At 71.5% G+C, this 57671-nt stretch carries 47 protein-coding genes and 1 pseudogene (2 of these 48 cut by a window edge); 35 read left to right on the forward strand and 13 right to left on the reverse strand.

Annotated elements, in window-relative coordinates:
• On the reverse strand, positions 1–128 hold the 5' portion of the coding sequence (locus LUU90_RS19390; RefSeq protein ID WP_275005448.1) for a PadR family transcriptional regulator. It extends 460 nt beyond the left edge of the window; the window shows 128 of its 588 coding nt (coding positions 1–128); its start codon is at positions 126–128; its stop codon lies off the left edge, out of view.
• A gap of 117 nt (positions 129–245) precedes the next feature.
• On the opposite strand from LUU90_RS19390, the gene LUU90_RS19395 reads away from it, so the two are divergent.
• Both LUU90_RS19395 and LUU90_RS19400 read left to right on the forward strand, forming a co-directional pair.
• Positions 246–914, forward strand: coding sequence for an NAD(P)-dependent oxidoreductase (locus tag LUU90_RS19395; protein ID WP_275005450.1), 669 nt, complete (start codon positions 246–248; stop codon positions 912–914).
• Positions 911–1321 carry a hypothetical protein gene (locus tag LUU90_RS19400; RefSeq protein WP_275005451.1) on the forward strand — a complete coding sequence of 137 codons (411 nt, stop codon included), beginning with the start codon at positions 911–913 and terminating at the stop codon, positions 1319–1321. Before LUU90_RS19395 ends, LUU90_RS19400 begins: the two co-directional genes overlap by 4 nt.
• A 20-nt stretch (positions 1322–1341) precedes the next feature.
• Here LUU90_RS19400 and LUU90_RS26515 read toward each other — a convergent pair.
• Positions 1342–1386, reverse strand: a pseudogene (locus LUU90_RS26515) (hypothetical protein); the annotation flags it as partial.
• A gap of 281 nt (positions 1387–1667) precedes the next feature.
• Between LUU90_RS26515 and LUU90_RS19405 the strand changes: the two are divergent.
• From LUU90_RS19405 to LUU90_RS19430, 6 genes are all read left to right on the forward strand, one after another.
• Entirely contained in the window at positions 1668–2465 is a 798-nt protein-coding gene (locus LUU90_RS19405; RefSeq protein WP_275005453.1) for an ABC transporter ATP-binding protein, read from the forward strand.
• Positions 2465–4717 (forward strand): FtsX-like permease family protein, encoded by a 2253-nt coding sequence (locus LUU90_RS19410; protein ID WP_275005454.1) that lies wholly within the window; start codon positions 2465–2467, stop codon positions 4715–4717. Before LUU90_RS19405 ends, LUU90_RS19410 begins: the two co-directional genes overlap by 1 nt.
• Positions 4718–4921: 204 nt before the next feature.
• Positions 4922–6340, forward strand: coding sequence for an MFS transporter (locus LUU90_RS19415; RefSeq protein WP_275005456.1), 1419 nt, complete (start codon positions 4922–4924; stop codon positions 6338–6340).
• Positions 6337–7581, forward strand: coding sequence for an FAD-dependent monooxygenase (locus LUU90_RS19420; protein ID WP_275005459.1), 1245 nt, complete (start codon positions 6337–6339; stop codon positions 7579–7581). The genes LUU90_RS19415 and LUU90_RS19420 overlap by 4 nt, the downstream gene beginning before the upstream one ends.
• Positions 7578–8954 carry a sensor histidine kinase gene (locus tag LUU90_RS19425; protein ID WP_275005461.1) on the forward strand — a complete coding sequence of 459 codons (1377 nt, stop codon included), beginning with the start codon at positions 7578–7580 and terminating at the stop codon, positions 8952–8954. Before LUU90_RS19420 ends, LUU90_RS19425 begins: the two co-directional genes overlap by 4 nt.
• Entirely contained in the window at positions 8951–9637 is a 687-nt protein-coding gene (locus LUU90_RS19430; RefSeq protein ID WP_275005463.1) for a response regulator transcription factor, read from the forward strand. Before LUU90_RS19425 ends, LUU90_RS19430 begins: the two co-directional genes overlap by 4 nt.
• Positions 9638–9660: 23 nt before the next feature.
• Here LUU90_RS19430 and LUU90_RS19435 read toward each other — a convergent pair whose 3' ends face one another.
• The 3 genes from LUU90_RS19435 to LUU90_RS19445 form a co-directional block, all read right to left on the reverse strand.
• Entirely contained in the window at positions 9661–10236 is a 576-nt protein-coding gene (locus LUU90_RS19435) for an iron transporter (RefSeq protein ID WP_275005464.1), read from the reverse strand.
• A 109-nt stretch (positions 10237–10345) separates the two neighbouring features.
• Entirely contained in the window at positions 10346–11020 is a 675-nt protein-coding gene (locus LUU90_RS19440) for a response regulator (protein WP_275005466.1), read from the reverse strand.
• Positions 11017–12591 (reverse strand): sensor histidine kinase, encoded by a 1575-nt coding sequence (locus LUU90_RS19445; RefSeq protein ID WP_275005467.1) that lies wholly within the window; start codon positions 12589–12591, stop codon positions 11017–11019. Before LUU90_RS19445 ends, LUU90_RS19440 begins: the two co-directional genes overlap by 4 nt.
• A 142-nt stretch (positions 12592–12733) precedes the next feature.
• On the opposite strand from LUU90_RS19445, the gene LUU90_RS19450 reads away from it, so the two are divergent.
• Positions 12734–13447, forward strand: coding sequence for a phosphatase PAP2 family protein (locus LUU90_RS19450; protein WP_275005468.1), 714 nt, complete (start codon positions 12734–12736; stop codon positions 13445–13447).
• Here LUU90_RS19450 and LUU90_RS19455 read toward each other — a convergent pair.
• Together LUU90_RS19455 and LUU90_RS19460 are read right to left on the reverse strand one after the other, a co-directional pair.
• Positions 13389–13916, reverse strand: coding sequence for a phosphoribosyltransferase (locus LUU90_RS19455; protein ID WP_275005470.1), 528 nt, complete (start codon positions 13914–13916; stop codon positions 13389–13391). The two genes, LUU90_RS19450 and LUU90_RS19455, sit on opposite strands and share 59 nt — an antisense overlap.
• 130 nt (positions 13917–14046) lie before the next feature.
• Positions 14047–15024, reverse strand: a complete 978-nt coding sequence (locus LUU90_RS19460; protein WP_275005472.1) for an FKBP-type peptidyl-prolyl cis-trans isomerase — start codon at positions 15022–15024, stop codon at positions 14047–14049.
• Between the two features lie 153 nt (positions 15025–15177).
• Here LUU90_RS19460 and LUU90_RS19465 point away from each other — a divergent pair, with 153 nt between their 5' ends.
• The 3 genes from LUU90_RS19465 to LUU90_RS19475 are packed head-to-tail and all read left to right on the forward strand — an operon-like array spanning position 15178 to position 17133.
• A complete protein-coding gene (locus tag LUU90_RS19465; RefSeq protein ID WP_275005473.1) occupies positions 15178–15477 on the forward strand; it encodes a hypothetical protein in 300 nt (99 codons plus the stop codon).
• 35 nt (positions 15478–15512) lie between these two features.
• On the forward strand, positions 15513–16286 hold the full coding sequence (locus LUU90_RS19470) for an alpha/beta hydrolase (RefSeq protein WP_425596262.1): 774 nt from the start codon (positions 15513–15515) through the stop codon (positions 16284–16286).
• A gap of 28 nt (positions 16287–16314) precedes the next feature.
• A complete protein-coding gene (locus LUU90_RS19475) occupies positions 16315–17133 on the forward strand; it encodes an alpha/beta fold hydrolase (RefSeq protein WP_275005476.1) in 819 nt (272 codons plus the stop codon).
• 100 nt (positions 17134–17233) lie between these two features.
• Here LUU90_RS19475 and LUU90_RS19480 read toward each other — a convergent pair whose 3' ends face one another.
• A complete protein-coding gene (locus tag LUU90_RS19480) occupies positions 17234–18796 on the reverse strand; it encodes a DivIVA domain-containing protein (RefSeq protein WP_275005478.1) in 1563 nt (520 codons plus the stop codon).
• Between the two features lie 339 nt (positions 18797–19135).
• Here LUU90_RS19480 and LUU90_RS19485 point away from each other — a divergent pair, with 339 nt between their 5' ends.
• The 4 genes from LUU90_RS19485 to LUU90_RS19500 all read left to right on the forward strand — a co-directional run bounded on the left by LUU90_RS19485 (position 19136) and on the right by LUU90_RS19500 (position 23735).
• Positions 19136–20581: a hypothetical protein gene (locus LUU90_RS19485; protein ID WP_275005480.1), complete on the forward strand. Its 1446-nt coding sequence runs from the start codon at positions 19136–19138 to the stop codon at positions 20579–20581.
• Positions 20581–21588 (forward strand): hypothetical protein, encoded by a 1008-nt coding sequence (locus LUU90_RS19490; RefSeq protein ID WP_275005481.1) that lies wholly within the window; start codon positions 20581–20583, stop codon positions 21586–21588. Before LUU90_RS19485 ends, LUU90_RS19490 begins: the two co-directional genes overlap by 1 nt.
• A gap of 65 nt (positions 21589–21653) precedes the next feature.
• The gene (locus LUU90_RS19495; RefSeq protein WP_275005482.1) at positions 21654–22682 is read left to right on the forward strand and encodes a hypothetical protein; all 1029 of its coding nucleotides are present in this window, start codon (positions 21654–21656) and stop codon (positions 22680–22682) included.
• A 90-nt stretch (positions 22683–22772) separates the two neighbouring features.
• The gene (locus LUU90_RS19500) at positions 22773–23735 is read left to right on the forward strand and encodes a tetratricopeptide repeat protein (protein ID WP_275005483.1); all 963 of its coding nucleotides are present in this window, start codon (positions 22773–22775) and stop codon (positions 23733–23735) included.
• A gap of 90 nt (positions 23736–23825) precedes the next feature.
• Here LUU90_RS19500 and glgB read toward each other — a convergent pair whose 3' ends face one another.
• A complete protein-coding gene (glgB, locus tag LUU90_RS19505) occupies positions 23826–26183 on the reverse strand; it encodes a 1,4-alpha-glucan branching protein GlgB (protein WP_275005485.1) in 2358 nt (785 codons plus the stop codon).
• A 61-nt stretch (positions 26184–26244) separates the two neighbouring features.
• Between glgB and LUU90_RS19510 the strand changes: the two genes are divergently transcribed.
• The 5 genes from LUU90_RS19510 (at position 26245) to LUU90_RS19530 (ending at position 31455) form a co-directional block, all read left to right on the forward strand.
• Positions 26245–27258 carry a LacI family DNA-binding transcriptional regulator gene (locus tag LUU90_RS19510; RefSeq protein ID WP_275005487.1) on the forward strand — a complete coding sequence of 338 codons (1014 nt, stop codon included), beginning with the start codon at positions 26245–26247 and terminating at the stop codon, positions 27256–27258.
• Positions 27259–27336: 78 nt separating this feature from the next.
• A complete protein-coding gene (locus tag LUU90_RS19515; RefSeq protein WP_275005488.1) occupies positions 27337–28653 on the forward strand; it encodes an ABC transporter substrate-binding protein in 1317 nt (438 codons plus the stop codon).
• A 2-nt stretch (positions 28654–28655) separates the two neighbouring features.
• Positions 28656–29585, forward strand: a complete 930-nt coding sequence (locus LUU90_RS19520) for a carbohydrate ABC transporter permease (protein WP_275005489.1) — start codon at positions 28656–28658, stop codon at positions 29583–29585.
• Entirely contained in the window at positions 29582–30415 is an 834-nt protein-coding gene (locus LUU90_RS19525) for a carbohydrate ABC transporter permease (RefSeq protein ID WP_275005490.1), read from the forward strand. The genes LUU90_RS19520 and LUU90_RS19525 overlap by 4 nt, the downstream gene beginning before the upstream one ends.
• Positions 30412–31455, forward strand: a complete 1044-nt coding sequence (locus tag LUU90_RS19530; protein ID WP_425596263.1) for a glycoside hydrolase family 113 — start codon at positions 30412–30414, stop codon at positions 31453–31455. The genes LUU90_RS19525 and LUU90_RS19530 overlap by 4 nt, the downstream gene beginning before the upstream one ends.
• Here the strand turns inward: LUU90_RS19530 and LUU90_RS19535 are convergent.
• From LUU90_RS19535 to LUU90_RS19545, 3 genes are all read right to left on the reverse strand, one after another.
• Positions 31445–32911 (reverse strand): maltokinase N-terminal cap-like domain-containing protein, encoded by a 1467-nt coding sequence (locus tag LUU90_RS19535; protein ID WP_275005492.1) that lies wholly within the window; start codon positions 32909–32911, stop codon positions 31445–31447. The two genes, LUU90_RS19530 and LUU90_RS19535, sit on opposite strands and share 11 nt — an antisense overlap.
• Entirely contained in the window at positions 32908–34680 is a 1773-nt protein-coding gene (treS, locus tag LUU90_RS19540; RefSeq protein ID WP_425596268.1) for a maltose alpha-D-glucosyltransferase, read from the reverse strand. Before treS ends, LUU90_RS19535 begins: the two co-directional genes overlap by 4 nt.
• Before the next feature lie 86 nt (positions 34681–34766).
• Positions 34767–36872, reverse strand: coding sequence for an alpha-1,4-glucan--maltose-1-phosphate maltosyltransferase (locus LUU90_RS19545; RefSeq protein WP_275005495.1), 2106 nt, complete (start codon positions 36870–36872; stop codon positions 34767–34769).
• Positions 36873–37041: 169 nt separating this feature from the next.
• Between LUU90_RS19545 and glgP the strand changes: the two genes are divergently transcribed.
• Positions 37042–39624 (forward strand): alpha-glucan family phosphorylase, encoded by a 2583-nt coding sequence (glgP, locus tag LUU90_RS19550; protein ID WP_275005497.1) that lies wholly within the window; start codon positions 37042–37044, stop codon positions 39622–39624.
• Positions 39625–39785: 161 nt separating this feature from the next.
• On the forward strand, positions 39786–39983 hold the full coding sequence (locus LUU90_RS19555) for a ferredoxin (RefSeq protein ID WP_275005499.1): 198 nt from the start codon (positions 39786–39788) through the stop codon (positions 39981–39983).
• Here the strand turns inward: LUU90_RS19555 and LUU90_RS19560 are convergent.
• Complete coding sequence (locus LUU90_RS19560) at positions 39958–40260, reverse strand: DUF6725 family protein (protein WP_275005501.1); 303 nt, start codon at positions 40258–40260, stop codon at positions 39958–39960. The two genes, LUU90_RS19555 and LUU90_RS19560, sit on opposite strands and share 26 nt — an antisense overlap.
• Before the next feature lie 139 nt (positions 40261–40399).
• Between LUU90_RS19560 and fdxA the strand changes: the two genes are divergently transcribed.
• The 12 genes from fdxA to typA form a co-directional block, all read left to right on the forward strand.
• Complete coding sequence (fdxA, locus tag LUU90_RS19565; protein ID WP_020017584.1) at positions 40400–40717, forward strand: ferredoxin; 318 nt, start codon at positions 40400–40402, stop codon at positions 40715–40717.
• A 1-nt stretch (position 40718) separates the two neighbouring features.
• Positions 40719–41849, forward strand: a complete 1131-nt coding sequence (gene dapC, locus LUU90_RS19570; protein ID WP_275005502.1) for a succinyldiaminopimelate transaminase — start codon at positions 40719–40721, stop codon at positions 41847–41849.
• Positions 41850–41962: 113 nt separating this feature from the next.
• Entirely contained in the window at positions 41963–43270 is a 1308-nt protein-coding gene (locus LUU90_RS19575) for a citrate synthase (RefSeq protein ID WP_275005504.1), read from the forward strand.
• A 186-nt stretch (positions 43271–43456) separates the two neighbouring features.
• A complete protein-coding gene (locus LUU90_RS19580) occupies positions 43457–46726 on the forward strand; it encodes an FtsX-like permease family protein (RefSeq protein ID WP_275005505.1) in 3270 nt (1089 codons plus the stop codon).
• Positions 46726–49572, forward strand: coding sequence for an FtsX-like permease family protein (locus tag LUU90_RS19585; RefSeq protein WP_275005506.1), 2847 nt, complete (start codon positions 46726–46728; stop codon positions 49570–49572). The genes LUU90_RS19580 and LUU90_RS19585 overlap by 1 nt, the downstream gene beginning before the upstream one ends.
• 51 nt (positions 49573–49623) lie before the next feature.
• A complete protein-coding gene (locus LUU90_RS19590; RefSeq protein WP_275005509.1) occupies positions 49624–50589 on the forward strand; it encodes an ABC transporter ATP-binding protein in 966 nt (321 codons plus the stop codon).
• Positions 50586–51290 (forward strand): ABC transporter ATP-binding protein, encoded by a 705-nt coding sequence (locus LUU90_RS19595; RefSeq protein WP_275005511.1) that lies wholly within the window; start codon positions 50586–50588, stop codon positions 51288–51290. Before LUU90_RS19590 ends, LUU90_RS19595 begins: the two co-directional genes overlap by 4 nt.
• A 247-nt stretch (positions 51291–51537) precedes the next feature.
• Positions 51538–53220, forward strand: coding sequence for a peptide ABC transporter substrate-binding protein (locus LUU90_RS19600; protein ID WP_275005512.1), 1683 nt, complete (start codon positions 51538–51540; stop codon positions 53218–53220).
• A gap of 155 nt (positions 53221–53375) precedes the next feature.
• Positions 53376–54302, forward strand: coding sequence for an ABC transporter permease (locus tag LUU90_RS19605; protein ID WP_275005513.1), 927 nt, complete (start codon positions 53376–53378; stop codon positions 54300–54302).
• Positions 54295–55251 carry an ABC transporter permease gene (locus tag LUU90_RS19610; RefSeq protein WP_275005514.1) on the forward strand — a complete coding sequence of 319 codons (957 nt, stop codon included), beginning with the start codon at positions 54295–54297 and terminating at the stop codon, positions 55249–55251. The genes LUU90_RS19605 and LUU90_RS19610 overlap by 8 nt, the downstream gene beginning before the upstream one ends.
• Positions 55248–56993, forward strand: a complete 1746-nt coding sequence (locus tag LUU90_RS19615; RefSeq protein WP_275005515.1) for a dipeptide ABC transporter ATP-binding protein — start codon at positions 55248–55250, stop codon at positions 56991–56993. The genes LUU90_RS19610 and LUU90_RS19615 overlap by 4 nt, the downstream gene beginning before the upstream one ends.
• 276 nt (positions 56994–57269) lie before the next feature.
• Positions 57270–57671 carry the 5' end (the start) of a translational GTPase TypA gene (gene typA, locus LUU90_RS19620; protein WP_425596264.1) on the forward strand. 1542 nt of this gene lie beyond the right edge of the window, so 402 of the gene's 1944 nt are visible here — the first part of the coding sequence; the start codon lies at positions 57270–57272; the stop codon falls past the right edge of the window.

Here is a 57671-nt window from a genome sequence, read left to right on the forward strand (position 1 = left end):
ACGGACCCCTGGCCGATGTTGCCCCAGAGATCGACCTGCCAGGACTCCAGGTCCTTGCGCACCTGGTAGCCGTGCGCGCTCCCGCGTTCGATGATCGCACCCAGTATCAGCAGTCGTGTGGCCGACACAGCCCCTCTTTCTCTGGTTCGTTCCTGCCCGGGACTTGCGACTCCATCCTAGTAGTACAGTTTTACTAGTTGAGTGCATCGATCAGTTTCAGCTCATGCGAGACGAAGGATGTGGACATGCACGTAGTGGTTGCGGGTGCCTCAGGCGCGACCGGTCGGCTTGTCGTGGAGCAGGCCCGTGCGGCCGGCCATCTAGTCACCGCGATAGTCCGCGACTCCGGCCGGTACGACCCGCCGCCGGGCGTCGTCGTGCACCAGGCCGAGGTGGTGACCGATCAGGACCTGACGCTGCCGGCCGACGCTGACGCCGTGATCTCGGCACTGGGCAAGCGCTCGCACCAGGACCCCGCGCCCGTGTGCGCGGCAGGCACGGCGAACCTCGTCGCGGCCATGGGGCGCATTGGCGTGCGGCGCCTTGTCGTCGTCTCGGCGGTGCCAGTGCTCACCTCGGGTGCGGGCGAAGCATGGTGGTTTCGCCACGTGCTGCGTCCGTTCGTCCGGCGCAGCGCACCTGGCATCTACGCCGATCTCGAGGCGATGGAGGAGATCGTCCGAGGTGCCGGACCTTCCGTGGACTGGACGATCGTGCGACCGGGTTATCTGGTCGACACGGAGGCAACCGACTATCAGCTCGTCCCGGAGGCGAACGGGTCCACGAGCGTTTGCCGCGCCGACCTGGCCGACGCCCTGGTCGCCACCACGACCGACCCGTCTGCGATCGGCCGGTCGTACGGACTCAGACGAGGCGGGAGCCCGCGGCGCATGAGCGTACGGGCCGTGGCATGAGCCGCTACACCCAGCCGCGCCGCGTCAGCTGGTTGCGATTCGGGTTCCTTGCCGACGGCGTTTTCAAACTCCTCGTGACGTCGACATACGCGGTGCTGCTCCAGACCCTGACCGGCGCTCTCGACGTCGATCCCTGGCTGCTCGTCGCCGCGGCGGTGTTCGTGGGGGCCGGCGGCGTCGCAGAGATCGCCTTCGCGCTGCGGAGCGGTTCCGGCTCGCACACCCGGTACCTCGTCGCCTACGACAGCGGATGGGTCGCCGTCACCGTCGTCGCGGCGCTTCTCGCGTTCAACGGTGTCCCCGGTGCGGGCACGCTGTGGCTCGCCTACCAGCTGCTCGCCTCACTGCTCGTCGCCGTCGTGTTCGCCCTGGGCGCTCGGTCTTCGGCCGGGTTGTGGCGTCGGTAGTAGCGAGCGACGCGGGACTGGTTGCCGCATCGGGTGGGGGAGCACCAGCGACGGCGCTGCTGCACGATCCAGCAGGTAGTAGAGGCCGCCTGTCATCCGTGAGCTGAGGCCTGTGGTTCCACGGCGCTGGTAGTGGCGCGCGTGCGTCTCATGGTTCCGATCTGTTCGGGCTCTGGTGTGGAGCGGGCCGGACTTCAGCGAGAGTGTCATCGCGGCTCGTCGGGCAACAGTGCAGTTTTCCTTACCGTGGCTGACCGGTTGGCACCATGGTGGGTGACCCACGCATCTTCGTAGCGTCGTCTCGTGCCCGCGCAACCCGGCGCGGCACGGGGAAATGGTGCGAGGAATGCTCACAGGCACAGGTACAGCCACCGACGCGGTCCAGCTGACGGCTGTTCGCAAGGTCTATGGCAGGCGTGGGAACGAGGTCGTCGCGCTCGACGACGTGACGACACAGTTCGGGCGGGGCACGTTCACCGCGATCATGGGGCCGTCGGGCTCCGGCAAGAGCACGCTGCTGCAGTGCGCCGCGGGGCTCGACCAGCCGACGTCGGGCTCGGTCGTCCTGGAGGACAGCGAGCTCAGCACGATGAGTGAGACCGAGCTGACGGAGCTGCGGCGCGATCGGGTCGGCTTCATCTTCCAGGCGTTCAACCTGCTCCCGGTCCTGACGGTGGAGCAGAACGTGACGCTGCCGCTCCGGCTCGCGGGCCGGAGCCCGGCCAAGGGCCGGGTGGCGAACGTGCTCGAGCAGGTGGGTCTGCGCGAACGGCGTAAGCACCGCCCGGCGGAGCTGTCCGGCGGGCAGCAGCAGCGCGTCGCCATCGCACGGGCACTGATCACCGAGCCGGCCGTCATCTTCGCCGACGAGCCCACCGGTGCCCTGGACACGAGGACCGCGCGGGACGTGCTCGGTCTGCTGCGACGTTCGGTGCAGGAGACCGGCCAGACGATCGTGATGGTGACGCACGACCCGGTCGCGGCGTCCTACGCCGATCGTGTGCTGTTCCTCGCCGACGGGCGCGTGGTGGGTGAGCTCCGCTCCCCGACGGCGGACGCGGTGGCCGAACGGATGACCCACCTGGGCGCCTACGCCGACGAAGCACCCCAGGCGCGGTCGACGACGGCGGGAGGGCAGCGCTGATGCTCCAGCTCGCCCTCCGCACCCTGCGGTTCCGCACGGGCACGTTCGTGGCCGCGTTCCTTGCCATGTTCTTCGCCGCGATCGTCCTGATGGCCTGTGGCGGACTGATCGAGACGGGTATCCGCGCGGCGGCTCCTCCGCAGCAGCTGAGTGCTGCCGACGTGGTCGTCGCCGGCGACCAGGCGCACCACGCACCCGGCGGCGACGAGGACGAGCCGGCGATCCTGCCCGAGCGCGTCCGCATCGACGCCGGGCTCGAGAGCGTCATCTCGGCGCTCCCCGGCGTGCAAGAGACCAAGACCTACGTCTTCGAGGGCAGCCCGCCGGCGGGGACCGTCGACGCCATCGGCGTGGTCGCCGAGCCGAGTGCCGACGTCGACGAGCTGCGTGAGCGGATCGACGCGGAGCTGGACGGCGAGACGTTGACCCTCGTCGGCGACGAACGAGGCCGGGCCGAGCTGCGTGACGCCACGGCCACCAGCGTGAACGTGGTCTCTCTCGCCGGTGTCTTCAGCGCCTTCGCGCTGCTGGTGTCCGTCTTCGGGGTGGCGTCGATGCTCGGGCTGTCGATCGCCCAGCGGCAGAAGGAGCTGGCGCTGCTGCGTGCCATCGGGGCGACGCCTCGTCAGGTGCGTCGGCTCGTCCTCCGCGAGACGCTCGTGCTCTCGCTGATCGCCACCGCCGCGGCCTACTTCCCGGGGCAGTTCCTGGGCAAGTTCGTGTTCGACTTCCTGGCCGAACAGGGCATCGCCACGGCGGGCGTGGCCTTCCACCAGGGCTGGATACCGTCGGTGGCGGCGATGGCCGTGGCGATCCTCGCAGCCCTCGGTGGTGCGCTGGGTGCGGGAAGGCGGGCGGCACGGACCAAGCCGAGCCAGGCGCTCGCCGAGGCCTCGCTCGACGACAAGGTGATCGGCGGATGGCGAGTCCTGGCCGGGCTGCTCTTCGTGGGGGTCGGGGTCGCGCTGACCATCGTCACCGTCGCGGTGCTGAGCGGGCCGCTCGCCCCGGCGACGGCTGCCCCCGCGGTGATCGTGTTCACCATCGGGCTCGCCTTGCTGGCGCCCGTCCTGGCGAAGGTCATGATCTTCGTCGTCCAGTGGCCGGTGCGCGCTCTCGGCGGGCTCACGGGTGACCTCGCGGTGCTCAACGCACGCGGCCGGACCAGCCGGCTCGCCGCCGTCATGGGACCCGTCATCCTGCTGACCGGGGTGTCGACCGGAATGCTGTACCTGCAGACGACCAACGACGCGGCCGACCAGGAGGCGTTCACCAACAGCATCGTCGCCGACGCGGTGGTGACGGCCGAGGACCGTATCGACCCGCGGCTGGTCGAGGAGATCAACCAGCTGCCCGGCGTCGCCGGAGCGTCCGAGTACGTCAGCAGCACCGGTTTCGTCGAGAGCCCGGACGACGTGTCACCGATGGGCGAGGGCTGGACCCTCCAGGGAGTCACCGCGGAGAGCGCCGCCGCGAGCACGCCGGTCGACGTCACTGCCGGTGCGCTCGCCGACCTGCGCGGCGCGACGGTCGCGATCGAGGACGGGCACGCCGACACCCTCGGTGTCGGCGTGGGCGACCCGATCACGCTCCGGATGGGGGACAACACCTTCCTCGACGTCACGGTGGCCGCGCTGTTCTCCGCCGCGGACGACTACGACACGCTGCTGCTCCCGGCCGACACGCTGGCCGCTCACACCACCGCGGGGTTCCCGACACGCATCCTGGTCAGTGCGCAGGACGGCACCGATCCGGAGCAGCTGGTGGCGGACCTGACCGCGCTGACCGCGGCCATGGACGGGCTGACCGTCGCCGACCGGGAGATCCTGTTCGACGAGTACGAGGAACAGAAGAAGACGGCGTCCTACGCGATCTACATCATGGTGCTCATGCTCGTCGGGTACTCGGCGATCACCATGATCAACACCCTGGTGTCCAGCACGTCGGCGCGGCAGCGAGAGTTCGGGCTCCAGCGGCTCGTGGGCTCGACCCGCCGTCAGGTGATGCAGATGGTCGGGATCGAGGCAGCGATCGTGGCTGTCACCGGCCTCGCTCTGGGCACCACCGCGGCGCTGGGCATCCTGGTCCCGGTGAGCATCAAACGGCTCGGCTCCGTGATACCCGCCGGGTCCCCGCTGGTGTACCTGGCGATCGTCGCGCTGGTCGTCCTGCTGACCCTCGGCGCGACGCTGCTCCCCGCGTGGCAGGCCACGCGCGGACGGCCAGCTGAGGCGGCTGTCTCGGTCGAGTAGCAGCGAGCCGGCCGGTCGCTCCCACCGTCGACGGTGGGAGCGACCACCTGTCTCCGCCGACCGGCCGCACGGAGGAAATCCTCCGCGCCCGCGGCGGTTCCCACCATTCCGGAGCCCAAGGCCCAAAACCTAGGTTCGAAGGCATGGAGACCAGACCCGCCCCGTCCGTGTACCTGTCCGTCACCGCGCCAGAAAGGGACTGAGATGTCCACCTCTCTCGTCGCCCAGGCCACCATCGAGGAGCCCGCGCCCACCCGTATGGGAAGGCCCGCGATCGGCGCGCTGGGCACCCTCGCGCTCGCTCTCGGCACCCTGCAGACGGTGGTCGACCCGGCCCGTCCTCTGCTCGAGCGCGAGCTCGGCGTCGACTCGGCCGCGGCGGCGCTGATCGCCAGCACGCTGCTGATCACCGGCGCGATCGTCGCCCCCATCGCGGGCAAGCTCGGCGACCGCTACGGCGGAAAGCGGGTGCTGCTGGTGCTGATGGTGCTCGTCTCGGCAGGCGGGGTGCTCTCGAGCGTCGCGCCGAACCTGCCGGTGCTGCTGGTCGGCCAGACGCTGCAGGGCGCGATGATCGGCGCACTGCCCCTGTCGTTCATCCTCGTGCGCAAGAACTTCTCGACGGGACAGACGCAGGTGGCCATCGGAGTGGTCAGCGCGCTGTTCACCGCCGGTGGCATCATCGGAACCCTGGTGGCCGGGCCGCTGGCGGAAGGGCTGTCCTGGAACTGGATCTTCGCGGCGCCGACGATCGTGATCATCACGGCGACGGCGGTCGTGTCCCGGCTGATGCCCGACGACCCGCCGAGCGAGCAGGACACCACCATCGACTGGCCGGGTGTGGCTCTGCTGAGCGCCACGCTGGTCGCTCTCATGCTGGGGCTCCTGGTGGTCACCGGTGGCGGCGTCCCCCCGCTAGCGGTCGGTGGCATCGTGCTGGTCGTCGCCGCGCTCGCCGCGGCCTGGGTGGCCGTCGAACGCCGGGCGGTCGCACCGATGGTCGAGCTGCGCATGCTCACCGCGCCCGCCGTGTGGAGCGCGGCAGTGCTCACCATCGCCATCGCCGCCGTCTCCGCGATGCTGCAGACCTACGTCCCCAAGCTGTTCGAGGTCTCGGGCGACGGCTACGGCCTGGGGCTCAGCACCACTGATATCGGCCTGTTCATGATGCCCGCCTCCATCGCCGGTGTGCTGGCGGGCTCGGTCGGCGGGCTCGCGGTGCGGCGCTACGGCGCACGCGCCGTGGCCACGACCAGCGCCGTCGCCACCGTGGGCATCCTCGTCGCCGTCGCGGCGCTGCACGACACGGCGTGGCAGCTCATCATCGCCCGGGCGCTGGCCGCCTTCGTCGGTGGGCTGATCACCACGGCGCTGCTCGCCAGCACCGCCACCGCCGTGGCGGCCAAGGACACCGGCATCGCTACCAGCCTCCTCGTGGTGATCCGCCTGATCGGCGCCGTCGCGGGAGGCCAGGCCGCCGGCTCGGTCCTCGATGCGGGAAACGACCCGGTCTCCGGGATGCCTGCCGAGTCCGCCTTCGTCACCGGCTTCCTCGTCGCCGCCCTCGTGGCCGCGCTGTCCCTGTTCGTCGTCCGTCACCTGAAGAAGGAAGTCCAGTCATGACATCTCGGTCCGACGCCGCCCGGCGCAAGGTCCTGATCGCCGGAGCGAGCCTCGCCGGCCCCACGCTGGCGTACTGGCTGCACCGGTACGGGTTCGACGTCACGGTGGTCGAGAGGGCGCACGCGCCACGCGGGGGCGGCTACCCGATCGACGTGCGCGGCACCGCGGTCGACGTGGTCCGGCGGATGGGGATCCTGCCGGAGCTGCGGGCCGCGCACATCGACACCGGACGGTTCACGTTCCTCGACGCCGACGGCGCCGAGGTGGCCGCCCTCCATCCCTACGCGGTCGCCGGGAGCGTCGAGGGGCAGGACCTCGAGATCGGGCGCGGGGACCTGACCGCCGCCCTGTACGCGACGGTCCGGAACGAGGTGGAGTTCGTGTTCGACGACTCCATAGGCACCCTCGACCAGCACGAGCACGGGGTCGACGTCACCTTCCGTAGCGGTCAGCAGCGCACGTTCGACCTGGTGGTCGGCGCCGACGGCATGCACTCGGGTACCCGGAAGATCCTGTTCGGGCCCGAGGAACAGTTCCACCGGTATCTCGGTTACACCTTCGCCGTGTTCACCATGCCCAACACCTTCGGTCTGTCGCGCGAGCTCCTGATGTGGAACGTTCCTGGCCGGGCCGCCGCGCTCTACGCCACCGGGGACGCCGACGACCCGCTGCACGCCTTTCTGAACTTCCACCGGCCGGAGCAGCCGCGCGATGCCGTGCGAGAGGGCCTGCGCGACCCGGACGGCCAGCGGGACCTGGTGGCCAGGACGTACGCCGGCGCGGGCTGGGAGGTCGCGGGCATCGTCGAGGCCATGCACCAGGCGGACGACCTGTTCTTCGACACGGCGGGTCAGATCCGCATGCCCAGCTGGTCGAGCGGCCGGGTGGCGTTCGTCGGCGACGCCGCCTACGCGCCGTCGTTCCTGACCGGACAGGGCTCCAGCCTCGCGCTGGTCGGTGCCTACATGCTCGCCAGGTCCCTGGCCACGTACCGGGACCATGGCGAAGCCTTTGCCGCCTACGAGCGCGACACCCGCGAGTTCGTCACCATGAACCAGGCGCTGGTCGACAAGGGCGGCGCCAGGCTCTTCCCCACCACCGCCGAGGCGCTGGACCGGCGCAACGCCATGCTCCGTGAGCTGGTCGCCATGCCGGCGACGACGCCGCAGCCCGCCCACTCGGCCCTCGTGCTGCCGGCGCCCGCTCCAGCAGGGCGGACGCACGGGAGCCTGGCAGGATGAGGACCATGACCCTCGACCCGCGAGCGCGGACGCCCGGGCGAGGGCCCGGGTGGACGCACCTGCTCAGCGCGCCGTTGTCCTCCGTCACGTGGCGTTCGTACGGCTACCTGTGGCTCATGCTGCTCCTGGGGCCGTTCGCCCTCGCCTATGTGGTGCTCACCGTGGCGGTCACGGCCGGGGCCGCGGTGACCGTCGTCGGGCTGTTCGTCGCCGGCGGGCTCGTGGTGGGCGGGCGATGGTGGGGCGCGCTCTACCGCGGCCTGGCCGGCGACCTGCTGGACACCGAGGTCGCGGCTCCCGTGGAGCGCTCGCCGCGCAGCGGTTTCTGGCCGCGGCTCGGCAGTGCGCTCGGCGATACGGCGGGCTGGCGAGCGCTGCTGTTCATGATCGCGGCGCTGCCGGTGACGCTCGCGGGCTTCGTCGTGAGCACGGCGTGCCTCGTGCTCGGGTTCGGTGGCGTGACCTACTGGACCTGGTTCTGGGCGCTGCCCGCGGATCTGGCCATGGACAGCTCGTGGCACACGCCGGCGGGCTTCGCCCTCGTGGTGGTGGGCAGCCTGGTGCTGCTGGTCCTGTGGCCGTCGGCCCAGCGGGCCTTCATCGCCCTCCTGAGGCTGCTGACCAGGGTGCTGCTCGGGCCGACGGCCGCCAGTCTGCGCGTCGCGGAGCTGGAGCGCTCCCGCGCGGGCACGGTGGAGGACGCCGATGCCCGGCTGCGGCGGATCGAGCGAGACCTGCACGACGGGACCCAGGCACGTCTGGTCGCCGTCGGCATGCAGCTCGGCGAGGCGCGCGAGCAGCTGGCCTCCGGTGCGACGGACTCCGTGGGTGAGCTCCTCGAGGTGGCGCACGCGTCGACGAAGGACGCCCTGACCGAGCTGCGGGAGCTGGCTCGCGGCATCCACCCGCCGGTCCTGGACAGCGGCCTCGCGGTCGCCCTCGAGACCCTTGCCGCGCGTGCGCCGCTGCCGGTCACCGCCGCGGTCGACCCGGACATCGAGACGGACGGTCGCCTGGCACCAGCCATCGAGTCGATCGTCTACTTCTCGATCGCCGAGCTGGTCACCAACGCGGCGAAGCACGCGCACGCATCGGAGGTCCATGTGCAGGTCGACGTGGTTGCAGACGGAAGGAACGGAATGCTGCGTATCCAGGTGCGCGACGACGGTCGGGGTGGCGCGACCGTCGTGCTGCCGGACGGGTCCGGGCTGCGGTCGGGCCTGGCTGGTCTCGCCGAGCGGGTCCGGTCGGTCGACGGGACGTTCGACCTGTCCAGTCCCGTTGGTGGTCCGACGGTCGTGGCCATGACCCTCCCCGCCACGCGGGCCGCCGCGGCAGGTGCGCGCCGCACGGGCGCCGGAGGACACGCATGACGGGGCCGGACGCCGCGCCGTCGGGCGGCCTGCGGGTGGTGCTCGCCGAGGACTCGGGGATCCTGCGCGACGGGCTCGTCGCCCTGCTGACCCGCCGGGGGCACGAGGTGACCGCCGTACCGGACGGCGAACACCTGGAGCGTGAGGTCGTGCGCCTCGCGGAGGAGTCGCTGCCCGACGTCGTCGTCGCGGACATCCGTATGCCACCCACCTTCACGGACGAAGGCCTGCGGACCGTCGTCGCGTTGCGGGAGCAGTTCCCCGGGCTGCCCGTGCTCCTCTTCTCGCAGTACGTGGAGACGCGGTACGCCGGTGTGCTGCTCCAGGGCGACGCACGCGGTGTGGGTTACCTGCTCAAGGACCGCGTCGTCGACGTCGGGGAGTTCGCCCAGGCGCTCGTGCGTGTGGCCCGCGGTGAGACCGTGCTCGACCCGGAGGTGGTCTCGCAGCTCATGGGCGCGTCCCAGCGGGACGTCGGCAGGGCACGGCTGTCCAGCCGGGAACGTGAGGTGCTCGACCTGATCGCGCAGGGCCGCTCGAACGGCGCCATCGCGGAGACGCTGTTCCTCTCGCAGGGCGCGGTGGAGAAGAACGTCGCGGCCATCTTCCAGAAGCTGGACCTGCCGTACGACGCCGCCGACAACCGCCGGGTGCTCGCCGTGCTGCGCTATCTCGGGACCTGACCTCTGAGTTCGGCTCCCGGTGGTCAGGCCGGCGGGTCGACGGGCTCGGCACCACGTTCTATGCGCACACCGGTGAACTCGACGTCGACGGGTGCCACGAACCGCCGTCCGTTGATCTCGTCGTGCCGCATGAAGGTCGGCGGCTCCACGTGCACACGCAGGGTGTAGTCGCCGTCCTCCGGGAGCTCCCAGTTGCGGGCGTAGTGGTAGAGCATCGGGTGCCAGACCAGCTCCTGCGGGAACGGCCCGAGCTCCTGGCCGCCGGGTGTCACGAGGGTCGCGCTCACGTCCAGGCCGGGGACGAAGCGGCCGTCGCCCGCGTCGCAGACGACGACCTCTACGTGGGCGTTGGTGTCACCCGGGTTGTGCCACACCAGCTCCCCGTCCTCCAGGTGGTACATCCCCTCGGCGTCCTCGATGGCGTAGCCGACCAGGTAGTCGCCGGCTCGTTGCGTGCCCCCGGCCTTGGCGACGTCCTGAGCCATGTGGTCGAGGGCCTTCCGGTAGGCCTCACCTTGGGCGGCGCCGAGCCGCAGCTGGCGCTCGGTGGCCTCCGACGAGCTGGGGTCCGCGGGCGGGGTGCTGGGTGCCGTCGTCATCCGGGCCTCCTGGGGACGTGGTGGGTGTTCTTCGAGGTTGCACCGTTGCTCGGCACCTCGCACCTGGGGCTCGCCCGAGGCCGGAGTCGCTACGTCGTGACGGCCTCGACTATCCAGGAGTTCGGGCCTGCGCTGCGATCAGTGCCGCCTCCACCCGGTTGCGCGCGCCTGTCGTGCGGAGGATCGAGGTGACGTGCACCTTGACCGTTCCCTCCGCCAGGTGGAGTCGCACGGCGATCTCCGGGTTCGCGAGACCGTCGCCCATCAGGGTCAGTACTTCCTGCTCGCGCTGGGTGAGGCGGGCGAACCGCTCCCGTGCGTCCTGCTGGGCGACGAACCGCGTGCCCAGCCCGGTCTGCAGCAGGCGCCGCGACACGGCGGGGGAGAAGTAGGCGCCGCCCGACGCCGCAGCGTGTACCGCGAGCAGCAGCTCACGGGGGTCGCCAGACTTCAGGACGAAGCCGTCGGCACCCAGCCTGATCGCCTCCGCGACGTAGTCGTCCTCACCGAACGTGGTGACCATGAGGCATGGCAGGTGCTCCGCCGAACGTCGGAGCTCAGCGAGAACGTCCAGGCCGCTCATCGTTCCCATCCGCACGTCCAGCAGCACGACATCGGGCCGATGTGCCCGGACCGCTGCCAGGGCCTCCTCACCCGAGGACGCCTGCCCGACGACGCGGACACCGTCATCGGTCTCCACGATCCCCGCCAGACCGGCGCGGACGAGGGGCTCGTCGTCGGCGATCACCACGCGCAGCGGCGTGGCAGGTCCGGTCCCGTTCATCGCGCGCCGCCGACGACGAGATCTGTCGAGGCGACCCGACCGTCTGCCCAGCAGATCCGGTAGGCGTCGCCGGACGCGTCGGCGAGCGGGTCGGCAGTGACCGCGTAGTAGTCGCACGACGGGTCGGCGCCCGACGGCGGGTCGAGGGTGGCCGGGGGCAGCAGCGACCGGACGTCGAACCGGGCGTCCCCTACCGCGATCCGAGCGAAAGTCTCCGGGTCCAGCCGTGCGCGGCGCGCGTCGAGATGGTCGGAGAGCTGGATCGCCGCCGCGACCACGACGAGCGCCGCCGCCGGTACCAGGACCGCGGCCAGCAGCAGCGCCCCGCCCCGGCGCCGAGCACGGTACAGCCCGTGGGTGACCGCGTCGGCATCCAGCGGACCCTGGCTCAGCGTCCCCTCGCTCTCAGTGCCTGGACGACCCGCTGCGTGACCGTTGCCGGCACCGCGTCGAGTGCTGCTCACGGGAGGCAGCTCCGCCCGCAGCACGTACTCCCCGTCCACCGAACCCGCCGCGACCGAGCCACCCCGGGCACGCACGTGGTCGGTGAGCGATCGGACACCCGTGCCGCCGACAGCGGGTACCTGCGCATCGGCCGTCGGTGAGCCGTCCGAAGAGCCAGGCAGCGGATTGTGCACGGTGATCAGGAGACGTTCCGAGCCTGCGTCCAGCACGACGCGGACGGGCTGACCCGGTGCGTGCTTGAGCGCGTTCGTGAGCCCTTCCCGGACCACCCGGAGGACGGCAGGCCCGAAGCCGGCCAGAGCGTCGGGCCCGGTTGAGCCCGTGAGGTCGACGTCGGCGCCCGCACGGCGCGCGTCCTGCACGAGCATGTCGAGCTCCGCCTGGATGTCCTCCGCCGGCAAGCTGGGCGCATCGTCGGCGAGTCCGGTACGGAGGGTCTGCACCGAGGCGCCCAGACGGGCGACGGCGTCCGAGACCTGGCTCCGCGCGAGCCCGACCGACTCCCGCACCGCTGATTCCCGCCCTGCCGACTCCGGTCCTGCCGACTCCGGTCCGGCGGCGCTGCGCGACCGGTCGATCTCCGGGTCCCGCTCGAGCTCGAGCTCGAGCCGGCCGAGGTTGACGGCGACCAGGCTGAGGGCATGACCCAGGTCGTCGTGCAGGCTCTCGGCGAGCTGCAACCGCTGCCGCGCGAGGTCAGCCTCCGCACGCATGCGCCGGGCTTCCTGCTCGCGGAGGAGTGCCCGAGCCGCGTCGGCCTCGCCCGCCCGGCGGGCGCGCCAAGCGATGGCCACCGACCACGGCAGCACGCCGGTCACGACACCGCGGGCCGCCGTGACGAGGGCGTCCCGCAGGTCGGCCCAGCCGACCAGCACGGCGAACGCGCCCGCCGCCACGGCGACAGCCATGCCGACGACGCCCAGCCGCACACCACCGTCGGTCAGCCCGAGCGGTGCGGCGACGGCTGCCAGCGCCAGCATCCACCACGGGTCCACGCCGGCGAGGACCAGGAGCACGGCGAACACCGCAGCCAGGATGAACCGCAGCGACCACGCTGCGGCGTTCCCAGGTGAGTACTCGGTGTCGATCCGGGTCGGTGGGGTCACCGGACCATCGTCGCCGAAGGGCGTCGATACCCGCTTCCTGCCCAGGGCTGATCTTGGGACGGGTCACGTAGGACCAGGGTCATAGGCGGCTCCTGACCTAGGCCAGATCCGCGACGCCCTGCGGATTTCTAGCGTTCTCGGCATGACCACAACACGCCATGCACCAGCCGCACACCGTCCGGCGGCGCCCGCCCGGAGCCGGGTCCCGCGCGCCGCCCTGTCCGTCGTGCTGAGCACGTTCCTGGCGCTGAGCGCCCTCGCGCTCCTGACATGGCCCGCACGGGAGACTCTCTTCGAGAACGTCGCGGGCGGAGCTGCCGGGTCGCCTCTCGCGGGCATCGCAGGCCTGGTCGCCGACAAGGGACTACTGGTGCTCCTCGCCGTGACCGCGGGCCTCGCGCTGTACACGTGGCTCCGCGACCGTCCGGGGTTCGGGCTGCTCGCGGCAGCCGGGGTCGGTACGGTCGCGGCGTACGCGACAAGCGAGATCGTGAAGCTTCTGGTCACCGAGGAACGGCCGTGCCGCGCGGTCGACATCGACACGGTGCTGGCGTGTCCCGTGCCAGGGGACTGGTCCTGGCCCAGCAACCACGCGACCATCGCGGGCGCGCTCGCCGTCGCGTGCCTGCTCGTCGTACCGCGGCTGTGGCCGGTGGTCCTGCCGGTGGCGCTGGCCGTGGCGGGCGCCCGCGTCGCCGCGGGCGTCCACTACGTGCACGACGTCGCCTCCGGGCTGGCCCTCGGCGTCGTGGTCACCTGCCTGGTGGCCCTGGCCGTGCACACCGGAGGTCAGCGGCTCATGCGTCGATCGACCTCGCGCCGGTCACCGGAGGCTCGGCGGACCACGGGAAGGTGATCCACAGGTCCGTGTCCTTCCACGAGTAGTCGGGCTGGATGATCGTGCGCGGCTTGGTGAACAGCACGGCCGAGCGAGCCTCGGCGCCCTGCTTCTCCAGGAGGTCCATGACGAGGGCAAGGGTGCGGCCCGAGTCGGCGACGTCGTCCACGACCAGGACCTTGGCGCCGGGGAGCTCGGACGTGTCCATCAGGGGCGGCAGAACGCGAGGGTCGTCGAGCGTCTTGCCGATGTCCGTGTAGAACTCGACGTTCAGCGTGCCGACGCCCTTGGTGCCGAGCGCGTACGCCATGGCGCCACCGGGAACCAGGCCGCCGCGCGCGACGGCGATCACGACCTCGGGTACGAACCCGCTGTCGACCACCTTGTGGGCCAGGTCACGCACCGCGTCGGGGAACGTCTCCCAGGTGAGTACCTCCCGCTCCGGGATGGAGGCGGGCTCAGCGTCGGGAAGGTCTGTCGAGGTCATAGGAGGACCCTACGAGACGTGGCGGGCACCCGGCTCGGGTACCCGCCACGCCTACGCCGTGACCAGCGGCGATGCGCACGTGGAGTGCGCGACATCTCAGACCCGTCCGCGGGCGGACGGCCCGGGAAGGTCAGGCCGCCTTGGCCTCGAGGATGTCGACCACGAACACGAGCGTCGAGTTCGCGGGGATGGCGCCGTTCTCCTGGTCGCCGTAGCCCTGGTCCGCCGGGACGACGAGCAGCACCTGGCTGCCGACCTTCTGGCCGGCGATGCCGTTGGTCCAGCCCGGGATCACGCCGTTGAGCGGGAACGACGTCGGGGTGCCGCGGCTCCAGGAGGAGTCGAACGACGTGCCGTCGAGCAGGCAGCCCGCGTACTGGACGGTGACCGTCTGGTCCTTGGTGACCTCTGCGCCGTCACCCTCGATGAGGGGCTGGACCACCAGGTCGGTGGGCTCCTCGTAGCCCTCGGGGATGGTGACGGTCGGCTGGCCGTCGTCGGCCAGCTCGACGGTGGGCAGGCCCTCCTCCGGAGCGACCTCGGCACCCTCGGCCCGGGTCGGGATCTCCTTGACCTCGGAGACCTCGACCATCGTGACCTGGATGGTCTGGTCCATGGCGGTGCTCGCCATTACGATGCGCGCGCCGACCTTCTGGCCGATCAGGCGGTCGTTCAGGAGGTCGTACTGGGGGTCGCCGAGCGTGAACGACTCGGGCTTCTTGGTCTCCCAGGTCGAGCCGCTCGTCTTGCCGTCCTTGCCCGCGAGGACCACGTAGTTGATGGTCACCTGGGAGCCCTCGGCCAGCTCCTCGCCGGTGCCCTCATCGACCACGCGGGACGTCGGGCTCTCGACCTGCAGCGGTGCCTTGAAGGAGACCTCTGGCTCCTTGCCGACCGGGCCCGAGACCTCGATCGCGTCGACGGCCTTGACATCCGCCTCGGACGGGCTCGGCGCGGGCGACGGCTCAGCAGCCGGCGTCACCTCGCAGACGTTCCCGTTGGAGGCGGCAGCGTTGCCGTCCCCGGAGTCGTCGCCGCTTGCGCAGCCGGTGAGCGCGATGGTTGCCAGCGCGACGGCTGCCAGGCCGGCAGTGGTGCGGTGCTTCACGAGTAGTCCTTCGGTCGGGTTTGCGCCTTGCTGGGGACCGCCACACTCTAGCGGGCGGAAATGAGTGGGGCTCCCAGGCAGTGTGGTGCGCGATACGAGCAGTTCTCGGGGAGGATCGAGCCGTCCGCCCCACCCTGCGGAAGAATAGATGCCATGCCGTCGAAGCGCCGCTCCAGCAAGCGTCCGTACGCCGCGGACCACGTCCCTCTCGACCTCGATCGGGCGACGGGCGGACGGCGCAGCGAGTCGGCGGCCGACGGTGAGTGGGTGGTGCAGCGCATCCGGTCGTCCGACAAGACATACATCTGCCCTGCGTGCCGCCAGGAGGTGACGCCGGGCACCGCGCACGTGGTCGCGTGGCAGACGGACGTGCTCGGGGGGCCCGAGGCGGGGCTGGACGGTCGACGGCACTGGCACAACAGCTGCTGGCAGCGTCGCACCAACCTCAGGTGAGCCCGCGGTCGGGCAGCGGGGTGAGAATGGGACCGATGACCACTGAAGCGACGCCGGACGAGGCCTCCGGCCAGACGACCCACCAGATCCGCTCGCTCACCGTCCTGCCCGCACAGCGGGAGGACATCGAGCTGCACACCGCCGACGGCCTGACCCTCGTGGGCGAGCTGGCCCTGCCCGAGGACAGCGAACCGTTGGCCAGCCTGCTGACGTTCCACCCCCTGCCGACGCACGGCGGGTTCATGGACTCCCACGTGTACCGCAAGGCGGCGTGGCGGTTGCCCGCCCTGGCGAACCTCGCGGTCCTGCGGTTCAACACGCGCGGCACATCGTCCCCGCGGGGTACGAGCGAGGGCACGTTCGACGGCGGTGACGCGGAACGCTATGACGTCGCGGCGGCGATCGAGCTGGCCGAGTTCCGTGGGCTGCCCCGGCCCTGGCTGGTCGGCTGGTCCTTCGGCACCGAGCTGGTGCTCAAGCACGGGACCGACCCGAGCATCGAGGGTGCGATCCTCCTGTCGCCGCCGCTGCACCGCGCCACCGACGAGGACCTGGACCGCTGGGCGGCGTTCGGCAAGCCGCTCGTCGTCCTGGTGCCCGAGCTCGACGACTACCTGCGGCCGGACGAGGCCCGGCGGCGCTTCGCGCGCGTGCCGCAGGCCGAGGTGATCGGCGTCGACGGGGCCAAGCACCTGTGGGTCGGAGAGCCGGCTGTCGCCCGCGTCCTGAACGAGGTGGTGGCCCACGTGCTGCCCGACCACCCGCTGCCGCTGCCGACGCACTGGGACGGACCGGTAGGAGCTTCTTGAGCAGTACCACCACCACAGGAGGACGACGATGACCTCACAAGCGCTGGCCACCTTCACCCTGCACGACGGCGGCGGACTTCCGCTCGTGCTGCTGCACGGCTTCCCGCTGGACCACCGGATGTGGGCGGCCTGCGCCGCGCACCTGCCGCCGGGCACCCGCGCCATCGGAGTCGACCTGCCGGGAGCCGGGCACAGCGACCTGGACGGGTACCAGCCGAGCATCGAGCACGCGGCCGACTGGGTGTACCGGACCATGGTCGCCGCGGGCGAGGGCAACGCGGTGGTCGTCGGGCACTCGATGGGCGGATACGTGGCGCTCGCCCTGGCCGAACGGCACCCCGGGTTCGTCGCCGGGCTCGGGCTCGTGAACACCAAGTCGACCGCGGACACTGACGAGGCACGCGCCAAGCGCCTCCGGATCGCCGCCGCGGCGGAGTCCAGCCAGACGGTGGACGCCGTGCTCGGCATGCCCGCCGACCTGGTGGGTGCCACGACCACGGAGCGCAGGCGGCACCTGTTCCCGGTGCTGGACTCCTGGATCCGTGCTCAGTCACCTGCCGGCGTCGCGTGGGCGCAGCGAGCGATGGCGTCCCGCCCGGACCGGACGGCGGTGCTCGAACGCTTCGCCGCCCCGGTCGCCGTCGTGGTGGGCACCGAGGACACCATCACGCCGCTGGCCGAGGCCGAGCACATGGTCCAGGCCGCCGGCGCACCCTCCGCGCACTCCGGCGGCGATGCGGCGCTCACGCTCGTGCCCGGCGTGGGTCACATGAGCGCCCTCGAGGACCCGCAGGCCGTCGCCGCGGCCCTGGGCCTCCTGCACATGCAGGTCGTGGCCCACCACTGAGCCGAGCGGTCACGCGGAGTCGGCAGCACCCGGACGGACGAACGGCGGCTCTCCCCTGTGGGAGAGCCGCCGTTCGTCTGCGACGCGTTGGTTCAGCGGGTCAGCTGGACGCCCCGGCCTTCTCGGAGACCGGCTCCTCGGAGTCGTCGCTCTCCGTGGGGGAGGCGGCCGAGTCGGCAGCGTTCTGGCCGGCCTTCGTGCTCGCCTTGGTGCCCTTGACCGACGGGATGACGACCGTCGCCGTGCCGACGGGCACGGGCGTCGGGTTGCTCGGCGGGATCGACGCGGGCATCGAGCCCGTGTCGGTGGACTCCGGCACGTCCGGCTCGGCCTCGGTGCCGTCGCCGACGACGGCGAAGCGGGCCTGCTGCGCGGGCGTCGCGCCGGAGAGGCTAGCCGGCTTGGCCGGCGGGCTGGGCACCGGAGCGGCCGGCGCACCCGGCGTGGCGGGCGTACCGAGCATGCCGCGCAGCTCGTCCAGGTAGGAGTTGATCGAGTCGTGCTGACGCGTCAGGTCCTCGAGCTGGTGCTGCGCGGCCGACCGGCTCGACTCCGCCTCGGCACGGGCGTCGTCGATCGTCTGCTCCGCGAACTCCCTGGCCTCGGCCACGATCCGGTCCGCGGACTTGCGGGCGTCGGCCACGAGGTCCTTGACGTAGACGTCGGACTCCGCGCGGATCTTCTCGGACTGCTCCAGGGCGACCGCGACCCGCTTCTCTGCCTCTGCCGCGTGCTCCTCCGCCGTCTTGACCAGCTTGGCGGTCTCGGCCTTGGCCGTCTCGTGCCGCTCGGCGAGCTCCTTCTCGACGCTCTCCTTGCGGTGCACGATGTCGAGCTCGGCCTGGGCGAGCGCCGCACGGGCCTGCTCGCGCAGCTCCTCCATCTCGCTGGTGACGGCGTTGGCTGCCTCGGCAGCCTGACGGCGTGCCTCGGAGAGGATCTGCTCGGACTCGGCACGGGCGCTCGCGAGCATGGCGGACGCGTCGCGCTCGGCGGTCTCACGCTGCTCGCTGGTCTCGGCAGCGACCTCGCTGCGGAGCTTGGCGGCGTCGGCCTCGGTCTTGACCCGCAGCTCCGTGGTCTCGCGCTCGACCGTCGAGCGCAGGGTGCCGAGCTCGCGCTCCAGGCTGGCCCGGCGCTCGCTCTCCTCGGCGCTGATGGCGCTGGCGATCTGCGCGGACTCGCGCTCCGCGGAGCCGACGAGCTCCTCGGCGCGGCGCTGGGCGGCGAGCAGGTGGCCCTCGGCCTCCGCGGACGTCGTGGTGCGGATCTCCTCGGCCTCGCGGCGGGCGCTGGCGAGCATCTCGGCGACCTCGGACTCGGCGCGCGAGCGCACCTGCCCGGCGGACAGCTTTGCCCGTGCCATGATGTCGGCGGCCTGCTGGTTGGCCTGGTTGATGATGTCGGTCGACTGGTCCTCGGCGGAGCGCAGCAGCAGCTCGATGCGTGACCCGAGGCCGGCGTACGAGGGCTTCTCGGTCTCGCGCAGGTTGCGCTTGGCGTCGGTGAGATCCTGCGTGAGCTGCATGGCGCGGCTGTCGGAGGCTTCGACCTGCCGACGAGCCTCTTCGAGGGCGTGGTTCAGTCGGTCCAGGTGCGCGTGAACCTGGTCGCGGTCGTACCCACGCATGGCAGTCGGAAAGAGCGAGCGCTCGTCGGACACGGTGCAGACCTCCAGTGTCGGAACTTGGTGAGGCGCGGGTCAGGCTCCCCCCTGGGACGTGGCTTATACCGCCCGTCCGGCGCCCAGGATACGTGCCTTGTGCGGATGTGGATACTCCGCATGCAGATGCAATGTACGGAATGCCTGGGATACTCTCCGCTGGCTCACACGGCCCGTGCGACGACGGCGGTTCCGAGACACCCCGTGAAGGAAGGGTGAGAATCCCGACCGAACCGCACAAGCACACCCGTCATTGGACAGGGCTCCTCGTACGGTCCCTATGCTGGAACATCCACCTGATCGACGGGCTGCGCGCCCTAAATTCGAAGGGAATCGGTGGTGCAACGCTTTTTGGCGATCCTCCTGATCCTTGCCGGCCTCGGCGGGATCGGTTTCGGGGTCGCGACGGCAACCGTCCTGCGCGAGTCCGACACCGTCGTCGCGACCGCGACCCCCAGCGGTGACGGAACCATGGTCGTGACCGAGCCCGGTGTGCTCGGCCTGGTCGACGACCAGGTGACCGTGCGAGCCACTGTCCCCGAGGGGCAGAAGGTCACGCTCGCGCTCGGGTCCGACGTCGACGTGCTCGGCTGGGTGGGCGACGACCCCTTTGACTCCGTGACCGGCCTGTCCTCCTGGGAGACGCTGAGCGTCGCCCCGGGCACCGCCGCCGCCCCCGAGGAGGAGGCGGCCGAGGGCGAGGAGACGGACGAGGCACCGGCCGAGAAGCCGAGCACCGGTCCCGATCCCGCAGGCTCCGACATGTGGATCTCCGAGGTGAGTGGCGAGACCACCGTCTCGATGCGCTGGACCGAGCAGCCCGGCCGCGTGGTCCTGCTGGCCGCGGGCGTCGGCAAGAACGCGGAGGCGCCCACGCTCGAGCTCACCTGGCCTCGCCAGGCGAGCACCCCGTACCTGTGGCCCGGTGTCCTGGGTGGCGCTCTCCTTCTGATCCTCGGTGTCTTCATGGCCATCGGCGCGCGCCGCAGCGCCAAGCGCAGCGCGGGCAAGGGGCGCTCGCCGTCCGCTGTCCGCACCCGGCAGCCGGACCCCGACCTGCCGCGTCGCGACGCGGCCTTCGGTATCGACGGCGAGGGGTCGAGCCCGGCCGGGCACGAGCCCGCCGTCGGCTTCCCGCCCGCGCTGGGCGACCCGGCCGAGGGCGGTACGGCGGTCTACCCGCCGGTGCGCCCGGAGCTGCCGGGGCGGGACCGTCCGGAGCTGCGTCCAGTACAGAGCCCGGTACAGAGCCCGGTACAGAGCCCCATGCCGCGTCCGGAACCTGACCTGACCGAACCCGAGCACACGCGGTCCTGGGGTGCGCCCGCGCCGTTCGGCGGAGCAGCTCCCATCACCCCGCCGCCCGTGCCCGAGCAGGCTCCCGAGCCGGTCGCCGCTCCCGTGGCGTCCGTCCGCGGGATCCGGCGGCGCCGTGGACAGGCCCCCGGAGCAGCACCCGCGGCCGGCGCACAGCCGCCGGCTCAGCGAACGCCGTTCGGCGGTACCGCACCCGAGCAGGGACCGGCGCCGTCCGAGACGCCGTCCGCAGCGCAGGCCGACCAGGCCGACCCGGCCGCCTCCGCGGCGTCGGGCAGGCCGATGACCCGGCGCGAGTTGCGCATGCGCGAGCAGGCGCAGCGCAGGGCTGCGACGGGCGCCATGCCCGCCGTGCCCGCGGCCGAACCAGAGCCCGAGCCCGAGGCCGAGCAGCCGCAGACACCGAGCAGCCGAGCTGCCGCGTGGCGCCAGACCTGGGGCGTCACCGGGAACGACGGAGGTAACTGATGAGACGCACCACGACCCGCGCCACGGCCGTGGTAGCAACCGTGCTCGCCACGGGTCTGCTCACCGGCTGTGCCGAGGAGCTCCCGACCCCGAAGCCGGAAGCGCCCGTCGCGGCGGCTGTCGTCACGCAGTCCCAGGAACGCGAGATCCTGGACAAGGTCGCGGGAGTCGTCGGGGAGGTGACCAAGGCCAAGGACGCCGAGAAGCTCGAACCGCGTCTGTCCGGGCCCGCGCTCGACATCCGCGAGACCCAGCTCAAGGTCGCCGACGCCCGCGGCGACACGGAGCCGCTGACCGACCTGACCATGGAGATGCAGCAGGTGATCCTGCCGTCGGACCAGGAGTGGCCGCGCAGCAGCTTTGCCATCACCGTGCAGCCCAAGGACCTCACGACGCCGGTGCTCATGTCGTTCGACCAGGCCACCGCCCGTGACCAGTACAAGCTGTGGGGCTGGGTGCGTCTGCTGCCGGGCGTGACCATGCCGCAGTTCGCGGAGGCCGAGCTGGGCAGCCCCGCCGTCCCGCCGGACGACGAGAGCCTCAAGGTGACGCCCACCGACGCGATCAAGCAGTACGCCTCGGCGCTCACCGTCGACAAGGACTCGAAGTACGCCGACTCCTTCGCCGACGACGACCTGCGCCAGTTCTTCCGGGACTACGGCAAGCTCCAGGTCGACGCGATCAACAAGGAGGAGTGCCGCGGCGCCTTCAAGGTCGAGTACGAGCCCACGAAGGACCCGGTGAAGGCGGTCCGCACGGCGGACGGTGGTGCCCTGGTGATGGCGGCGATGATCAGCCAGGAGACGATCACCGCCCGGGAGGAGGGCTGCGAGATCGGCCCGCCCACCAAGACCACCCAGGCGCTCTGGGGCGACACCGACGTGACCAACGTGGTCGAGGTCAACTACAAGGACATGGTCGCGATGTACGTGCCGCCCAAGGACTCGGACGACGAGATCAGCCTGGTCGGCTACGAGCACGTGCCGAGCTCGGTCTCGAACGGCTGAGCTGGTCGGTCACCGACCCGCAGTCCGCCGCTAGGGTGGCCTCCGTGAACCTACGGAGGCCACCCTTGCCGCGTTCCAGAGCTCGTTCCCGGGTCCGACGGCGGGGCGCCGGCTGCCTGGCCGCGACCGCGGCCGTCGCGCTGCTGGCCGTCGGCTGCACCGTCGAGCCGCCCACCCCGGTGGCCGACGAGCCGGTGGTCGCGGCCGTGGTCAGCGAGGCGCAGGAGCTGAAGATCCTGGACCGGGTCTCCGGCGTCGTCGCGGAGGCGGACCGGGCGGACGAGGCGAGATCGCTGGCCTCCCGTCTCTCCGGACCTGCGCTCGCGATGCGGCAGGCCGAGCTGAAGGTCGCCGCGGCCGAGGTCGACGGCACGCGGCTGACCGACCTGTCGTTGGAGATGCAGCAGGTGGTCCTGCCGTCGGAGCAGGGCTGGCCGCGCAGCAGCTACGGCATAGGCGTCCAGCCGAAGGGCAAGGGCACGCCGGTGCTCGCGGCCTTCGAGCAGGCGTCCGCGCGGGAGCAGTACAAGCTCTGGGGCTACGTCCAGCTGCTGCCCAACACCACCATGCCCCGCTTCGCGGACCCCGCCCTGGGCAGCCCCGCGGTCGCGGCGGACGACACGACGCTCAAGGCGACACCCGAGGCGGCCGTCGCGCAGTACGCGTCGGTGCTGACCGTCGGCGAGCGCTCGCAGTACGCCGGCGCCTTCACCGACGACGACGAGCTGCGCCGGCTGCTCCGGTCGTACGGCAAGCTGCAGGTCGACGCGATCGAGGCGAAGGACGGCAAGGGCGCCTTCAAGATCGCGTACGAGCCGACGAAGGACCCGGTGAAGGCGGTCCGCACGGTCGACGGCGGTGCCCTCGTGCTCGGGGCGATGATCAGCCAGGAGACGGTACGGGCCGAGGAGAGATGGAAGCTGGCACCGCTCACGCCGTCGGCCAGGGCGCTCTGGGCCGACACGGAGCAGACGAACGTGGTGCGCGTCGTCTACCGCGACATGGTCGCCCTCTACGTGCCGCCCGCGGACTCGGACGCCCCGGTCAGCCTGGTCGGCCACCATCGTGTGCCCTACGCCGTCGCGAACGACTGACGGCCCGGGCCCGGCACGCGCCACCTCCGACGGATCTCGCCGAGAGCGGAGTCGGCGGGTGAGCGGCCCTGTGGTCATTAGGATTGCCCCATGAGCAGTCCGTCCCCTCAGCCCGGGCCCGCCCGGAGCGCACAGCCCGAGTTCGCGGTGCGCGGCGCCGTCGACCTGTCCGCCCTCAACCGTCCCCAGGCGCCGCCACCCGGTGAACCCGGTGGCGCCCCCGAAGCCGGCGGCTTCGTGGTGGACGTCAGCGAGGCGAACTTCGAACAGCTGGTTCGCGACTCGTCCACCTATCCGGTGGTGATGCTGATCTGGATCCCGACCGATCAGGCGAACGCCGAGCTCGGTGTCACCCTGGGCCGCCTCGCCGAGGAGTACGCCGGACGGTTCCTCCTGGGGCGCGTCGACGCGCAGTCGTCCCCGCAGGTCGCCGCCGCCTTCCAGGTGCAGGGCGTGCCCACCGTGGTCGCGGTGCTGCAGGGCCAGCCGCTCCCGCTGTTCCAGGGCGCCGCCGAGGAGCAGCAGATCCGTGGCGTGCTGGACCAGGTCCTCGCGGCCGCCGAGCAGAACGGTGTCCAGGGTCGTGCCCCGGGCGCCGCGCCCGTGGCGGACGAGCCCGAGGCCGAGGCCGAGCAGCCGCTCCCGCCGCTGCACCAGGAGGCGTACGACGCGATCGAGCGTGACGACCTGGACGCCGCCGCGGCCGCCTACGAGAAGGCCCTCCGGCAGGATCCCAAGGACTCCGACGCGACGGCCGGCCTCGCCCAGGTGCGCCTCATGCAGCGCACCCGGGACGCCGACCTCGTCGCGGTGCGGCAGGCGGCGGCGGACGCGCCGTCCGACGTCGACGCGGCGCTCGCCGTCGCCGACCTGGACATGCTGGGTGGCAAGGTGGACGACGCGTTCGCGCGCCTGCTCGACCTGCTGCCCGACTCCGACGCCGACGGCAAGGAGAAGCTCCGCGTGCGCCTGCTGGAGCTCTTCGAGGTCGCCGGCACGGCGGACCCGCGGGTGAGCAAGGCGCGCAAGCGCCTCGCGATCAGTCTGTACTGATCCCCAGCAGCGCCTTCGAGGCCTAAGTTTCTTCGCTCTCAGGTTGCTGAAGCGCGAGAAACTTAGGCCTCGAAGTGGACGGGGCGGTCGTCAGTCGGCCGCCGGGCGCTCCGGGACCAGGACCAGGGCGCCGAGCGGCGGGACCCGCACCACTGCGGACCAGGCACGGCCGTGGTGCGGGACGGGCTCGGCGTGCACGCGGCCCATGTTCCCCACACCCGAACCGCCGTAGATCGTCGCGTCGGTGTTGAGCGCCTCGCGCCACACCGTCGCCACGGTCGGCTCGTCCGCGTCGCTCGGGCCGGTCGCGGCCAGGATCTCGACGGAGCCGACCGGTGCGGGCCCGTCCGCGGCCGAGGCAGGCTCGGCGGGGAGGGTGGGCACCGCGGGCGCGGCGGGCTCCGTCAGGGGCAGCGTCGGCAGGGGCAGCCGGTATCCCTCGTGGGGCACGCCCGCGAAGTTGACGACGACGACCACCGGGTCGCCCGAGCGGGACCGGCGCACGTAGGCGAGCACGTTGTGGTCGGCGTCGTCGCCCTCGAGCCACTCGAACCCCGCGGGGTCGAAGTCCAGCTCCCACAGCGCCGGCGTCGCGCGGTAGAGCGCGTTCAGGTCCCGGACGAGGTGCTGCACGCCGGCGTGGCCGGCCTCGCCGAGCAGGTGCCAGGGCAGCCCGTCCGACTCGGACCACTCGCTCTCCTGGGCGAACTCGCAGCCCATGAAGAGCAGCTGCTTGCCCGGATGCGTCCACTGGTAGGCGAGGAAGGACCGCACGCCGGCGAGCTGCTGCCAGCGGTCGCCCGGCATCTTGCCCAGCAACGACCCCTTGCCGTGGACGACCTCGTCGTGGCTGATCGGCAGCACGAACTGCTCGGTGAACGCGTACACGAGCGAGAAGGTGAGCTCGCCGTGGTGGTAGCGCCGGTTGTACGGGTCCTCGGCCAGGTAGCGGAGGGTGTCGTTCATCCAGCCCATGTTCCACTTCAGGCCGAAGCCGAGCCCTCCGCTCGACGTGGGGCCGGTGACCTGCGGGAAGGCCGTGGACTCCTCGGCGATCATCATGACCCCGGGGGTGCGCCGGTACGCGGTCGCGTTGGTCTCCTGCAGGAACGCGATGGCCTCGAGGTTCTCCCGCCCGCCGTGCACGTTCGGCGCCCACTCGCCCTCCTTGCGGGAGTAGTCGAGGTAGAGCATCGAGGCGACGGCGTCCACGCGCAGCGCGTCGACGTGGAACTCCTCGAACCAGTAGGTCGCGTTCGCCACCAGGAAGTTGCGCACCTCGCGCCGGCCGAAGTCGAAGATCAGCGTGCCCCAGTCCTGCTGCTCGCCGCGCCGCGGGTCGGGGTGCTCGTACAGGGGCGAGCCGTCGAACCGGGCGAGGGCGAACTCGTCGCGCGGGAAGTGCGCGGGCACCCAGTCGAGGATGATGCCGATCCCGGCCTGGTGGAGCCGGTCCACGAGGTACCGGAAGTCGTCGGGCGAGCCGAACCGCGAGGTCGGCGCGTAGTAGCTGGTGACCTGGTAGCCCCACGACCCGCCGTACGGGTGCTCCGCGACGGGCAGCAGCTCGACGTGCGTGAACCCCTGCTCGGAGACGTAGGCGGTCAGCTGCTCCGCGAGCTCCCGGTACCCGAGACCCGGTCGCCAGGAGCCCAGGTGCACCTCGTACACGCTCAGCGGCGCGGAGTGCGGGTCCGTCGCCGTCCGCGTCTCGAGCCACGCGCCGTCCTGCCACTCATGGGTCGAGGTCGTCACGACGCTCGCCGTCGCGGGCGGCTGCTCGGTCGCCTTGGCGAGGGGGTCCGCCTTGGCGCGCCAGACGCCGTCGGCCCCCAGGATCTCGAACTTGTACCGCAGACCAGGGCCGACGTCCGGGACGAACAGCTCCCAGACGCCGGTGGAACCGAGCGACCGCATGGGATGCGTGCCGCCCCAGCCGTTGTGGTCGCCCACGAGGCGCACGCCGCGGGCGTTCGGGGCCCACACGGCGAAGGCGACGCCGGCGATGTCGCCGGCCGCGCTCGGATACCGGTGCAGGTTGGCGCCGAGCACCTGCCAGAGCTGCTCGTGCCGCCCCTCACCGATCAGGTGCAGGTCGACCTCGCCCAGGGTCGGCAGGAACCGGTACGGGTCGTCGGCGGTCCAGGTGTCCGTGCCCGACCGGGTGCGGATGCGGTAGTCCGGGGCGTGCCGGGACCCGTCCGGGCCCTCGATCGCGGGCACGACCGCGGCCCACACCCCCGCTCCCTCGTGGGTCGCGGACACCTCCGCGTCCCCGCTCGGGCCCGAGGTGGTCACGACCACCTCGTCGGCGAGCGGCCGTAAGGCGCGGACCACCGCCCAGGGCCCGTCCAGCAGGTGGGGGCCGAGCACGGTGTGCGGATCGTGGTGGGTCCCGGACGCGATAGCGGTCAGGATCTCAAGGTCGACGTCGGGCAGATCTGCCATGGGTTTACCTTTCCACGTCAGGTGCGGGGCGTGCGACACGTCACACGACATGATGTCCTTCATGGCACGAATCACCATCGCCGACATCGCTCGTCGCGCCGGAGTCTCCACCGGCGCGGTCTCCTACGCGCTCAACGGACGGCCCGGCGTCTCCGAGGCCACCCGCGAGCGGATCCTGGCGATCGCGGCGGACCTGGGCTGGGCGCCCAGCTCCGCCGCCCGGTCCCTGTCGGGCGCCCGTACCGAGACGGTGGGTCTCGTGCTGGCGCGAGACCCGCAGACGCTCGGGTTCGAGTCGTTCTACATGCAGTTCGTCGCGGGCATCGAGTCGGTCCTCACCGAGCGTGACTACGGCCTGCTGCTGCAGGTGGCACCCGATCTCGACGCCGAGGTACGCACCTATCGCAAGTGGCGCGCCGCCCGCCGCGTCGACGGCATCGTCGTGGTGGACCCTCGCCTCGACGACCCGCGCATCGCCATGCTCAGCGTGCCCGAGGCGCTTCCTGCCGTGGTGGTCGGCGACCCCGGCCTGGCCGAGGGCCTCACCACGGTGTGGACCGACGACGCCGCCGCGATGCGCGAGTCCGTGCGGTACCTGCACACCCTGGGTCATCGCGACGTCGCGCGGGTCGCCGGCTCCGAGGGGTTCGGGCACACCTCGATCCGCGACGAGGCGTTCCGGAGCGAGACGACGGCGCTCGGGATGCGTGGCCAGCTGCGGTCCACCGACTACACGCCGGAGCAAGGAGCGCTGGCCACGCGCGACCTGCTGGGCTCCGGCCGGCGGCCCACCGCCATCGTCTACGACAACGACGTGATGGCGCTGTCCGGCCTGGGTGTCGCCGCCGAGCTGGCCCTGACGGTGCCCGACGACCTCTCGCTCATCGCCTGGGACGACTCCCCGCTCTGCCAGGCGACCTTCCCGCAGCTCACCTCGCTCAGCCACGACGTCGTCGCGTACGGCGCGCACGTGGCGCGCCGCCTGTTCGACCGGATGGCCGGAGAGCCCGTCGGTGGGTTCCACGACTCGACCCCGCAGCTGCGGGTGAGGGGTACGACGGGACCTTTGACTTAAGCCAACTTAACCGCTTCACTCGGTCGCACGCCCCGGGGACCGTCCCGGGACGAGTCGATGGAGACGAGAGTGATCGAGATGGCGAGGAAGCACATCTTGGCCGCGACCACGGGCGCAGCGGCAGCCCTGGCGCTCGCGGCATGCACGGGCGGAGCCGGCGGCGCGGCCGCGGGCGGTGACGGGATCGAGGGCGAGCCGTCGGGCGAGATCACGGTGATCACCCAGCGCACCGACCTCGTCGACACGGTGTTCCAGGACTACAAGGAGCAGTTCGAGAAGGAGTACCCGGACGTCACCGTGAGCTTCGAGTCCATGACGGACTACGAGGGCGAGATAGCGGTCCGTATGAACACCCAGGACTACGGCGACGTGCTGCTCATACCGAACAGCGTCACCCCGGACAAGCTGGGCACCTTCTTCGAGCCCCTGGGCGGTGTCGAGGAGCTGGGCGAGAAGTACGCGCTCCTCGAGGAGGAGGCCTACGAGGGACAGGCGTACGGCATCCCGATCACCGTCAACACCCAGGGCATCGTCTACAACAAGAAGGTCTGGGCGGACGCCGGGCTCACCGACTGGCCGACCACGCCCGACGAGCTGCTCGACGACCTGCGGGCCATCAAGGACAAGACCGACGCCGTCCCTTACTACACGAACTACGCCGACGGTTGGCCGCTGAGCCAGTGGGACGGCAACCGCGGCGCCATGGGGGACCCGGCCTACGCGAACGAGCACGTCGCCTACACCGACACACCCTGGGCTCCCGGCGAGTGGCACCACATCTCCGACGGCCTGCTGTTCGACATCGTGGCCGGCGGCCTGTCCGAGGAGGACCCGACCACCACCAACTGGGAGGAGTCCAAGACCCTGCTCGGCACGGGCAAGGTGGGCACCATGCTGCTCGGCTCGTGGGCGATCACGCAGATGCAGCAGGCGGCGGAGGATGCCGGCGGCTCGGCCGACGACATCGGCTACATGCCGTTCCCGTACCAGGTGGACGGCACGTTCCACGCGCAGGTGGCCGGTGACTACAAGAACGCGATCAACGTGCACAGCGAGCACAAGGCCGCGGCCTGGGCGTGGATCGAGTGGTTCGCGGCGGAGTCGGGCTACGCCTACGACGAGGGCGGGCTCTCGCCGCTCGTCGACGGTCCGACGCCGGAGACGCTGGCCGGCTTCACCGACGCGGGGGTCGAGCTGGTGCCGCTCGACCCGGCGCCGCCGGGCAAGGAGGCCTACGAGGCGAACGTCGTGAGCGAGTCCGAGGTGGACCTCTACGGCAACATCTACCGGCAGGAGCTCGTGGACATCGCCCGCGGCGCGAAGGACGGCGACAAGGAGTCCTTCTTCGCGAGCCTGAACGAGCGGTGGGCGACGGCCCGCGCAGCGGTCGGCTGAGCATGGTCGCGACGACAACCGCACGCCCGACGGTGCCTCTCGTGGCGCCGTCGGGCGGGGCGCGATCGCATCAGGGGTGGCGTGCCACCCCGTGGCTGTTCCTGCTGGTGCCGGTGGCACTGCTGGTGACGTTCACGTACGTGCCGGTGGCGAACATGGTCTGGTACAGCTTCACCGACTGGGACGGTCTCGACCCGGTGATGAACCCGGTGGGCCTGGCCAACTACGCCCGGATCTTCGGCGACCCCGCGTACTTCCAGGTGTTCCTCGTGAGCCTGTACTACCTGGCCGGCGCGGCGGTGCAGCTGGTGCTCGCGCTGTACTTCGCCACCGTGCTGTCGTTCAACACCCGGTTCCGCAACGTCTTCAAGGGCCTGATCTTCTTCCCGTACCTGATCAACGGGGTGGCGATCGGCCTGGTGTTCCTCTACTTCTTCCGGCCGGGCGGCACGCTCGACGCACTGCTGGCCCTGGTCGGCGTCGACGCGCCGGTGCAGTGGCTCGGTGACCCGTCGGTGATCAACGTGTCGCTCGCCGCCACCTCGGTGTGGCGGTTCATGGGCCTGAACTTCGTCCTGTTCCTCGGTGCTATCCAGTCCATCCCGACCGAGCTGTACGAGGCGGCGGAGCTGGACGGAGCCACGAGCTGGCACAAGTTCCGCTACATCATCCTGCCGGGGATCAAGAAGATCGTGGGCCTGTCGGCCATCCTCGCCGTGAGCGGCTCCCTGTCCGTCTTCGAGATCCCGTACATCATGACCGGCGGCGCCAACGGGTCGGCGACCTTCGTGATCCAGACCGTGCAGGCGGCGTTCACCCACCACAACTTCGGCCTGGCGTCGGCGATGGGTGTGGTCCTGCTCGCCATCGTGCTGGTGATCACCTGGATCCAGCGCCGGTTCGTGCCCGACGAGAAGGTGGACCTGACATGAGAGCCCTGCTCGGACCCGTGGGCATCGTGCTCAAGTACGCAAGCCTGTTCGTGGCGTCCGCCGTGGCGGTGCTGCCGCTGGTGGTGATCGGCATGGCGGCCTTCAAGCCCACGCAGGAGTTCGCCACCAGCGCCCCGCTGTCGCCGCCGGAGAGCTGGGCCTACCTCGGCAACTTCGTCACCGCGTTCACGCGCGGCGGCATGCTGCAGGGCTTCGTGAACACGTCGATCATCCTGGTGGTGTCGCTGGTGGGCACCGTCATCATCGGCACGATGGCGGCGTACGCGCTCGACCGGTTCGACTTCCGCGGCAAGAAGCCGGTCGTGGCGCTGTTCCTGATAGCCACCCTCGTGCCGGCCGTGACGACCCAGGTGGCGACCTTCCAGATCATCAACAGCCTGGGCCTGTTCAACACCCGGGGCGCGGCGATCGTGCTGTTCATGGGCACCGACATCGTGTCGATCTACATCTTCTGGCAGTTCATGCAGTCGATCCCGAGGTCGCTCGACGAGGCGGCGATGCTCGACGGCGCGAACCGGCTGAGCATCTTCGCGCGCATCATCTTCCCGCTGCTCAAGCCCGCCATCGCGACGGTGGTGATCATCAAGGGCATAGCGATCTACAACGAGTTCTACATCCCGTTCCTCTACATGCCGAAACAGGAGCTCGCCGTGATCTCCACGTCGCTGTTCCGGTTCCAGGGGCCGTTCGGGGCGCAGTGGGAGGTCATCGCGGCAGGCACGGTGCTCGTCATCGTCCCGACGCTCGCCGCGTTCCTGTTCCTGCAGCGGTTCATCTACAGCGGCCTGACCCAGGGAGCGACCAAATGAACGACCACATGAGCGACCACATGAGCGACCGCACGAGCGACCGGACGAGCCTCCCGGGGAGCGCACCCGAGGGCGGAGCCCCGGTGGTGCCCCTTCCCGGCGGCCCCGTGCTCGGCATGACGTGGGGCTGGGTGGGGGAGCGCGGCACATGGGCCGCTCCCGAGGCGGCCGGCTCCCTCGACGCGCTCGCCGAGCTGGGCGGTGTCACCTGGGTGGGCGTCACGTTCGCCGCACTCCAGGACACCGCGCAGTCCACCCGGGTGCGGTGGCGGGAGGAACCGACGGTGACCGACGACGAGGTGCGCGGCACGATCCGGGCGGCGAAGGCCCGCGGCTGGAAGGTCATGCTCAAGCCGGTGGTCAACGTCGCGGACGGGACCTGGCGTGCGTACGTCTCGTTCCTCGACCCGCCGGTTCCCGGGGAACCGAGCTGGGCGGACTGGTTCGCGAGCTACACCGAGTTCGTGGTGCACCACGCGCGGATCGCCGCCGAGGAGGGAGTCGAGATGCTGTGCGTGGGCTGCGAGATGGTGCAGTCCGACGGCCAGGAACGGCACTGGCGCGCGCTCGTCGCCGCGGTGCGCGAGGTCTACGGCGGCCTCGTCACCTACAACTGCGACAAGTACCAGGAGGACCGCGTCACCTGGTGGGACGCGGTCGACGTCATCGGGGCGTCGGGCTACTACCCGAGCGGCTCCTGGGACGCTCAGCTCGACCGGATCGAGGCGGTCGTGGCCCGTGAGGGCAAGCCGTTCGTTTTCCTCGAGTCGGGCTGTCCGTCCAGGACCGGGTCGGCCGCACGGCCCAACGACTGGTCGCTGCCCGGCGCCCCGAGCGGCGCGGAGCAGGCAGCCTGGTACCGCGAGATGTTCACGGAGTGCGGACGGCGGCCGTGGGTGCAGGGCTACGTGCTGTGGGACTGGCCGGCACGGCTGTACGCGCCGGAGGACGCCGCCGACAACGACGACTACTGCGTCTACGCCAAGCCCGCCGCCGAGGTGGTCGCCGCCGAGTACCGGTGGCTGGCGCTCAGGAGCTGAGCACGCGTTCGACGGCGGCCAGCGGGATGTGCATCCACGCGGGCCGGTGCCGGAACTCGTAGACCACCTCGTAGAGCGCCTTGTCCACCACGAGGGCACGGAGCAGCAGCTCGGCGGTGGCGACGTCGAGCTCGCTGCCCGACGTCGCGGCGTCCGCGACCGCGTGCACCGTGCCCTCGTGCGCGTCCCCGCTGGCCTGCCGGTAACCCTCGAGAAAGCTGACCTGGGCGTGCGCCGCCCAGTGCGGGTCGGTCGTCTGCCCGACGGCGGCCGCGTAGTCGAGCGAGCGCAGCATCCCGGCGACGTCGCGCAGCGGCAGGTCGGGGGCCACCCGCTCGGACACCGGACGCTGCGGCTCGCCCTCGAAGTCGAGCACCTTCCAGCCGCTCGACGAGTGCAGGGCCTGGCCTAGGTGCAGGTCACCGTGGATCGGCTGGAGCGGCACGACGCCCCCGGTCCGCTCGACGGCGACGGCCAGACGCGCGCTCACCGCGTCGAAGAGCGCGGTGACGCCGGCGCGCTGCGGCGCCAGGTCCGGCACATCGGCGAACGCCTCGGCGGCGCGCCGGCGCAACACGCCCATGAACCCTGCGGGCTCCAGCCCGGGGCCCTCGCCGAGCGCCCGCCGGAGCACCACGTGCAGGTGCGCGACGACGGCGCCGAGCTCCGCGGCCCGCTCGCCGAAGTCCTCGTCGCGCGCCGCGTACGAGCAGGCCAGCTCGAACCCGTCGGTGGCGTCGGTGACCAGCTCGGAGAGCACGGCGAGGTGGGCGAGCGGCGCGTCGGACTCCTGCGCGCCGGCCACGCCCTCGGGGACGGGCAGCTCCACGGCGCCCAGGAACCGCGGCACACCGTCCCAGCCGGCCCCGGTCAGGGCCGCCGGGATCACGACGTCCGGATGCGGGCCGAGCGCGACGGTCCGCAGGATCTTGAGCATCCCGCCGCGTCCCGCGTCGTGGGCCATGGCCGGGAGCAGTACCGAGGTGTTCGACTGCTCCCCGGAGATGCGCCGCGCCCCGGCCAGCTCGACGCAGCCCTCGGGATCGCACGCCTCGGGGCGGGCGGAGGCGAGGTAGGCGTGCCAGGCGGCGGGGTGCGCACCGCCGTCGTGCACGGTGACCATGCCCGACGCCGTCGCCACCGTGCCGATCAGACCCGCCGCCTCGGTCTCGGCCGTGTCGGCCTCCGGCTCGGCGGTGGGGGTCAGGACCAGCGGCACCTGGATCACCAGCGACTCGTCGCCGGCGGCCAGGCCGGGGCCAACCAGCCGCAGCAGCGCGACGACGACGTCGGCGACACCCGGGAAGGTGACGGTGAGCCACGGCTCGTGCGTCACGCCCTCGGCGGGCACCGGGTACCAGCGCTGTCCGGGCAGCCACGTGTCCAGGAGCCGCAGCACCTCCGGGCGGAGGTGCGCGGCTCCTGGGGAGACATGGACGCGTTGCGCCGGGCTCACCCCTCTCGTGCCTGCTCGGTCGTGTCCCCGGCCCCTGTCCGTGCCGGCGGAGCCAGCACCAGCCAGTAGAAGTCGCGCGCCCCCCACGTCATCGTCAGGATCCCGTCGTCGCCGACGCTCGGGAAGCCGGCACCGCCGAACACGTCGGTGAGCGTCCAGCCGGCATAGCCGGGCAGCTTGACGGTGGACGACCGCGCGGTGGCGGACAGGTTCGCGGCCACCAGGAGGGTCTCCTCGGCGGAGGACCGGGTGAACGCGATGATCGACTCGTCGTTGCAGTCGAGCGCGGTGAAGTCGCCCGTCCCGAACGTGGGGTGCAGCCGCCGGAACGCCAGCATGTTGTGCATCCAGTGCAGCAGCGACGTGGGCTGCGCGAGCTGCGCCTCCACGTTGGTGTGCTGGTAGTGGTGCACCAGGGACTGGACGAGCGGCAGGTAGAGCTTGCCCGGGTCGGCGGTGGAGAAGCCGGCGTTGCGGTCCGGTGTCCACTGCATGGGGGTGCGGACGGCGTCCCGGTCGGGCAGCCAGATGTTGTCGCCCATCCCGATCTCGTCGCCGTAGTAGAGGCACGGGGTGCCGGGCAGCGAGAGCAGCAGAGCGTTGGCCAGCTCGATCTCCTTGCGGGCGTTGTCCAGCAGCGGCGCGAGCCGCCGTCGGATGCCCACGTTCGCGCGCATCCTCGGATCGGGGGCGTACCAGCCGTACATGCTGGCGCGCTCCTCCGTGGAGACCATCTCCAGGGTGAGCTCGTCGTGGTTGCGCAGGAACGTGCTCCACTGGCCGGCCGCCGGGATGGCCGGCGTGTCCGCGAGGATCTCCAGCAGCTGGCGGGCCCGCTGGTCACGGATCGCGTAGAAGATGCGCGGCATCACGGGGAAGTGGAAGCACATGTGGCACTCGGGCTCCTCGTCCGTGCCGAAGTACTCGACCACGTCCGACGGCCACTGGTTGGCCTCGGCCAGCAGGATGCGACCGGGGAACTCCGTGTCCACCATGCGTCGCACCGTGCGCAGGAACCCGTGCGTCTCGGGCAGGTTCTCGCAGTTGGTGCCCTCGGCCTCGAACAGGTACGGCACGGCGTCCAGGCGGAAGCCGTCCACGCCGAGCTGCAGCCAGAACCGCGCCACGTCGAGCATCGCCTCGACCACGCGCGGGTTCTCGAAGTTCAGGTCGGGCTGGTGGCTGAAGAACCGGTGCCAGAAGTACTGTCGCCGCACGGGGTCGAACGTCCAGTTCGAGGTCTCCGTGTCCACGAAGATGATGCGTGCGCCCTCGTACCGTGTGGGGTCGTCGCTCCACACGTAGAAGTCGCCGTACGGGCCGTCCGGGTCGGCACGCGACGCCTGGAACCACGGGTGCGCGTCACTGGTGTGGTTCATGACGAGGTCGATCACCACGCGGATGCCGCGCTCGTGCGCGGCGGCGACCAGGTCGCTGAAGTCCGAGATGGTGCCGTACTGCGGTGAGACCGCCGTGAAGTCGGCGACGTCGTACCCGCCGTCGCGCAGCGGCGACGGGAAGAACGGCGGCAGCCACAGGCAGTCGACGCCGAGCCACTCCAGGTAGTCGAGCCGCTCCACGAGGCCACGCAGGTCGCCCGAGCCGTTGTCCGCGGAGTCGGAGAACGACCGGATCATGACCTCGTAGAAGACCGCCTTCTTGTACCACTCGGGGTCGTGCGACAGGCCCTTGCGCCGGGCGTCGAGGCGCGGCTGCCGTCGCGGCGGCAACGCCTGGACGGGTACGGGCACCGACGGCGGGTTGGGCATGCTGGGCCGCTCGGGCGGTGCGCCCTCGGCCGACTGTGGATAACCCTCCGGTGGCCCGACGGCGGGGCCACCCGGTCCGAAGGTTGTCATGCCGGCCCCACCTGCAGGACGTGGGCCACTCGGACCTGCGGGTCGAGACGGACCCAGGGATGAGCTCCCCAGCCGTAGGTCTCGCCGGACAACAGGTCGTGTGCCACGAAGAACGGGGCGTTCTCGTCGCCCTCGGGAGCGCTGAGTCCGAGGGCGGAAAGGTCCAGGTGCACTACAGACTCCTGTGCGTTCCGCGGGTCCAGGTTCAGCACAACCACGATCACGTCGTCGTGCCGCGGGGCACGCCGATCGTTACCCCCTGCTCTCATGGTGCGGCCCTGCGGCGTCGCTGTCGCGCGCGAAACGTGATCGGCGGAGATCCGGCGCGAGTACGCGACCACCTGGCCGTTCGACGTGGGGTGAATGGTCAGGTTGCGGAGCTGCTGGAGCGCGGGGTGCGCGCGACGTACCTCGTTGAGCTTGCCGAGCAGCAGCGCGATCCCGTGCTCGTCGGCGGCGGCCCAGTCCCGCGGCCGGTACTCGTACTTCTCGTTGTCGATCTGCTCCTCCGCGCCGGGCCGCGGGGTGCTCTCCACGAGCTCGTAGCCCGAGTAGATGCCCCAGGTCGGCGAGCCGGTCGCGGCCAGCACCGCGCGCACGGCGAAGGCCGCGACGCCGCCGTCGGTCAGGTAGGGCGGCAGGATGTCGTGGGTGGTGGGCCAGAAGGACGGGCGCAGGACCGAGCCCTGCGGCCCGCTCACCTCGGCCAGGTACTCCTCGACCTCCTCCTTGGTGTTGCGCCAGGTGAAGTAGGTGTACGACTGGTGGAAGCCGATCCGCGCCAGCGTCTGCATCATCGCCGGCTTGGTGAACGCCTCCGACAGGAAGATGACCTCCGGGTTGGTCGCGTGCACCTCCGCCAGCAGCCACTCCCAGAAGTCCAGCGGCTTGGTGTGCGGGTTGTCGACGCGGAACAGCGTGACGCCCCGGTCGATCCACGTGCGGATCACGTCGAGGACCGCCGCGTACAGGCCGTCCGGGTCAGTGTCGAAGCTGAGCGGATAGATGTCCTGGTACTTCTTGGGCGGGTTCTCCGCGTACGCGATGGAGCCGTCCGCACGCACCACGAACCACTCGGGATGCTCGGTGACCCACGGGTGGTCGGGGGAGCACTGCAGCGCGATGTCCAGGGCCACCTCCATGCCCTGGGCGCGGGCCGCCGCGACGAAGGCCTTGAAGTCCTTCTCGGTGCCCAGGTCCGGATGGATCGCGTCGTGCCCGCCGTCGGCCGACCCGATCGCGTACGGGCTGCCCGGGTCGCCCGGCTGGGCGTCCAGCGTGTTGTTGCGGCCCTTGCGGAACGTGGTGCCGATGGGGGAGACCGGCGTCAGGTAGACGACGTCGAACCCCATCGCCGCGATACCGGGCAGCCGCTTCGCCGCCGTCCGGAACGTGCCGGAGACCCACGTGCCGTTCTTCTTCTGGTACGCGCCCTCCGAGCGGGGGAACATCTCGTACCAGGCCCCGGTCAGCGCGAGCCGCCGCGAGACCCGCAGCGGGTAGGCCTGAGACGCGGAGACGAGCTCGCGCAGGGGCGCACGGCGCAGCGCCTCCCGCACCTCGGGGGACGTCGCGACGGCGAACCGGGCCTCGGCCGGGCGGGTGGCGTCGCCCAGGGCGCGCCGGGCGGCGGTCAGTGCCCGCGCGGCGCGGGTGGTCCGGCCGCGGGCGACCAGGGCGTCGTCCGGCACCAGACGGCAGATCCTGTCGAACAGCCGCACGCCCTCGGCGAGCATCAGGTCGGTGTCGATGCCCGCCGCGATCTTGATCCCGGCGTCGTGCACCCACGTCGCGTACGGGTCGGACCACCCCTCGACGCGGAACGACCAGTCGCCCTCGGCGTCGGGCTGCAGAAAGCCGCGGAAGTGGTCCAGCCCGGGGGCGACGTCGACCATCGGAGCCCACGAGTGGTCGGATCCGTCCGGCGCGACGAGCACCGCCGTCGCGGAGACGGCGTCGTGCCCCTCGCGAAAGACCGTCGCCTCGATCGGAACCACCTCGCCCACCACGGCTTTCGCGGGCCACCGCCCGCCCTCGACGACAGGGGAGACCTCGAGGACGGGGATGCGGCCGATCCGGCCGGGAGAGGTGTACGGGCTCACCGGAACACGCTATCGACCGATAAGGGGGACTCGCCTTTCGGGCGCGCCGGGTTTCCGAACTGTTCATGGGGGAGCAACGCAGCGACGCGGTGAGGACGGTGTGCAGACCGGTTCGCACATCCCACCAGGCGAGGTGTGCTCACCCGGACATGTGCGTAGTCTTCGTCCGGTGAGAGCGATCCGCAGATTCACCGTCCGCACGGTCCTCCCCGAGCAGCTCGCTGCGCTCGACGAGCTGGCCCAGAACCTTCGCTGGTCCTGGCACGCGCCAACGCGCGAACTGTTCGCGAGCATCGATCCGGAGCTCTGGTCCGACGTCCGTGGCGACCCCGTCGCGCTGCTCGCCGCGCTCGGCTCCGACCGCCTCGCGGCGCTCGCCGCCGACGAGGCGTTCACCGGCCGCGTGCGCGCGGCGTCGGAGGACCTCCACCGCTACCTGCGGGACCCCCAGTGGTACCAGGGGCAGAAGACGGCGTCGGGCGGTGAGCTGCCACGGGCCATCGCCTACTTCTCGCCGGAGTTCGGCATCACCTCGGTGCTTCCGCAGTACTCGGGCGGGCTCGGCATCCTCGCCGGCGACCACCTGAAGAGTGCCTCCGACATGGGCGTGCCCATCGTCGGCGTGGGCCTGCTCTATGGCGCCGGCTACTTCCGGCAGTCGCTCACCCGCGACGCGTGGCAGGTGGAGACCTACCCGCTGCTCGACCCGGACGGCCTGCCGCTCGCGGTGCTGCGGGAGGAGGACGGCACGCCCGCCGTCATCTCGCTCGACCTGCCCGGCGGGCGCACGCTGCACGCGCACGTCTGGGTCGCCGCCGTCGGCCGCGTGCCGCTGCTGCTGCTCGACTCGAACGTGCCGGAGAACGACGACGCGGCCCGCAAGGTCACCGACCGCCTCTACGGGGGCGGCGGCGAGCACCGGCTCCAGCAGGAGCTGCTGCTCGGCGTGGGCGGCGTCCGTGCGCTGCGCGCCTGGTCGCGTCTCACGGGCGCGCCGGAGCCGGAGGTCTACCACACCAACGAGGGCCACGCGGGCTTCCTCGGTGTCGAGCGCATCCGCGAGCTCGTCGGGACCGGCCTGAGTGTCGGGGAGGCGCACGAGGCAGTGCGCGCCGCCACGGTCTTCACCACCCACACACCCGTTCCCGCCGGCATCGACCGGTTCCCGAAGGACCTGGTCAGCTCGTACTTCGGCGGTGACAACGCGATGGACGGCGTGCCGTTGGAGAGCGTGCTGGCGCTGGGCTCCGAGGACTACGACGGCGGCGACCCCACCGTGTTCAACATGGCGGTGATGGGCCTGCGGCTCGGCGGCCGCGCCAACGGCGTCTCGCTGCTGCACGGTCAGGTCTCGCGCCAGATGTTCGAGGGCCTGTGGCCCGGGTTCGACGCGCGCGAGGTGCCGATCAAGTCGGTGACCAACGGCGTGCACTCGCCCACCTGGGTCGCGCCCCGCCTGGCCGCCGTGGAGGCGGAGCGGATGGGGCTGGACCAGATCACGGCGCCCGAGGCGTCGTCCGCCTGGCTGGACCCGAACAAGGTGTCCGACGCCGAGCTGTGGGCCCTGCGCGGCGAGATGCGCGGTGAGCTCGTGGCCGAGGCCCGGCGCCGGGTCCGCAAGTCATGGCGCGAGCGCGGCGCGTCCCCCGCGGAGCTCGGCTGGATCGACGACATCCTGTCGCCCGACGTGCTGACCATCGGGTTCGCCCGCCGCGTGCCCACCTACAAGCGGCTCACGCTCATGTTGCGCGACCAGGACCGGCTCAAGGCGCTCCTGCTGCACCCCGAGCGGCCCGTGCAGCTGATCGTGGCCGGCAAGTCGCACCCGGCCGACGACTCCGGCAAGCGGCTCATCCAGCAACTCGTCCGGTTCGCCGACGACCCCGAGGTGCGGCACCGCATCGTGTTCCTGCCGAACTACGACATCGGCATGGCGCAGTCGCTGTACCCGGGCTGCGACGTCTGGCTGAACAACCCGCTGCGCCCGCTGGAGGCCTCCGGGACCTCCGGCATGAAGAGCGCGCTCAACGGTGGCCTGAACCTCTCTATCGAGGACGGCTGGTGGGCCGAGTGGTACGACGGCGAGAACGGCTGGGGCATCCCCACGGCCGACGGCGTCGAGGACGCCGACCGCCGCGACGACCTGGAGGCCGCCGCGCTGTACGACCTGGTGGAGTCCCAGGTGGCGCCCGCCTTCTACGACCGGACCGACGGCGTGCCGGGCCGCTGGCTCGAGATGGTGCGGCACACGCTCGCCACGCTGGGCCCGAAGGTGCAGGCGACGCGCATGGTCTCCGAGTACGTGCACGGCCTGTACGCGCCGGCCGCCGAGGCCGGCCGGCAGCTCCTGAGTGACGGTTTCGCCACGGCGAAGGATCTGGCGGGCTGGAAGGCCCACGTCCGCGACTCCTGGCCGCAGGTGCGCGTGGACCATGTGGAGTCCGCGGGTATCGGTGAGGCGGTGCAGGTCGGCGACCGGCTCACGGTGCGCGCCTACGTCTCGCTCGGCTCCCTGTCACCCGACGACGTGGACGTGCAGGTGGTGCACGGCCGGGTCACGGAGGCCGACGTCATCGACGAGTTCACCGCGGAGTCGCTCGCACTCACCGAGTCGTACGAGGCCGGGCGGCACGCGTTCGGCGGCGAGGTCGACCTGGACACCTCCGGTCCGTTCGGCTACACCGTGCGGATCGTGCCCCGGCACGCGCACCTGACGAGCGTCGCGGAACTTGGTCTGGTGGCCAACGCCTGACGATTCGCCGGACCTGTCGGACAGGTCGCCGATCCGCAACGGACAAAGCCCTTCGAGGGTGAGACGGGCCGTTGGCTGTCGGTTCGGCGACCTGGCCGACGCACGGCTCGCGGTGCGGGGCCGATTAGGTGAACTGACCCTGCGGTGTGGAGAGTGGACTCATGAAGATCAATGTGGACCGTGAAGCCTGCTGCGGCGCCGGTCAGTGCGTACTGCTCGCTCCCGACGTGTTCGGGCAGGACGAGGACGACCGGGTGGTGCTGCTCGACGAGCGCCCGGGGCCGGAGCTCGCGGACGCCGTGCAGGAAGCAGTGAGCATGTGCCCGACCGGCGTCATCTGGGTGGACCAGAACGCCTGACCGGCCTGGGGGGAATCGGCTTGGCGGCCTCGATGTCGGCGGCCGCCACCGTGACCTCTTCCGGCTCCCCGCGGCCGGGCACCGGATCGGTGCGCAGCCGCAGCCCGGCGTCGGACACCTCGACCACAAAACCGATCAGATCCGTCCAGCGGTGCGCCGTGCCGCCGTCGGACACGGCGGTACCGGTGGGCGCGAGGCGGCGCCTGACGACCACCCGGGTGCCGGGCCGGAGGGTGCGCCAGCCACCTGTCGGGGACGGCGGTGTAGCGAATGTCACGTCAGTTCTCTTTCCGCTGCGTGAGACCGGTGGGGATCTAGGCGTCTCCCGGGAGATACTAGGATCGCGCCGCAGGACCCGTCCCGCGGTACGCGCCATGCATGATCCTTAAGTCCGGAAGTGGAAGGACACCCTCGAAGTGACCTACGTGATCGCTCAGCCGTGCGTCGACGTCAAGGACCGGGCGTGCATCGAGGAGTGTCCCGTGGACTGCATCTACGAGGGCAGCCGCTCCCTGTACATCCACCCGGACGAGTGCGTGGACTGTGGTGCCTGCGAGCCGGTCTGCCCGGTCGAGGCCATCTACTACGAGGACGACGTCCCCGATGAGTGGAAGGACTACTACCGCGCGAACGTCGAGTTCTTCGACGACCTCGGCTCGCCCGGTGGTGCCGCGAAGATGGGCGTCATCGAGAAGGACGACCCGATGATCGCGGCCCTCCCGCCCCAGGCCTGACGTGGGTCTGCACGACCTGTCCGACCTGCCCTACCCCTGGGACTCGATCGCCGGCATCACGGCGACCGCGAAGGCCCACCCGGGCGGTCTGGTCGACCTGTCCATGGGTACGCCCGTGGACCCGACGCCCGAGGTCGTGCGGCACGCGCTCGAGGCGGCGTCCGACGCGCCGGGCTACCCGATGACGGCGGGCACGCCCGCGCTGCGCCAGGCCGTCGCCGACTGGTTCGCCCGGCGCCGGGGCGTGCCCGGGCTCGACCCCGCGGCCGTGGTGCCGACCATCGGGTCCAAGGAGCTCGTGGGCCTGCTGCCCTCGCTGCTCCACCTCGGGCCCGGCGACGTGGTCGTGCACCCGGCGGTCGCGTACCCGACCTACCTGGCGGGCATCCGCGCGGCGGGCGCCACGCCGCTCGCGACGGACGACATCGCCGACTGGGCGGGCCGGGACGACGTCAGGATGGTCTGGGTGAACAGCCCCGGCAACCCCACGGGCCGAGTGCTGGACGTCGGTGCCCTCCGTGCCGTGGTCGAGGCCGCTCGCGCCATCGGCGCCGTCGTCGTCTCCGACGAGTGCTACGCCGAGCTGGTCTGGGACCCGCCGTGGGATCCCGAGACGGGCGAGGGCAGGGTCCCGTCCGTGCTCGACCCGCGCGTGTGCGGCGGTTCGCACGACGGCCTGCTCGCCGCGTACTCCCTGTCGAAGCAGTCCAGCATCGCGGGCTATCGTGCGGCCTTCCTCGCGGGGGACGCCGCGCTGGTCGCCGACCTCACGCAGACCCGCAAGCACCTGGGCCTCATCGTGCCCGCCCCCGTGCAGGCCGCGATGACGGCGGCGCTGTCCGACGACGAGCACGTCGCGGCGCAGCGTGCGGTCTACGGTGCCCGGCGCCGGGCGCTCGCCCCCGCGATCGCGGCGGCGGGGCTCGTCGTGGAGGATTCAGGGGCCGGCCTGTACCTGTGGGTGGCGGCGCCGGACGGCCGATCCGGCCTGCGGGTCGCAGAATGGTTCGCGCAGCGGGGCATTCTGACCGCGCCCGGGCATCTGTACGGCGACGACAGGCATACGCGAGTCGCACTGACCTGTACTGACGCGCAGATTGCCGACGCTGTGTCACGCCTCACAGAGGCTTGACCGACGGATTGGAAAAAAAAGAGCTGGGCGCGATACTGTCGTGCCCCAGGTCGACGCTGTCCGACAGCTTTCTTCACAGCAGCGTCCCTCGTGCGCCATTCAGGAAGGAAGACATGACCTCCACACCGGTGGACGGCTCGAGCCGCGTCGAGCTCGCCGTCAACGGAACCACTCACACCCTGCCTGTCGTCGCCGCGAGCGAGGGCAATGACGGCATCGTCGTGTCGTCGCTGCTCAAGGACACCGGCCTGGTCACGGTCGATCCGGGCTTCATGAACACGGCGTCGTGCGAGTCAGCGATCACGTATATCGACGGCGACGCAGGCATCCTGCGCTACCGCGGGTACCCGATCGACCAGCTGGCCGCCGGCGCGGGCTTCCTCGAGGTGTCCTACCTCCTCATCTACGGTGAGCTGCCCAGCCCCGCGGAGCTGGACGCGTTCACCGAGCGGGTCAACCGCCACACCCTGGTGCACGAGGACTTCCGCACGTTCATGGGCACCTTCCCCCGGAACGCGCACCCGATGGCCGTGCTCGCCTCCGCGGTGAACGCGCTCTCCACGTTCTACCCGGAGTCGCTGGACCCCACCGACGACGAGCAGATCGACCTGGCCACCGTGCTGCTGCTCGCCAAGACGCGCACCATCACGTCCTACCTGCACCGTCGCCGGGTGGGCGAGCCGCTGCTCTACCCGGACTACTCGCGCGGGTACGTCGAGGACTTCCTCCGCATGACGTTCGCGACGCCGTACGAGGCGTACGAGGCCGACCCGACGATCGTGGACGCCCTGGAGAAGCTCCTGATCCTGCACGCGGACCACGAGCAGAACTGCTCCACGTCGACCGTGCGTGTGGTGGGCTCGTCCAACGCTGACCTGTACGCGTCGGTGGCCGCGGGCGTCAACGCGCTGTCGGGCCCGGCACACGGCGGCGCCAACGAGGCGGTGCTGGCCATGCTCGAGCGGATCCGTTCGGGCGGCGAGACCGTCGAGACCTTCATGGACAAGGTCAAGAACAAGCAGGACGGCGTGCGCCTGATGGGCTTCGGCCACCGCGTGTACAAGTCGTACGACCCGCGCGCCGCGATCGTGAAGAAGTCCGCCGACGAGGTGCTGGAGAAGCTCGGGGCCAAGGACGAGCTGCTCGACATCGCGCGCGGCCTCGAGGAGATCGCCCTCTCGGACGACTACTTCGTGGAGCGCAAGCTCTACCCGAACGTGGACTTCTACACCGGCCTCATCTACAAGGCCATGGGCTTCGACCCCGCCATGTTCACGCCGCTGTTCGCGCTGGGCCGCATGCCCGGCTGGATCGCCCAGTGGCGTGAGATGAAGAAGGACCCGCAGACGAAGATCGGACGCCCCCGCCAGGTGTACACGGGTGCCACGGAGCGCCCGTTCATCCCGGCCGGCATGCGCTGACGCCACGGGGCGAGGCCCTCGCGCCTACCCAGCAGCTTGGCCCAGAACTCACACGAGTTCTGGGCCAAACTGCTGGGTAGGCGCATTCCGGCCCGGGTGGGAGGCGTGCGCCAGCGTGATCGGATCGTTGCTCCGGGCGGCGATAGTTTTGTCGTCAGTGTCACCGGGCGGGGCTAGTTTGGCTCCGTGAGTCGAGCCACCCTCCTTGCCCGCCGGTCGACGGCGCACCGCGGGCTGCTCGCGCTCGTCTGGCTGCTGGTCGCGGTGCTCACGGGGGCGCTGGGCGTCACGGTCGGCTGGACGCAGGCCGCCGCCACCGCTGGTGCCCGTGAGGGGCTCGCGGCCGCCGAGCCGTCCGGCCGGGCTCTGCAGCTCGCCACCCGGATGGCGGACGGTGCCGAGGCCGACGTGCAGGACGCCCAGGTCCAGCAGGTCCTGGCCGGCCTGCTCGACGGCGTACCGCATCACGTCGCCTACGACGTGCGGACCGAGGCGCTGTACACGCGGGGCGGCGCGGGGGAGGACCTGGGCCGCTGGTCGGTAGCCCTCCTGCCGGCCGCGTCGCGAGAGGAGGCCCTGGCGGGCACGGGCACGTCGGGCGTCACCCTGGTGGACGGGGCGTGGCCCGCCGCCGCCGACGAGGCAGCGGTGCAGGCCGACGCCGCGGAGGCGGCCGGCCTGGCGATCGGTGACACGATCCGGCTCGGCGTCGACCCCGAGAGTCCGCGGGCCACCGGCACACCGCTCACCATCGCGGCGACCTGGCGCGTCACGGGCCCCGACGACGCGGTCTGGCTGGACGATCCCGCGATGCTGACGGGGTCGGACGGCGCCTATCCCGGCCCGGTCGTGGTGACCCGGGAGGTGCTCGACGCACTGGAGACCGATCCGTTCGCCCGCTGGACGGTGGTACCCGACGGGGCCGCGCTCACCCCGGCGCACCTGCCGGCCCTCGCGGCGCTCACCGCCGAGGTCGAGCGTGGCCTGGGCGAGGACTCCACCGTGGCGCCCCGCGGCCTGACCGTCGCCGGCACGCTCGACACGACGGCCGCCGACCTCGCGGCCGGGCTCGACGCCGCGGACGCCGTCGCCCTGGTGCCGCTCTGCCTGCTGGCGCTCGTGGGTCTGGTCGCGCTGGTCCAGGTGGCGCGGCTGCTGGCCGCCACCCGGGAGGGAGAGGTCGCGCTGCTCGTCTCGCGCGGAGCGGCGCCCGGGACGGTGACCGCGGCGGCCGTCGTGGAGGGGGCACTGCTGGCGCTCACCGCCGCGGCGGCGGGTGGAGCGACGGCGTGGGCCGCGCTGCGGATCGTCGCCCGGTCCGACTCCGGCGCCGGCGTCTCCGCCGTGACACCGGTGGTCGTCTCGCTGGCGGTCGCCGTCGTGGCGACGGCGACGCTCGTGCTGGTCGCCGCGCTGCAGGCGCACGCGGCTGTGCGCCGGCAGGTGACCGACCGTTCGGGGCGCGTGCACCAGGTCGCGGCGCTGGGCACGGTGGTGCTGACGTTGGCCGCCGCCGTGGTGAGCGTGATGCAGCTGCTGCGCTACGGCTCACCTCTCCTGACCACGCCTGACGGCGCGCGCACCGACCCCGCGGCGGCCGCCGCGCCTGCCCTCGTGCTGGCCGCGCTCGCCGTGGCGGCGATGGCGGTGCTCGGGCCGGCCACGCGCCTGTGGGCGGCCCTCGCCGGCCGGTCGCGCGGCGCCGTCGGGCCGCTGGCGGCACGACAGGTGGCCCGGCGGCTCGTCGTGTACGTGGTGCCGGTGGTCCTGCTCGTGCTCGCGGGCGGTGCCGCGACCCTGGCCGGCGGTTACACCGGCACGGCGGAGCGGCTGCGGGCCGACGTCGACGTGCTCGCCAACGGTGCCGACGTGCGGGTCAAGGCGCCCGAGAACGGGCGACTCGACCCGGCGCCGTACCTGCCGGACGGTTCGGGGGCTGCCTCATCGGTCCCGGACGCCGTCGCCGCGGCACCCGCGCTGTCCACCACGGCCTACTCCGACGGGCGCCCGGTCACCATGCTCGCGCTCCCGGCGGCCGAGATCTCCGCCGTCATGCGTGCGCCCGCCGAGGTGCTCGACGTCGACCGGGTGGCCGAGGACCTGGCCGCCGACGCGTTCGCCGCCGCGCCCGCGCTCCCTGCCGACGCCCGCGACCTCGGGCTCACGCTGAGCGGCTGGATCCGCCCGGCCGCGGGCACGACCACGCCCGAGGGCGCGCCCCCGCACCAGCTGGACGTGTCGGTCCTGCTCGCCGCGCCGGACGGGACGATGACCACGGTCGAGCTCGGGCAGCTCGCGGAGGGCGACGGGACCGGCAGCACCCTCGGCCCTGACCTGGGGACCCACGAGCTGTCCGCCGAGGTGCCGCCGCCTCCGGCAGGTCAGGCCTGGCACGTCGCCGCGCTGGACGTGGACATCCAGCCGGGCTGGTCGACGGCCGACACGGTGCTGTCCGTGGCCGGGCTCACAGCGGGCGGGGAACCCGTGGAGCCGCCTGAATGGACACGGTCCGAGACGTTCGACGGCCCTACCGGGCTGGAGCTGAGCCCCGACTCGCCGGCCGGCCGGCTCGACCTCACCATGCCGCTCGGCGACGGCGCGACAGGGGCCAGCAGGCTGCGCCTCCTCACCACGCCCGAACCGGAACCGATCCCGCTCCTCGTCTCCTCGTCGTTGAAGGAGGCACTGAGCATCGACCCGGGCGACACCTTCGAGCTCACGCTCGGCGGGTCACGCCTGCCGGTCGTCGCGGTCGCGGCGTCGGGGACGGTGCCCGGCGCGCTCGAGCCGTACGCCGCCCTGCTGGACCGGGGCGCGCTCGCCGAAGCGCTCGTCCGGAACGTGAACGACCCGGTCGTCACCAGCGAGGTGTGGCTGGCCGCGGGCCCGCCCGGCGCCACCGCACCCGCCGGCGCCGTGGCCCGCCTGGCCCAGGACGCGACCGTGGAGGCAGAAGCCACCGGCGACACCGTCCGCGAGCAGCCGACCGTCACGACACCGGGTTACGGCACCACCGACACGGCGGTACCCGTACGCGTCTCGTTCTGGCTCGCGGCCGCGGGCGCGACGGTGCTCGCCCTGGCCGGCGTGCTCGCGATCGCTGTGGCGACCCTGCGCGAGCGGCGCGGCGAGGTGATCGTGCTGCGCGCCGTCGGGCTCGGCCCCGTCGCGCAGGCACGGGCGCGCGCCGCCGAGCTGATCGCCGTCGGCCTCGTGGCGCTCGCGGTCGGGGCCGTCGCGGGGTGGGTGGTGGCCCGGTTCACGGCCGGCGGTCTCGCGGCCGCGACGCTGACCGGCATCGACGCGGCACCGCCCGCCCGCTTCGTCCTGGAGACCGCGGGGACCAGCCTGGTGCTGGCCGCGGCACTGGCAGGTCTTGTGGTGGCCGCGGTCTGGGTGGGTGGCCGCGTCGCCGCACAGGCCCGCGACACCACCTACCGTGAGGAGGTTCGCTGATGGGCGCACTGTCCGGGCTGGGCCTGCTCGCGCGGCGCCAGCTGCGCACGTCCTGGGGTGCCACGGCGACGCTCGGCGTGGTCGCGTTCCTCGCGGCCGGCGTGCTGTCGACGGCGCCGCGTGCCGTCGCGACCATGCACGCGGACCAGGTGGCCTACGAGACGGCCAAGGCCTCGGGTCTGGCTCGAGACGTGATCTCGGTGGCCGGGGCAGTCCCCGGGCAACTGCCCGCGGACGGGTTCTACGACCCGGACAGCATGGGGTCCGGTGTGCCTGCCGAGCCGGACTGGGCACCGTTTCTCGCCAACCTGGACACCGTGCGTGCTGAGACGCCGGAGCCGCTCCGCTCGGTGATGGAAGCGCCGAACTTCCACGTGACCTCTGCCGATCTGGCGTACACCGACCCGACGGCCGGTTCCCAGCTGGCCGAGGCCAAGGTCTACCTCCGCACGGCCACCGACCTGAGCGAGCATGCGGAGCTCGTCGAGGGGCGCTGGCCCGCCGCGACCGCGCAGCCCGTGTTCGGCGGCGACGACGACCAGTTCCTTCCACAGCCCACGGAGCCGGCCCCGCCGTTCGAGGTGGCCGTCTCGCGCGCTGTCGCCGAGTCCTACGGCTGGGAGGTCGGGGGCCGGTACGGCAACCTGCCTGGCTCGGGCGTGATCGCGCTGTCCGACCGTTATCCCTCCTTGGTCGTGACCGGCATCTTCGAGACCGGGGACCCGGACGCCGACTACTGGCTGCACCATGCCCTCGGAGCCAGGGCCTCCGTGATCGCAGACCCCAACCGGGGCCTGCTGGGCACTGCCGCCGCGTACGTGGACCCCGCCATGATCACGCCGCTGACGTTCGGGATGGCCGAGACCCGCGTCTGGTACCCGGTGGACACCGACGGCGTGACGGCCGCCGAGGTGCCGCTGCTCCTGGCTCAGGCCAACGGCCAGGCTGCCAAGACCCTCCTCGTCGAAGCGGAACCCGGCGACCCCGCACCACTCCAGCTGCGGCCCAGTACCCGCCTCACCGAGATCCTGCAGAGCCTGCTCGCTCAGCGCACCGGCGTCGACGCGATCGTCGCCGTCCTCGCCGTCGGACCGCTCGGTGCGACCGTCGCCGTCCTCGCCCTCGGCGCGCGGCTCGTCGTCGACCGGCGCCGGACGGCGCTCGCCCTCCTGCGCGCCCGCGGGGCCTCCGGGACACAGCTCCGCCTGCTCATGGGCGGTGAAGGGCTGGTCGTAGGGTTCGGCTCGGCGATCGCCGGGTTCGCGGCCGGGCTCGCCCTCTCCGCGGGCCTCGGGCTGGACGCGCCGGTCACCGTGAGCCAGGTGGCGCTCGCCGTCGCCGCGGGCCTCGCACCGGCGGCTGCCCTCGCCCTCGCCACGTCTCCCGCCGGGCTCCGGGCGACCAGGGCAGATCTCGCGCCCCGCTCGCGCAGCCGTCTGCGCTGGGTGCTCGAGGTGCTGGTCGTCGCAGGCGCGGCACTCGCCGCCTGGCTCCTGCTCTCCCGCGGGGTCGTGGCAGGCTCGGGCGCCGGGACCGGTGTCGATCCGCTCGTGGCCGCGGCGCCCCTGCTGGTCTCCCTCGCGCTGACCCTGCTCGCGGTGCGCGCCTACCCCTGGATCGCGCTCGCCGTCGAGCGGGCACTCGCGCCACGGCGCGACCTCGTCCCGTTCCTCGGTGCCGCCCGCGCTACGCGCGACCCGGCCGGCGGACCCATCCCGGCGGTCGCGCTCGTCCTGGCCGTGGCCGTCGCGGCGACCTCCGCGGTGCTGTACTCGACCGTCTCCGGCGGCGTGGTGCGTGAGGCCTGGCGCGCGACCGGCGCCGATCTCCGGATCTCCGGCCCGATAGTCGACGTCCCGGCGGCCGACCAGATCGCCGCGCTCGACGGTGTCGAGGCGGTGGTTCCCGTCGGCGACCTGGGCGACGGGGTGCTGCAGAGCGACAGCGGCTCCCCGCGCGCCGAGGTCTACACGGTGGACGCGGCGGCGCTCGCCACAGCCCAGGCAGACGTAGCCGGAGCGCCCGAGACGCTCGGCGAGCTGGCCCGGGCGACCGGCTCCGGCGGGGCGGACGACACCGTGCCCGTGATCCTCACCCGGTCGGCCGCCGGCCCCGGTGTCGGCCCGGGCAGCACCGGGATCACCCTCGCGACCCAGGAGGGCAGCGTCCCCGTGACCGTGGTCGACGTGGTCGACGAGCTGCCCGGCCTGCCCGCCGGCCGCTCGCTCGTCCTCGCCGACACGGAGCGGCTCACCGCGGGCACGGGCGACACCGTCTATGCGCGGCTCGCGCTCGTCGACCTGACCGACGACGCCGACCGCTCCGCCGTCACCGCCGAGATCACGGCCCTGCTGCCGTCGTCCGTGGTGGAGGACCCGGACCAGGAGGCCGAGGAGATGCTGTCGGCGCCCGTCTCGGGTGGCCTGGTCGTCGCCTTCGTGCTGGCCGTGCTGCTCGCCGGACTGCTCTGCGCGGCAGCGGTGGTGATGACGCTGATGCTCGCCGCGCCCGCCCGCGCCCGGCTGCTCGCGTTCCTGCAGACGCTCGGCCTGTCGCCGCGCCAGGGGCGCGGGCTCGTCGGCTGGGAGATCGGGCCGTGGGCGGTGGTCGCGCTCGCGGTGGGTGCCGTGCTCGGCGTGGCGGTGCCGTCGCTGGTGCTGGCCGCGGTGGACGTCACGGCCCTGACCGGGGGCACCGTGCAGCCCGCACCGCAGTACGACCCGCTGCTGCTCGGTGCGGCCGCCGCGGGATTCGTCGTGGTGGTGCTCGCCTCCGTCGGCGTCGCGGCGGCGCTGAGCCGGCGCGGCGAGGTCGCCGCGCAGCTCCGCATGGGCGGCGACGACTGAGGATGACCCGAACATGACGACCGTTGACCCAGGCGTTCGAGAGGAGACCCGATGAGCACGACCATCGAGCTGACGGGCGGCGGCGCGCCGGCATCGGCCGAGCCGGCGGGCGGCGGCGAGATCCGGTGCGGCGACCTGGTCCGGATCTTCGCCACCGACGGCGTCGAGGTGCAGGCCCTGCAGGGCCTCACGCTGAGCGTCGACCCGGGCGAGATCGTCGCCGTCGTCGGCGCGTCCGGTTCCGGGAAGTCCACGCTGCTGACGATCCTCTCCGGCCTGGACACGCCGACGGGCGGGTCCGCCGTGGTGGCGGGCACCGACCTGCTGACCATGGGGCACGCCGAGCGGGTGCGCTACCAGCGGTCGACCGTCGGCTTCGTGTGGCAGCAGACCTCACGCAACCTCCTGCCGTACCTCACGGCGAGCGAGAACGTGCGGCTCCCGCTGGAGCTGGCGGGCACGCTGCCGCGCCGAGAGCGGTCGCGCCGGGTGCAGGCGTTGCTCGAGCTGCTCGAGGTGGGCCACGTGGCCGGCCGGCGGCCGGGCGAGATGTCCGGCGGGGAGCAGCAGCGGACGGCGATCGCCGTCGCCGTGGCGAACAACCCGCGCGTGCTGCTGGCGGACGAGCCCACCGGCGAGCTGGACGAGGCCACCTCCGTCGAGGTGCTGGAGGCCCTGCGCGGTGTGAACCGCGAGACCGGCGTGACCACCCTGATCGTGACGCACGACCCGACGGTGTCCGAGCACGTGGCGCGCACCGTCCAGATCCGCGACGGCCGCACCTCGACGGAGACGCTGCGGCGCACGGAGACCGACGAGCACGGCCAGGCGCGGCACGTGTCCGAGGAGTTCGCGGTGCTCGACCGGGTGGGCCGCCTCCAGCTGCCTCAGGACTTCGTCCACGCGCTCGACCTGCGTGACCGCGTGCGGCTGGCGCTCGAGCCGGACCACGTGGGCGTCTGGCCGGCGGCGCCCGCCCCGGCGGTCGAGCCCCGCGAGACCGAGGAGGACCGATGACCACCACCGCTCCGACGCGCACCGTGCTGCGGGCCCGCAGCCTCTCCCGGGTCTTCGGGACCGGGGCAGGCGAGGTGCGCGCCCTGTCGGACGCGTCGCTCGAGGTCGCGGCGGGCGAGCTGCTCGTGGTGCGCGGCCCGTCCGGCTCGGGCAAGACGACGCTGCTGAACCTGCTGGGCGGTCTGGACCGTCCGACGTCGGGCAGCGTGTGGCTGGGCGACTCCGAGCTGACGGCGCTGGGGGAGAAGGCGGTGCTCACCGCCCGGCGCGAGCGGATCGGCTACGTGTTCCAGTCGTTCGGACTGGTGCCCGTGCTGTCCGCGGCCGAGAACGTCGAGGTGCCGCTGCGGCTGCGCCGCACCCCGCCGGCCGAGCGGGCCGACCGGGTGGCCGCCGCGCTGGCCGCCGTGGGGCTGGCCGGGCACGCGAAGCAGCGGCCGTACGAGCTCTCGGGTGGTCAGCAGCAGCGGGTGGGCATCGCCCGCGCGCTCGTGGCCGAGCCCGAGGTCCTGCTCGCGGACGAGCCCACCGGGCAGCTCGACTCCGGGACGGCCGCCGTGGTGATGGATCTGCTCGCCCGAGTGGTGCACGAGAGGGGCGTCGCCGCCGTCGTGTCGACGCACGACCCGGAACTCATGGCGCGGGCCGACCGCGTCGTGGAACTGCACGACGGGCAGGTGGTGGACCGGGGCAACGGGTGAATTTCCTGATGGAGGCCCCCTTCGCACCTTTGTTACGGCTATGAGAACCGCCTGGTCAGAACTGTTACCGAGTGTTACCCGCGCGTACCGAGATGGTCACAACTCGGTGGCGTTTCCTGTGAGGTGGTCATCGGCATCTGCATGGAGCGGCTACGTTAGGTCTGTTATCACTGGGCGCAAAGAAGCGTCCGCATCGCTCCGGTCGGCAACCCGTCGAACCGGGGTGAACTGCTACCCAGGAGGACACGTGACACCTCGAAAGCGACTTGTGGGGCTGAGCGCCTTCGCGCTCGCATCCGCGCTCGTGCTGACGGCTTGTGGTGGTGGCGGTGGCGAAGAGCCCCCCGCCGAGGGCGAGTCGACCGGCATCGTGACGGTCGGCAACGGCGAGCCGCAGAACCCGCTGATTCCGGCAAGGACGAACGAGGTCTTCGGTGGCCTCGTCGTCACGAACATCTTCGCAGGCCTCAGCTACTACGACGCCGAGGGCGCGGTACACAACGAGGTCGCCGAGTCGATCGAGTCGGAAGACAACCAGACCTGGACTGTGACGCTGCAGGACGGCTGGGAGTTCTCGGACGGGACGCCGGTGACGGCCTCCAGCTTCGTCGACGCCTGGAACTGGGCTGCCTACGGCCCCAACGGCGCCAACCTCGCCTCCTTCTTCTCGTCCATCGAGGGCTTCGGTGAGGCCCAGGGCGAGTACGAGATCGACGACGAGGGCAACGTCAAGGTCCTCACGGAGCCCGAGACCGAGACGATGTCCGGCCTCGAGGTCGTGAGCGAGACCGAGTTCACCATCAAGCTCGCCCAGCCGGAGTCGGACTTCCCGATCCGCCTCGGCTACGCCGCGTACTACCCGCTGCCCGAGGTGTTCTTCGACGACCCGGAGGCCTTCGGCGAGAAGCCGGTCGGCAACGGTCCGTACGTGCTCGAGAGCTGGGAGCACGACTCGGCCATCAACCTGGTCCCGAACGACTCCTACGACGGTGACCGCAAGGCGCAGAACGGCGGCATCGAGCTGGTCGCCTACACCGACGAGGACGCGCAGTACAACGACCTGCTGTCCGGCAACCTGGACATCGTCCAGAACGTGCCGGCGTCGGCCTTCGCCACCTTCGAGGACGAGCTGGGTGACCGCGCCGTCAACCAGCCCTCGGCCACCCTCGGCGCCATGGCGGTGCCCGAGTGGGTCGAGGAGTTCTCTGGTGAGGCCGGCCTGATGCGCCGTCACGCCCTCTCGATGGCGATCAACCGTGAGCAGATCACCGAGACGATCTACGCCGGTGCGCGTACCCCGGCGAGGGACTTCACCTCCCCCGTCATCGCCGGCTGGAGCGACTCCATCCCGGGCAGCGAGTACCTCGACTACAACCCCGAGGAGGCCAAGAAGCTCTGGGACGAGGCCGAGCAGATGGAGCCCTGGGGCGACAAGGTCCTCGAGATCCACACCAACACCGACTCCGACCACCAGGAGTGGGTCGAGGCGGTCTGCAACGGCTACAAGAACGACCTCGGCATCGAGTGCGAGATGGTCGGCTACCCGACGTTCGACGAGTTCCTCAACGAGCGTGACAAGGGCAAGGGCGGCAAGATCGACGGTCTGTTCCGCTCCGGCTGGGCCGCTGACTACCCGTCCCTGCAGAACTACCTCGGCCCGATCTACACCGAGGCGGCGCTCGCGGGCTCGAACGACTCCAAGTACGTGAGCGAGGACTTCGAGGCCAAGCTGACCGAGGCGGCCGGTGCCCCGAGCGTGGACGAGGCCAACGCGCTCTACAACGAGGCGCAGGAGATCCTGTTCCAGGACATGCCCGGCATCCCGCAGTGGTACTACAACACCACCGCCGGTTACTCGGAGCTGGTGGAGAACGTCGAGTTCGGCTGGGACGACGCTCCGCTGCTGTACCAGGTGACCAAGACGGAGTGATCGTGGTCACGTCCGGCCCCCCGGACGCGATCCGTCACACCAGGTGAGAGGCGGGGCACGCAGCGTGCGCGCCCCGCCTTCCCCTGTGCCGTGGCCAGAACCCCTGGACGTGTCCGGGAGAATGGTCCGCGGCAATCGACCAAGGAGACCAATCGATGCTCTGGTACATCGGCCGCCGGCTGCTACAGGTGATCCCTGTGTTCCTCGGCGCCACGCTGCTGCTCTATGCCCTGGTGTTCCTGCGCCCTGGCGACCCCGTGGCCGCACTCGGTGGTGACCGTGGCCTGCCTCCAGCGGCGGAGGCAGCGATCCGCGATGCGTACCACCTGAACGAGCCCTTCATCGTTCAGTACCTGTATTACCTGAAGGGGATCTTCACTCTCGACATGGGCGTGACCTTCACCGGTCGCCCTGTCGTCGAGGTGATCGCCCAGGCGCTGCCGGTCACGTTCCAGCTCGCGGCCATGGCGATCGTCTTCGAGACCGTGTTCGGTATCGGCTTCGGCCTGTTCGCGGGCCTGCGCAAGGGCAAGATCTTCGACTCCGCCGTGCTGGTGTGGAGCCTGCTCCTCATCGCGCTGCCGACCTTCGTCGTCGGCTTCGTGCTCCAGATCGTGGTGGGTGTGCAGCTCGGGTGGCTGCCGGTCACCGCCGGACGAGACCCTGACTTCGTCAGCCTGCTCATGCCCGCGATAGTGCTGGCGAGCGTCTCCTTCGCCTACATCCTGCGACTCACGCGCACGTCGGTGGTGGAGAACGTCACGGCCGACTTCGTGCGGACCGCGCGAGCCAAGGGCCTGCCCCGCGACAAGGTCGTCACGCGGCACGTGCTGCGAAACTCGCTCATCCCCGTCGTCACGTTCGTCGGCGCCGACCTGGGCAACCTCATGGCGGGCTCGATCGTGACCGAGGGCATCTTCAACATCAACGGTGTGGGCGGAACGCTCTACAACGCGATCATCCGTGGCGAGAACGTCACGGTGGTCTCGCTCACCACGGTGCTCGTCGTCTTCTACATCGTCGCGAACCTGCTCGTGGACCTGCTGTACGCCGTTCTGGACCCGAGGATCCGTTATGCCTGACAACGCGAACGCCATGCCACGCCCCGGCCAGCGCCACTACGTGGCACCGCCGGAGGACGTGAAGGTCGAGGTCGTCGACGCCCTCGACGCGTCGGAGGCACCGTCCAGCATGTGGCGGGAGGCCTGGCGCGAGATGCGCCACCGCCCGCTGTTCTGGGCCTCCGCCGTGCTGATCGCCCTCGTGGTGACGGCCTCGGTCGTGCCCAGCCTGTTCACACCGGTGGACCCGACCTCGTGCAACCTGGACAACTCGCTCGGTGCGCCGACGTCGGGTCACATCTTCGGCTTCGACAAGCAGGGCTGCGACATCTACGCCCGCACCATCTACGGTGCCCAGGCGTCGGTGCTCGTCGGTGTCCTGGCCACCGTCTTCGTGACCATCCTCGGTACGGTCGTCGGCGCGGTGGCGGGCTACTACGGCGGATGGTTCGACACGATCCTGTCGCGTATCACCGACATCTTCTTCGCCGTTCCGCTCGTTCTCGCGGCCATCGTGATCATGAGCCTCGCGGCGACCCGCACGTCGCTCGTCGTGGCAACCGTGCTGGCGCTGTTCGGCTGGACCTCGATCGCGCGCATCACGCGTGGCGCGGTGCTCAGCGTCAAGAACAACGAGTTCGTCACGGCGGCCAAGGCGCTCGGCATGGGCCGTGGGGCGATCCTGGTCAAGCACGTGCTGCCCAACTCCTCGGCGCCGATCATCGTGTACTCCACGGTGGCGCTGGGCGTGTTCATCGTCGCCGAGGCCACGCTGAGCTTCCTCGGCATCGGGCTGCCTCTGTCCACCGTCTCGTGGGGTGGTGACCTGAACAAGGGGCAGGTCTCGATCCGAGTCGCTCCGGAGATCATGATCTACCCCGCCACAGCGCTCGCGCTCACCGTCCTCGGCTTCATCATGCTGGGCGACGTCGTGCGCGACGCCCTCGACCCGAAGGCTCGGAAGCGATGACGACGACGATCACTCTGACGGACGGCTCCACCGAGGACGTCCCGGTGGTGGAGCCCAAGCCGGACGCCCGCTCGCCGCTGCTCGAGATCAAGGACCTGCGGATCTCGTTCACCACGGCCTCCGGCACCGTCGACGCCGTCCGCGGCGTGGACCTCACGGTCTATCCCGGCCAGTCGGTGGCGATCGTGGGCGAGTCGGGCTCCGGCAAGTCGACGACCGCGCACGCGATCATCGACCTGCTGCCGGGCACCGGCAAGGTGACCGGCGGCTCCATCATGTTCGGTGGACGCGAGCTGATCGGCCTCAAGCGCAAGGAGACCGAGGACCTGCGCGGGCGCGAGATCGGCCTGGTACCGCAGGATCCGATGTCGAACCTGAACCCGGTGTGGCGCATCGGCACGCAGATCGACGAGGCCCTGGTCGCCAACGGCTTCCCGGGCAGCAAGGCGGAGCGCACGGCGCGCGTCGCCGAGCTGCTCGGCGAGGCAGGCCTGCCCGATGCCGCACGGCGTGCACGCCAGTACCCGCACGAGTTCTCCGGCGGGATGCGCCAGCGTGCGCTCATCGCGATCGGCCTGGCATCCCGGCCGAAGCTGCTCATCGCGGACGAGCCGACGTCGGCCCTCGACGTCACGGTCCAGAAGAAGATCCTGGACCACCTGGAGGGCCTGACCGCCGATCTCGGCACGGCAGTCCTCTTCATCACGCACGACCTGGGTCTCGCCGCGGAGCGTGCCGAGCACCTCATCGTGATGTACAAGGGCAAGATCGTGGAGTCGGGTCCGGCGGTCCAGATCCTCCAGGACCCGCAGCACGAGTACACCAAGCGGCTCGTGGCCTCGGCGCCGTCGCTGGCGTCGCGCCGCATCCAGTCCGCGCACGAGCGCGGCACGGAGGCCGATGACCTGCTCGCCGAGCACGCTGACGAGGTCGAGACCACGGCGCCCGACGTCGTGGTGGCGAAGGACCTGACCAAGGTGTTCCAGATCCGGGGCTCGCGCCCCGGCTCGCACTCCGAGTTCACGGCCGTCGACAGCATCGACTTCACGCTGCCGAAGGGCCACACGCTCGCCCTGGTGGGCGAGTCCGGTTCCGGCAAGTCCACGGCGGCCAACATGGTGCTGGGACTGCTCGAGCCGACGTCGGGCACCGTCATGTTCGACGGCAAGGACGTCGCGAAGCTGTCGCGGAAGGAGCAGTTCGCGCTGCGCCGCCGTGTGCAGCCCGTGTTCCAGAACCCGTACGGCTCGCTGGACCCGCTGTTCTCGGTCTACCGGTCGATCGAGGAGCCGCTCGTCCTGCACCGCGTGGGCGACCGCAAGTCCCGCGAGGCGCGGGTTCGCGAGCTGCTCGACATGGTCTCCCTGCCGCAGGCGACCATGCGCCGGTTCCCGAACGAGCTGTCGGGCGGTCAGCGGCAGCGCATCGCCATCGCGCGGGCGCTGGCGCTCAAGCCCGAGGTACTCGTGCTCGACGAGGCCGTCTCGGCGCTCGACGTGCTGGTCCAGGCGCAGATCCTGACGCTGCTCAACGATCTGCAGGCCGAGCTGGGACTGTCGTACCTCTTCATCACGCACGACCTCGCGGTCGTGCGGCAGATCGCCGACCTCGTGGCCGTGATGAAGGACGGCAGCATCGTGGAGCAGGCGACCACCGACGAGGTGTTCGACAACCCGCAGCAGGAGTACACGCGGGACCTGCTGGCGGCCATCCCGGGCGCGAGCCTGGAGATCGGCGGCTGACCTCGGGGCCGCCCTGAGCGTCCCCACCGGTCGAAGCGTGACAACGCCGGCCGAGCTCCTCGAGACCCAGGTCTCGAGGAGCTCGGCCGGCGTTGTGCGTCCCACCAGCGGTTCCGTGCGTTCGACCGGCGAGGATCGCACGGGTTGTTCTCGGAACAGTGACACGGTCGACACCTGGTGATTTCGATTCGCGGGTAGGATGGGTGGTGCTGCGAGACCGGTCCACTTCGGACCAGAGTCCGCGCCCCTGACCTCCCTTCTGGAAATGAGTGCTCCGTGACCGTGCCTGCAACCGCGCCGACCTCGGTCCGTGCGACCCGTTCCGACCTTCGAAACGTCGCGATCGTGGCCCACGTCGACCACGGCAAGACCACGCTCGTGGACGCCATGCTCCGGCAGTCCGGGTCCTTCGGTGCCCGGCAGCATCTCGAGGACCGCGTGATGGACTCCGGCGACCTGGAGCGTGAGAAGGGCATCACGATCCTCGCCAAGAACACCGCGATCCGGTACTCCGGCCCGTCGGCCGCGGCCAACGGCGAGCCCGACGGCATCACGATCAACGTGATCGACACCCCTGGCCACGCCGACTTCGGCGGTGAGGTCGAGCGCGGCCTCTCGATGGTCGACGGCGTCGTGCTGCTCGTCGACGCGTCCGAGGGCCCGCTGCCCCAGACCCGG

This window comes from Promicromonospora iranensis (assembly GCF_028994775.1).
GTDB classification, from domain to species: Bacteria; Actinomycetota; Actinomycetes; order Actinomycetales; family Cellulomonadaceae; genus Promicromonospora; species Promicromonospora iranensis_A.

Coding starts and splice junctions, on each gene's coding strand:
- LUU90_RS19395 (WP_275005450.1), top strand. CDS start 246: ATGCACGTAGTGGTTGCGGGTGCCTCAGGCGCGACCGGTCGGCTTGTC.
- LUU90_RS19400 (WP_275005451.1), top strand. CDS start 911: ATGAGCCGCTACACCCAGCCGCGCCGCGTCAGCTGGTTGCGATTCGGG.
- LUU90_RS19405 (WP_275005453.1), top strand. CDS start 1,668: ATGCTCACAGGCACAGGTACAGCCACCGACGCGGTCCAGCTGACGGCT.
- LUU90_RS19410 (WP_275005454.1), top strand. CDS start 2,465: ATGCTCCAGCTCGCCCTCCGCACCCTGCGGTTCCGCACGGGCACGTTC.
- LUU90_RS19415 (WP_275005456.1), top strand. CDS start 4,922: ATGTCCACCTCTCTCGTCGCCCAGGCCACCATCGAGGAGCCCGCGCCC.
- LUU90_RS19420 (WP_275005459.1), top strand. CDS start 6,337: ATGACATCTCGGTCCGACGCCGCCCGGCGCAAGGTCCTGATCGCCGGA.
- LUU90_RS19425 (WP_275005461.1), top strand. CDS start 7,578: ATGAGGACCATGACCCTCGACCCGCGAGCGCGGACGCCCGGGCGAGGG.
- LUU90_RS19430 (WP_275005463.1), top strand. CDS start 8,951: ATGACGGGGCCGGACGCCGCGCCGTCGGGCGGCCTGCGGGTGGTGCTC.
- LUU90_RS19435 (WP_275005464.1), bottom strand. CDS start 10,236: ATGACGACGGCACCCAGCACCCCGCCCGCGGACCCCAGCTCGTCGGAG.
- LUU90_RS19440 (WP_275005466.1), bottom strand. CDS start 11,020: ATGAACGGGACCGGACCTGCCACGCCGCTGCGCGTGGTGATCGCCGAC.
- LUU90_RS19450 (WP_275005468.1), top strand. CDS start 12,734: ATGACCACAACACGCCATGCACCAGCCGCACACCGTCCGGCGGCGCCC.
- LUU90_RS19455 (WP_275005470.1), bottom strand. CDS start 13,916: ATGACCTCGACAGACCTTCCCGACGCTGAGCCCGCCTCCATCCCGGAG.
- LUU90_RS19465 (WP_275005473.1), top strand. CDS start 15,178: ATGCCGTCGAAGCGCCGCTCCAGCAAGCGTCCGTACGCCGCGGACCAC.
- LUU90_RS19470 (WP_425596262.1), top strand. CDS start 15,513: ATGACCACTGAAGCGACGCCGGACGAGGCCTCCGGCCAGACGACCCAC.
- LUU90_RS19475 (WP_275005476.1), top strand. CDS start 16,315: ATGACCTCACAAGCGCTGGCCACCTTCACCCTGCACGACGGCGGCGGA.
- LUU90_RS19490 (WP_275005481.1), top strand. CDS start 20,581: ATGAGACGCACCACGACCCGCGCCACGGCCGTGGTAGCAACCGTGCTC.
- LUU90_RS19500 (WP_275005483.1), top strand. CDS start 22,773: ATGAGCAGTCCGTCCCCTCAGCCCGGGCCCGCCCGGAGCGCACAGCCC.
- glgB (WP_275005485.1), bottom strand. CDS start 26,183: ATGGCAGATCTGCCCGACGTCGACCTTGAGATCCTGACCGCTATCGCG.
- LUU90_RS19510 (WP_275005487.1), top strand. CDS start 26,245: ATGGCACGAATCACCATCGCCGACATCGCTCGTCGCGCCGGAGTCTCC.
- LUU90_RS19515 (WP_275005488.1), top strand. CDS start 27,337: ATGGCGAGGAAGCACATCTTGGCCGCGACCACGGGCGCAGCGGCAGCC.
- LUU90_RS19520 (WP_275005489.1), top strand. CDS start 28,656: ATGGTCGCGACGACAACCGCACGCCCGACGGTGCCTCTCGTGGCGCCG.
- LUU90_RS19525 (WP_275005490.1), top strand. CDS start 29,582: ATGAGAGCCCTGCTCGGACCCGTGGGCATCGTGCTCAAGTACGCAAGC.
- LUU90_RS19530 (WP_425596263.1), top strand. CDS start 30,412: ATGAACGACCACATGAGCGACCACATGAGCGACCGCACGAGCGACCGG.
- treS (WP_425596268.1), bottom strand. CDS start 34,680: ATGCCCAACCCGCCGTCGGTGCCCGTACCCGTCCAGGCGTTGCCGCCG.
- LUU90_RS19555 (WP_275005499.1), top strand. CDS start 39,786: ATGAAGATCAATGTGGACCGTGAAGCCTGCTGCGGCGCCGGTCAGTGC.
- LUU90_RS19575 (WP_275005504.1), top strand. CDS start 41,963: ATGACCTCCACACCGGTGGACGGCTCGAGCCGCGTCGAGCTCGCCGTC.
- LUU90_RS19585 (WP_275005506.1), top strand. CDS start 46,726: ATGGGCGCACTGTCCGGGCTGGGCCTGCTCGCGCGGCGCCAGCTGCGC.
- LUU90_RS19590 (WP_275005509.1), top strand. CDS start 49,624: ATGAGCACGACCATCGAGCTGACGGGCGGCGGCGCGCCGGCATCGGCC.
- LUU90_RS19595 (WP_275005511.1), top strand. CDS start 50,586: ATGACCACCACCGCTCCGACGCGCACCGTGCTGCGGGCCCGCAGCCTC.
- LUU90_RS19605 (WP_275005513.1), top strand. CDS start 53,376: ATGCTCTGGTACATCGGCCGCCGGCTGCTACAGGTGATCCCTGTGTTC.
- LUU90_RS19610 (WP_275005514.1), top strand. CDS start 54,295: ATGCCTGACAACGCGAACGCCATGCCACGCCCCGGCCAGCGCCACTAC.
- LUU90_RS19615 (WP_275005515.1), top strand. CDS start 55,248: ATGACGACGACGATCACTCTGACGGACGGCTCCACCGAGGACGTCCCG.